Source organism: Helicobacter bilis (assembly GCF_900198365.1).
Taxonomy (GTDB): Bacteria; Campylobacterota; Campylobacteria; order Campylobacterales; family Helicobacteraceae; genus Helicobacter_A; species Helicobacter_A bilis_B.
In genome coordinates this window covers 1-47,682 of sequence record NZ_FZMS01000027.1, presented here as the reverse complement: position 1 = coordinate 47,682, position 47,682 = coordinate 1, and the positions used below count along the sequence as shown (strand labels likewise).

Genomic DNA, 47,682 nt, shown 5'->3' with positions numbered 1-47,682 from the left:
CTGCGGAATACATCGATTTTGGGATATAAAATCCCTCTGAATCTAGCATTTCTCTAAGTTTTTATTTCTGCCCCCCCCTATACCTTTAGATCTGTCACATGAGAGAGATTTAGAGATTCTATATCTCTTTGGTTTAGGACTTTAGATAAAGCCCACGCCTTTATTCTCATGCCTCGGTGGCATTATGTTTGTAAAAAGGATAATACATTGCATGAGACTAAATTATAAAATACGGCAATAAGGGAAGTTAAAAATGGACTCAAGAAGACTTGTCAAAAGTAAGTGGTGTATCTTTGCAAAGTATTAAACGATATGAATCTGTAAAAGACAATAATATTACATTAGATGGTTTCAATAAAATAGAAGTTAATGTGAAATTATTTGTTATGAGAGATATGCCTCTTAGTCGCATGAATAATATGTCTCTTACTCATGTCTCCAAGTTGTCTCTTAGTGATTCCTTAGTGTCATTTAGTCAAAATAACACTCAATCAAATGATTCTGTAAAAATTCCAGTATATGATGAAGTCTATGCAAGTGCAGGGCAAGGCTTTATAAGCGATAAGCATATCACGCGACACATAGAGCTAGACAAGAACTTTTTACGCTCATATTTTGGGCTTACTTCATTCCTAGATCTATCCATTATCACAGCCAGAGGGGACTCCATGCTACCAGTCGTGCCTGAAAACTGCCAGATTATCGTGCAGAAAGGCACACTACGAGAGGGACAAATATGCGTTACCCGCATAGCATAGATGATGAACTCTATGTAAAAAGACTGCAAAAACGCCATAAATACAAGCTTATAAGCGATAATAAAAGCTATGATGACAGAGCTAGAGGGCGAAAACTATGAGATACTAGGCATTGTTGTAGGCTTATTCCAAAAGATTCCTTAAATTTACACGCAAAAAGCCTTTACACTCGCATTAAACATCTTAAACGCATAGTTAACCCCCCCCCCCCTTAAATTCTAAATATATAGATTTAAACACTATTTAAATTTTTAAACCCCCAGCTACATGCACATTTTACATATTTTTATAGAAATCTATATGCCTATATCCACAAACAACAACACAAAAACCTTTAATCTTTTAAATACCCCTTTAAACTCCCTAATTTATGCTATCCCACACAATGTATAAAAATAGGTAGGAATGTATAGAATTCTTTTGAATCTGTATAAATTTTTTCTCTTACTTTGATTTATGCAAAACTGCACAGCTTTGAACGCCAAATAAAGTCGGTATTTAAAAGTTTAAGACATTAAGCAACAATGTGTTGCTATGGAAAATTAAATCAGTTATTAAAACTTCTTAAAACCCATACTTATTTCTAGCAATTTCTAAATCTTCTTCTGTGTCAATGCCTATGCTTTCACTCTCTACATGCGCAATTTTAATGGGTTTGTTGTAGTAAATTGCACGAAGTTGTTCTAGCTTTTCAATTTGTTCTAGCTTTGTTTCTGGTAAGTTTGCATATTCTTCAAGTGTTGCTTTAAAGAATCCATACAAGCCTAGATGCCCTAGATAATTTATAGGCATAGATTCATTGCAATCTCTGCAAAATGGTATCGCTGTGCGAGAGAAATATATGGCATGTTGTAAGTGATTGGTTATCACTTTTACTAGATTCGGATTTTGTGCTTGCTCAGCCGTTATGCTCTTCGCACAAGTTGCCATAAAAATATCAGGCTGCATACAAGCTTTTAACGCTTGTATCACATGGTGTTCTAAAAATGGCTCATCTGCTTGTAGATTTATAATCATGCAATCATCATTTAGCCCTAAGATTCTAGCAGCTTCAAGCACACGGAGACTGCCATTCGGAATGTCTGGGTGAGTTAGGACTGCCTTTATCTTATACTGCTTTGCGATATTGTATGTTTCAGTAGAATCTAGGGCTAGGACGACTTCATCGATTGCTTGTGCGTTTTGTGCGCTTTTAATAAACATGGGCACACCGCCTATATCACATAAAATCTTATTTGGAAATCTTGAGCTAGCAAGTCGTGCTGGAATAATAATCATAATATAGCCTTATATGAAAATACTATATTCTAATATAAAATTAACAAAATTTAGAATGTTATGAAATAGCATAAAACAATATTTAAATCAAATTTGCGTAAAACTTTGCAATAACTCTACTTTAAAAAAATCGTTTTTTGTAGATTTTTATCGCATTTTCACTGAAAATATACTAAAATAACAAAATCTATAGATTTCAAAAAAGGTATCCGATGAAAATTAGTCCAGAAAAAATCGATGAAATGTTTCCAAATGAAGGAGAAGATTTTGCAACAATGTTAAACCGTTCAGAACAATCTGAAGATAATGTTTTGAGAGAAGGAAAAATCGTAAAGATTGATGATGAAAGCGTTATGATTGATGTGCAAGATAAAAAAGAAGGTCGCATGAGTATCGATGAGATAAAAGATTCTAATGGGAATCTTTTGTTTAAGCAAGGCGATAGCATTCTTGTGCATGTGTCAAAAAAAGGTGGTCTTAGAGTATCTTACAAAAAAGCCATTAAGTATGAAAAAGTTGTAAATGAGATCAAGGCTCTTGGCACTGATTATAAGGATAAAGTGGTAGAGGGTGTAATACGAGGGAAAAATAAAGGTGGCTATATTGTAGAATCTGCAAATGGTGTTGAATATTTCATGCCAAGGCATTATTCAGCTCTAAGCCGTGATAAAGATGATTCTAAAGTGGTTGGAAAGCCCATAAAAGCTTGTATAGTTGATATACGACCAAATGGCAACTCCATTGTAATTTCAAGAAAGCGTTATCTTGACACACATACTGCCGCACAAAAAGAGAATGCAAAAAAGATTCTTGATAGTGGTTTGGCTTATGAAGGTGTCGTAAAGAATGTTACAAAATTTGGTTTATTTGTTGAGATAGGTTCTGTTGATGGACTCGTGCATTTTACAGAGATTAGTCATGGGGGACCTGTGAATCCTGAAAAGCACTATAAAGTCGGTGATAAGGTGCAAGTAAAACCACTTGAATATAATGAAGAGAAAAATAGGCTATCACTTTCCATACGCGCTCTTTTTGATGACCCATGGAAAGAGATTAAAGACGAGATTAAGGTTGGCTATGTTATACGCGTTACGGTAAGTAATATCGAAGATTATGGTGCGTTTGTAGATTTAGGCAACGATGTTGAGGGCTTTTTGCATATCTCTGAAATGTCGTGGGATAAGAACATTAGGCAGCCTAGCGATTGCTTAAAAGTTGGCGAAGAGATTAATGTTGAGGTTATAGAGATTGACCCTGATAATAGACGCTTACGAGTAAGTTTAAAGAAGCTACAAGATAAGCCTTTTGTGCGATTTACAAAAGAGCATAAGGTAGGTGATGTGATAAAAGGTAAGGTTGCGACTATTACAAATTTTGGTGCATTTGTGAATCTTGGCTCTGTTGATGGATTATTACATAATGAAGACGCATTTTGGGATAAATCTAAGAAGTGTGCTGATGAGTTTAAGGTTGGGGATTCTATTGAGGTAAAAATTGAAAAAATCGATACTGCAAATGAGAAAATTTCACTTAATAGACGCTATCTTGTAGAATCACCTAGTGAGCAGTTTGCAAAAAAATACGCTATTGATGATGAGATTTCTGGTCAAGTGATTGATATTAAAGATTTTGGCGTATTTATCAAGGTAGAGAATGAAAATATTGATGCACTTATTCGCAATGAAGATTTAGGCAATATTGCTAGAGATAGCATTAAGGTGGGCGATACTATAAAAGGTGCATTAGTGCAGGTTGATAGAAAGGCAAATCGTGTGCGGTTATCTGTGCGTAGATTACAAAAGAAAAAAGAGCGTCAAGAATTAAATGATTATAATTCTGATGAAAAAGTTACATTAGGCGATACATTGGGCGATAAGTTTAAGAATCTCGGTAAAAAATAATATCTTTGTGTGTAGGGTTTTGTGAATGATAAGGGGCATAATTGCTGGGCTTATACTTATTGTTGTGCTTGGTGGTGGCTATGTTTTATATGCGTTTTATCAAAAAATGCAAAATGCTGATGTGCAAGTAGAAGAGTCCGTTGCCAAGATCCCACAAAAGCAGGTAATAAAAAATATCCCAAGAATGGAAACCATACAAGATGATGTATGGATTAGCAATGCAAATGAAAAAGCAATTGCCACTACTTATCAGTTTCCTTCAAATGTGCTAGATATTAATATTGAAGTCAAACGCTATGAAGACTTAAAGACAGATTATACAAAGGTGCTAGTAAAAAACCTTGATGACTATAAGTTTTTTTGTTTGAATGAGATTTTGCGACAAAAGCATATCGACTTTTCTTATTTTAAGCATAAAGATACGCTTGACTTATTGCTATTTATGCCAAATGAAGCGCAACGAGAAATGATTCTAAATGATTTTAAGTATTATGGTATAGAGTATGAAATTAGTTTGAAAAAATAGATTCTATCTCAATGATTTTAAAGGAATGACATGAAAAAACATATTATAGTATGCGATCATATCCATGATGAAGGTTTAAAGATTCTAAGCACACAAGATGATATTTCTATGGAGAATCTAGCCCATTTACCAAAAGATGAGCTACTCACACATTTACATAAAGCTGATGTGCTTATCACTAGAAGCTCAACCGGAGTTAATGAAAAGCTTTTGGAATCTGCATATAAAGATTCTAAAAAGCTAAAAGCTATCGTGCGTGCTGGCGTGGGTGTGGATAATGTTGATATTGATGCGTGTTCTTACAGAGGTGTTGTGGTTATGAATGTGCCTACTGCAAATACGATTGCTGCAGTAGAGCTGACAATGACTCATCTTTTAAATGCTATTCGTAGATTCCCAAGCGCACATACACAGCTAAAAGTCGAGCGTAAATGGAAGCGAGAAGATTGGTATGGTATTGAGTTAAAGGATAAAAAACTGGGTGTGATTGGCTTTGGTAATATCGGCAGTCGCGTCGGAATCCGTGCAAAAGCCTTTGACATGCAAGTCATCGCCTATGATCCATACATTAATCCAAATAAAGCTCTCGATTTGGGTATAGAATACACGACAAATTTTGATGACATTCTAGCCTGTGATATTATCACTATCCATACACCAAAGAATAAGCAAACTACAAATATGATCACAAGCAAAGAAATCGCGAAAATGAAAGATGGTGTGATACTCATCAATTGTGCGCGTGGTGGCTTGTATAATGAGAATGATCTTTACGAGGGATTAAAATCAAAAAAAATCGCATGGGCTGGACTTGATGTATTTGATTCTGAACCCGCTACAAATAACAAACTTTTAGATTTAGACAATATTTATGTAACGCCACACATTGGGGCAAATACACTTGAAAGTCAAGAAAAAATAGCAATAGAAGCTGCACATGCCGCCATTTCAGCAGCAAGAGGTTCAGCCTTTCCAAATGCACTCAATCTCCCCACAAAAACACAAGATATGCCAGATTCTATTATCGCATACCTTGAGCTTACACAAAAGCTTGCCTATTTTGCTGCACAGGCAATTGATGGGGCAATCAGTGCATTACATGTTTATATTAACGGCGTTGAGCTAGAGAACTATAAGGACGCATTTTTGACATTTGGACTTGTTGGTACATTAAAGCCTTCTCTTGATGATAAAATCAATTATGTAAATGCCCCATTTGTTGCGACCGAAAGAGGGGTGCAAAGTAGCGTAGAAGTCAAGCATAACACAGGACCTTATAAGAATCTTATAAAAATTACTCTCAATACTGCTAAAGAAAGCATGAGTGTAAGTGGCACGATCTATGATGGACATATTGTAAGATTCAATAATATTAATGGTTTTGGTATGGATTTAGAGCCCAATGGCAATATGATTCTTGTGCGAAATACTGATGTCCCTGGCGTTATAGGCAGCATAGGACACACAATCGCAAAGCATAAAGTAAATATCGCGGATTTTAGACTCGGCAGAAAAACAGATTCTAGTGAAAGAAATGCATTAGCCTTAATACTTGTTGATAGTGCGGTATCTACACAGCTGCTAGATGATTTAAAAGCTATACCAGAATGCTTAAGTGTGCGTAATGTGCTTATGTGATTAAAGAATAAAAATCATGAATATAGGGAATCTAGCACAGCCAAAGCATATTCTATTCATTTTATTTTGCATTCTTTATGCCTTTTTTAGCGCCTGTGCTAAGAAGGAAGTCCCATCCAAACAAGATATAAAAACACAAGTTAAGGCACAACAGCCAAGCATACCATTTGCCACAAATAAAGCAGAAAGTAATAAATGGTATAAAGAGCAGTTTCTACCCATTCTCAAACAATCATCAAGCAAAAAAGGTGCAGAGGAATACGAGCAGTTTGCAAAGCTTTATTTTGCAGATTTAAGTCAAATACAAGATTATGATAAACGCATTCCACAAGATAAACTTTTGCAATCTGTTAGCTTTACACTCTTTGCACAAGACTTATTTAGAGAGTTTTTATTCTTACAGGAAAGAGGCTTAATAGTCGCCCCATGGGAAGCCTTTGCAAGTGACATTGAGTTTAGCAATCATATTTTAAGTGCTAGTTTTGTAGCAAATATAGCCGCAGAGATAGAAGAACTTGAAAATGAAAGTTATGAGAATCTCAATAACATTGTATTAGCACACAACCTTTTATATCTCACACAAAAATACACCTATGCCACACAAACCAGCAAAGAGACGCAACAAATCACTGAAACAACGCAATATGTATTGCCAGATTCCCTATACTCTTTTTTATTTTATAGAATCTTATATGCCAAATATATGGAAAAATTTCAAAGCAATTCCATATTGCATGTAATGTCAAGGCAATTCCCAGATTCTACGCTAAAAGCTAGCAATAAGATCTTATACACACAGCAAAAGCATAGCAATGTAAAAACCATGCAAAAACACTTTTCCTTTACACCTTTTGAGCCTACAAATCCCACAGCTATCATGCAGTGTAAAGCAGGAAATACACACTATCCAGCACAAAAGAAATGCATACAAACCACCTCTATATCATGGTTAGCTTATTTGCAATCTAGCTTACAACGGCACAATTCCCCTTATGTGCTACCCATTTTTACAGATTCTAAACTCTGTTTGCTACTGACACAAGATGACATTATTATCTATCCACATAATGAAAGTAACTTTTGTACGAATCTTATTACCACATGGCAGAGTTATCGATCTGTGCGGAAATAGATACTAGGCTTAATCTTTTACTTGATTTTTTTTGTAAAATCCTTTTGCGTTTTATTATTTGTGATAAGACTAATACAAGCACACCAAAATGCGGCGATAAAGATGTGCAAGAAAAACTTACCGAAATTTTAAAATCACACATGGAAGATACTCTATTTACTAGGGACATAGGACTGGAAAAATCGTAAAAGGCACGAAATTTCAAAATTTCATTACAGATGAAGTGAATGACACAAGAAAAAAGGTTACTTGTAAAGCACATGTGAAAATCGATGTCAATGCGGCAAAAGATTTTATGTATCTAATAGGCAGAGTAGAACTTAAAGATACTTTAGAGTTTAAGTCCGGCGAGGAGCCAACAGAGAAAAATATTGAAGAAATTTTTGTAAGAACTGCTAAAAAAACAAGATCAGCGATAGTATATCTAAGGCACAAAAAGAGAAGATAATAAACGAGGCAAAGAAAAAGGCAAAAGAATTTAAAGAAGAGATGTCTAGGGGGTGCAGAAGAAATGGCAGCAGAAGAGAAAGAGATAAAATACACTGCCCAAAGAACAGATGATGGCAACCTTATAGTAAAAGAAATAGAAGACTATTATGAGTAAATGCAGGTTTTAACTTTTTTAGATTCTATGTTTCAGAACACAGCTTTGATTGCTATTTGCTTTTTTGACGATTAGTGCCTTATACAGAATTTTTTAACATAGAATCTTAATAAAACAAGTGATTTATATGGTGCTATACCATTAGCACGAATTATGGCAAGGCTGCATGGAAAAACCGTTGAATGTAGTAGCAATAAGTTGGCAAAGATCACTTATTGAGATGAGATCCTATAAGATTATTTTGATATTTTAAGTAAAAATTAGAATCTGCTTTTAACATAGCAGTAGTTAGTAATTATATAATCTACTTTTTAGATATATCGCTATTTCGTATTTTTACTAGCCATTCTTGCAAGGTCTTTTCAAAGCCGATGTTTTTAAGGAATACATACTTTTTTCCATGATGATAGATTTGTTTTACAAAGCCACCAAAATCATGCGGGTATTTATAGTTTTACAGCAAGAACTAAACATAATTGTCAGATGTGTTATAATAGTGGAATAATTTGCTAGTAAATAATAATCAAAAGAAAAAACAATGATGACACGAGAAATTGAACGCTTTATGCTTGAGGCAAAGGAATATTTTAAGGATAGAATTTGTATCAATCTTTACTCTATCGCTATAAAAATCTTACTCTGTATGATGTTATGGGTATGTATAGGGAGTGCAGCAGATTCTACGCAAAGAAGCTTACACCAAAAACAATATCCTTTTTTTCCAGATGAAAGCACAGAAGCTATTCTTTTGCAAAAAACAAAGGCTCTTATCCCAAGATTTTTGCACTCCCAGCAAGAATCTTATATCTTTGCCAAAGATTTTAGCCAAGAGCAAAAGCAATGGTATAAGGAAGTTTTACATCTGCTTGATGAGGGGATATTTGAGTTGGAAAAAAATGATGCCAAAAAGGGCTTGAATGCGTTTAGTTTAGCGTGTGAAAAGGGCTTAGAAGTGGCTTGCCTTGAGAAAATTAAGACACAATATAAGTTTATTGAGTATGCAAAGATGGCAAGAGAAGATTTCACAGGTCCAAGTGTATTTGAAGACAAGGAATATATAAAACATCTCAACAAGTTACAGGCTCGTTGTGTGGTTAAAAAAGCATATATAGATAGTGGCTTTTCTTGTATGGCTTTAAATAAGTTTTTTAGAGAAGAGGACTTTGAGCGATTTAATGATACCTATAAAGATTTAGTCAAAGAGGTTGCAAAACTTCGACCATCTGATTTGCCGAAATTTAGTGTGCTGACATATCTTAATACTAGGGCTTGTGAGCTAGGTGAGCCTACGGGCTGTGTGAATTTGGGTTACAGCTTTTTTATGGATTTGAAAAAGAGTGAGCATAAAATTATTGAAGATAATAACGATGCATTGGCGGCGATTTTTCAGCAACGCATAGATACGATGACGGCACAACTTTTTCAAAGTGCTTGTTTGCAGGGATTTGGGCTATATTGTGCGATGTTTGCAGATGAGTTTTACGGAGCAAGTTGGTTTAAGTTTGCAATAATGGGGATTAGCAACTACTATGATAATTCACAGCAAGAAGCCTCACAGAAAAAAGTCTGTGAGTTTTTGCAGAATGGTTGCTTGCTACAAAGTGCAAATGCCTGTTATTACGCTAAAGCCTATCAATGTAGTCAAGCAGATGTAGGCAAATCTAAAAAGCCAAAATCAAAAAAGGGACTACCCTACTTTCCGCAAAATAGAGATGAGCTTGTGGCGCTTATCAATGATAAACGCGTGGATCTCGCAAAGATTGATACCAGTGCCATTACAGATATGAGCTTTTTATTTGCAAATCACTTGAGAAATCAATACTATCCTGTATTTGATGATCCTGAAGGTAGGGGTAGCTGGGCGAAAGCCTGGCTACCCGGCGAGTTGTGTGGAGGGTATCAAGATCATCGGGAAGTTTTTCGTATAGATTGGCTATATTATGAAGGGAAAATAAATGAGATTCGGCGTAACAATTTTAAGCAATGGGATATTATAAAGTTTCAATGCTACAAAGAAAATGGCGGTAAAAGAAAAAATCTAGCAGGTATAGAATCTTGGGATACAAGTAATGTTAAGGATATGAAATTTATGTTTTATCGGCGTGAAGATTTCAATCTAGATATTACCAAGTGGGATACAAGCAAGGTAGAGAATATGGCAGGAATGTTTAGCAGAGCGACAAGCTTTAGTCAAAATATCAATCTATGGGATACAAGTAGCTTAAAATATAATGCAGGTATGGCTTATAAAGCCAAAGAGCTAGAAAAGATTATAGAGCAAAATGCAGAGAAATGGGACAAAAGTGGGGTGATAGACCACCAACAAGTAATTATAGATGAACCCAACTATTAAGCCAAAGGAGTAAAAATGACAACACAATATAGAGACTTTGAAGGCTTTATCGCCCAAGCTAAAGAAATATTTAAAGATAGAATCTACACAGATTATCTTCGCCGCTTTGCCTATGGGATTGATGCCTCTTGTTATGCGTATGTGCCGCGTGTGGTGGTGAGAGCGGTGAATGAAAATGAAATCATCAATCTTTTTACACTTAGTCAAAAATATAATACCCCGCTCACATTTAGAGCCGCAGGGACGAGTTTAAGCGGACAGGCGTGTAGTGATTCTGTGCTGGTGTTAGCCAATGCGTTTTGGCAGGATATTGAGATTGTGGGGAATGCGGAGAGTATAAAATGTAGTTGTGGCGTGATTGGCGTAGAAGCAAATGAAGCCTTAAAGCCTTATGGTAAAAAGATAGGACCAGACCCAGCGACTATCAATAACGCAATGATTGGCGGAATCTTTTCAAACAACTCTAGCGGTATGTGCTGTGGGGTGAAGCAAAATAGCTACAACACCATAAAATCCGCACGATTTATCCTGCATAATGGCACAATCCTTGATACAAGCGAAAATGCTAGTCCTAGTGAAAATTTAGAATCCTTTTTACAAACGCATAAAGATAAGGCAGATTCACTTCTAGCCCTAAGGGAAGAGATTTTGCAAGATACAGAGCTTTGCGAACTCATTAAAAGAAAATTTGCTATCAAAAATACAACCGGTTATAGTATCAATGCCCTGCTAGATTTTAGCGAGATAAAAGATATTATCAATCATCTTTTTATCGGTGCGGAGGGGACTTTGGGCTTTGTGTCTTCTGTGGAGTATGAATGTGTGGAGGATTATGCCTTTAAAGCGTGTGCTTTGCTTTTTTATAAGGATTTAGCTCTTGGGGCAAAGGCGGTTGAGATTCTAGCAAGGAATGAAAGCCTTGTGAGTGCGGCAGAGATTATGGACTATGCGTGTTTAGATTCTGCTAAGGGCTTGGAAAACGCACCGCGTGAGTTAGGGCAAATACAGGGTGGGGCTTGTGCAATTTTGGTGCAGTTAGAATCTAGCACACAAAAGGAGCTAGATTCTAAAATCGCTCATATAAGCAAGGAGTTAGAATCTGTGCCAAGCCTTTTTGGTGTGCATTTTAGCAGTGATGAAAAGCTTATGGCGTCTTGGTGGAAAATCCGCAAAGCCCTTTTGCCCTTAGCAGCGGGGAGTCGCCCAAGTGGGAGTATCGTCATCACTGAAGATATTTGCTTCCCCATTCACACTTTCGCACAAGGCATAGATTCTATAACTAAGCTTTTTGATAGATTTAACTTTCAAGGAATTATCTTTGGACACGCTTTAAGTGGGAATGTGCATTTTATCATCACGCCTAATCTTAATGATGAAAAGGAGAGCCGGGCGTTTGGGGAATTTATGGAAGCGATGGTAGATTCTGTCATTGCCTTGCAGGGTAGCACAAAGGCAGAGCACGGCACAGGGCGTATGATAGCCCCATTTGTAGAAAAAGAGTGGGGAGCGAAAGCGTATGCTATAAATCGCAGGATAAAAGAGATTTTTGACCCGCATAGCCTTATCAATCCTGATGTTATTATTAGCGATAATCCCCAAATCCACACGCAAAATCTCAAGCAAAGCAGCGAGGTAGAGGACTTTATCAATCAATGTATGGAATGTGGATTTTGCGAAAAAGTCTGCCCTAGCAGAGAGCTTACTTTGACGCCAAGGCAGAGAATAGCGGTGCGAAAAGAAATCGCAAGGCTAGAGGCTTTGCTTGGCGTGGATTCTATGGATTCTAAAGGTGTTATAGAATCTAGTGCTGAAGCACGAAGCGAAGCAATCGCTGATTTAAGAGCCAAGCCACAAAAATCAATCACTACAAATGCGGAAGGATTTTGCGATGATTTTGGGAGTTTTCAAGGTGGAGGCGAAGGGAGTTTGCTAAAGGCAAATGACCGAGCCGACACCGCAGATGCAGTTGCGAAGCAACAAATCCACACCTGCAAATCTGCCAAAAGCACGCAAAAGCCAACGCATATAAAAGCAATACTAAAAGAGTTAAAACAGGGCTATCAATACTTTGGCATCGACACCTGTGCCACCTGCTCTATGTGCTCCCTCTCCTGCCCCCTAGAAATTGATAGCGGTAAAATCGCCTCCAAACTTAGCCCTGCTACAAAAGGCATATTTTCACGCTTTGTTGCTACACAGAGTGCCGAGCATTTTAGCACCACTCTTAGCCTTGCTAAAGGGGGCTTACGCATAGCAAACTTTAGCTCTAATATGTTGGGCAAAAATACACTAAGCAATTTAAGCAAAAAGATGAGTTTCCTGCCCTATATCCCCCATTCACTGCCTAGGGCAAATCCCTACAAACTAGAATCTAAAGATTCTAACGCACAATCCCAAGTGGCAATTATATATTTTAGCACTTGTATCAATCGCTCCTTTGCCCCGCAATCAAGCTTGAAAGATACAAGAGCTTTGCAAGAAGTCTTTGAATCCTTGTGTAAGAAAGCTAATGTAAGTGTGGTGTATCCGCAAAATCTTAACAATCTTTGCTGTGGCAAGGCGTATAAAGACTATCCACAAAGTGCGGAAGCCAAACGCAAGGAAGTGTATAAGGCATTAGAATCTAGTGTGAAGGAATTACAAAGCAAGGGAGTGGAGCAAATCCATATTGTGTGCGATCATAGTGCGTGTAGCTATGAGCTAAAAAATGGCTTGAAAGAGCTAGATTCTACCCTCACCATTTTAGATATGCCTGAATGTATAGAATCTACTCTTTTGCCACGATTGCATATCACGCCTTTAGATGAAGATATTGCGCTTTATGCGATGTGTGCTACAAAAAAAGGCAAATGGGATAAGTCTCTAGAATCTATTGCCAAAACCTGCACGAGTGGCGAAGTTATAGTGCATTCTAAAACGCGGTGCTGTGGCTTTGCTGGGAATAAAGGCTTTATCTGCAGTGAGCTAAATACTTCAGCTTTGCGGGAGTTAAGCGAGTTTTATGCGGATAAACAAAAGGGAGATTCTAGTGGGGATTCAGCCTGTGGGCTAGAATCCCAAATAGAGAGTGAAAAGATAGATTCTCACTTAGAATCTACAAAAGAATCCGCCACACAAAGTAACAAAGGGCAAAGGCATAAAAAACTACGCCTTGGCTTTTCAAGCTCTAGTACTTGTGAAATAGGACTAAATGACAAAACAAATATTATTTGGCAAAATCTGCTCTATCTTGTAGATTCTGTGAGTGTAAGCAAGGTTTAAAGCATAAAGTTGAAATATTCTCAATACTTAAAAGTTTTATTATCAAATAAAATAACAAGATTTTTAATCATAAAGTGTTTATACTCTTTATAACAATATATAGTTATAAGCTTTAATTAGATAGGGGAGTGAAATTATAATGATATATATTCTTTGTAACTTATGAACTATGATATCGCATAATAAACACTTGTTTTTAAAATAATTTTCATATTTTTGTTATGCTAAATTATTTTAATGCCTTAATATGCGACCAAGTATTATGCAATATATTGTTTCTCTGCGATATTTTATTTAACAAATTTATGGCTTTGTGCTTAATTGCAAGTCAATATTTATATCGTTTAGCTCATTTATAATATAATCACTATTAGATGATTAAAAAACAACAATGTTGCAAAAAATGATGAATTAAAACTTATGGTTTGAAAGTTAAAACTAAATTATGTTGTTTTCACTAAATAATTATTTTCTTATTTTCATTATCCATTCTTGTAAGGTTTTTTCAAAGCCGATGTTTTTAAGGAATACATACTTTTTTCCATGATGATAGATTTGTTTTACAAAGCCACCAAAGTTATGTGGATATTTATAGCCTTTTGCGTCTGTCTTTAGATAGCTTGGTACAGATTCTAAGCGGATTTTTGTATCTTCTAGGGCGTGATTTATCGCTGTGTATGCGGTGTTACTTTTTGGAGAGCATGCTAGATAAATCACGCATTGAGAGAGAATGATCCTTGCTTCTGGATAGCCGATTTTACTTACTGCTTGCATTGTGCTTACGCTTAGATTTAGTGCATTTGGGTTTGCATTGCCTATGTCTTCACTTGCTAGAATAACTAATCTGCGTGCTATAAACTCTGGGTTTTCCCCTGCTTGTATGAGGCATGCGAGATAATATAATGCTGCATTTTCATCGCTGCCTCGTATGGATTTAATAAGGGCTGATATGTAGTCATAATGCGTGCTTTGCGACTTTACGCCCTGTGCGTTTTGGACTAGAGATTGAAGCATGGATACACTTACTTCCTGCTTAGAATCTATATCAAGGGCAATATCAAGTAGATTCAAAAACGCACGACAATCGCCATTGTGATGGCTTAAAAGCCATGACTTTATGGAATCAAAGCTATGCTTTGATGGATAGGCTTTTAATACTCTGTTATAAAGCTCTTCAAAATCTTGTGTTTGCAATGCTTTTAGCTCAAAGAGAAAGGATCTGCTTCTTAAGGCTGGGCTTAGGGTAAAGAAAGGATTCTCTGTGCTAGCCCCAATGAATGCTACTTGTCCTTTCTCTAAAATAGGGAGTAAAAACTCTTGTTGTGCTATGTTTAGCCTATGGACTTCATCGATAAATAAAAGCGGCTTATTCATTGTGTGTTCATACAAGCTTAATTCTTTTTTTAGGGAATCTAGCTTAAAATTTGTTGCATTAAAGGATAAAAAGGTTTTTTTGCTAAGTGTTGCGATGATGTGGGCTAGGCTTGTTTTGCCACTGCCCGGTGGTCCAAAAAACAAAAGATTTGGTAGCATATTAGAATCTTGTATGTTTTTCTCGATGATTATTCTTAGCGGTGCATCTTGTGCTAATAAATGCTTTTGTCCTATGAAGTTTTCAAGTGTTGTGGGGCGAAATTTATAGGCTAGATTTCGCATGATTATCCATTATATTTTTGTAAATAGTGTTGATAGACGCTTGTGATGCCTTCTTCTAGTGAGATTTTGGGCGTAAAGCCAAGTGAGTTTAGTTTGCTTGAATCCATAAGCTTTTGAAATGTGCCATCAGGCTTAGTCGTATCAAAGACAATCTTGCCACCATATCCTATAATATCTTTTACAAGATTGGCAAGCTCTTTTATGCTGATATCGCTTCCATAACCCACATTAATATGTGTATTACGCACATTTTCACCTTTTGCTAAATCAGAGAAATCAACATTTTGCATGATATACACACTCGCATCTGCCATGTCCTTGCTGTGTAGAAACTCTCTTCTAGGCTTCCCACTACCCCATATCCCAACAGAATCCTTACTGATTAAAAGTTGTTTTAAAAGGGCTTCGCATTCACTCTCGCTTTTAGCACAATCTTGCATAAGATTCTTATATATTAATTCTTTTTTATTCTCTCTTAATAGCTTTGCAAGGTGGAATTTGCGGATTAAAGCGGGTAATACATGAGAGTTTAAAAGATTAAAATTATCATTATTTCCATATAAATTTGTCGGGGCAATCACAAGAAAATTCGTTCCATATTGCAGGTTAAAACTCTCACACATATTAAATCCTGCGATCTTTGCGATAGCATAGGGCTCATTTGTATATTCCAACTCCCCTGTAAGCAAGTGGTCTTCTCTCATAGGTTGAGGTGAGTTTTTTGGATAGATACATGAGCTACCCAAAAATAAAAGCTTTTTTACATTGAATTTGTATGCGTTAAAGATGATATGATTTTGTATAGCAAGGTTTTCATAAATAAAGTCCGCACGATAAGTATTATTCGCTAAAATCCCGCCAACTTTAGCCGCCGCTAAAAATACAAACTCTATGTTTTGTGTAGCAAAGAAATTCTCCACTGCCACAGAATCTAATAGGTTGAGTTCAGATCTAGTGCGACATATAATGTTATGAAATCCTTGCTCTTTAAGACTTGCTACAATCGAGCTACCAACAAGCCCATTATGCCCAGCAACAAAGATTTTTGAATCTTTTGTCATAGTAGTTTTTGTAGTCATTATAATCCTTAGTAGTTGTGAATAAATTAGAATCCCAAATGCTTAGTATTATAACATAAAGTCCTACAAATTTAGGAAGGCTTAAGAGTTTAAGCAGCATAATAGTTTCTAAAAAGATTAAAGCTAGATTCTATATTAAATATGCCTTAGTGGGTTTAGATTAATAAAGCATATTTAAGTCTATGAAAATAATCTTAAAATTATTTAATATATAATTTTATGTATATAAAATAACAGAATATATAATAAGTGGATATATGTATAGATAAAATCTTTTAGTAACATTTTGTAACTTACATAGCAATAAAATGACGCATTGAAATTAAGTTTAAATTATTTTTTATTAATTTGAAATTAGAATTACGTACAAAATTGAAAGTGAAGGAAGAATATGCCCAAAACACTAGAGCCTATGTTGGCACACCCATATTTTGGTGCATTTGTTATGTTTGTTTTAACGCTTGTTGCCTTTCAAGCAACTTTCTTTTTACAAAGACTTGTATCAAGAAAGATAGCACAGAAAAAGGGCGATAAACTTAAAACAGCACCCTATGAATGCGGACCTATCCCTATCAAGCAAGAAAATAAAATCTCACACCAATTCTACATTATAGCTGTGCTATTTGTGCTTTTTGATGTAGAGGTTATTTTTATGATTCCATGGGCGTTAGAGTATCGTAATCTTGGAATGTTAGGATTTATTGAAATGCTTGCATTTATTGGCTTACTTGTAGTTGGCTTTTTGTTTGCGTGGAAAAGGGGGGCATTGTCATGGCAACACATGAGGTAGGTGAGCTTAGCCCAAGGGGTATGCCTGTTGCACTTGGAAGTGTGGATAAGATTCTAAACTGGGGGCGAAGTAACTCTCTTTGGCCCCTTACTTATGGGCTTGCATGTTGTGCTATTGAGATGATGGCAACGGGTGGTTCAAGGTTTGATTTCGATAGATTTGGGATCATTTTCCGTGCTAGTCCTAGACAAAGTGATGTTATGATTATCGCAGGGACACTAACTAAGAAACACGCAGAATTTACAAGAAGATTGTATGACCAAATGCCTGAACCAAAATGGGTTGTGTCTATGGGAAGCTGTGCAAATACCGGTGGTATGTTTAACACCTATGCTACAGTGCAGGGTGTTGATAGGATTATCCCTGTGGATATTTATCTGCCCGGTTGTGCGCCTAGACCAGAGACGCTGCAGTATGCTATGATGGTATTGCAGCAAAAGATTCGCTCTGAAAAGGCGATTAAAACTGAAGCACCAAAAAGGCTTGTGTAGAGAAGTTTATATAAGGTAGATTCTAGTCAAAGAATTAGGTATAGATTGGAATGAGAATCTAAAAAGGATTTGGAATGCAGGACATGTCATATAGGAATGCAAAAAGAGCGTGTTTATGTAAATATCCTTTATATGAATATAGAAAAACCTTGCATTGTATAGATTTTATAAGACAAATTGCATTTACAAGTTTTAATATGGTGTTTAGATTCTACAAGCAGTTAAATAAAACTTTGTTTTATAGAGGATTTAGAATCTAGTAAAAACTCAAACTAGGAAAGTTTGAATAAAGGAAGATAAGGATAAAACATGATACGCAGAAAAGCACAAAAACAAGATGTCCAAAAAAAAGTCTATCATACAGATAGATTCTATCAGCCTATAACAACCCCAAAAATAGAGACTATAAACTCAAATTTTAAAGAAGTTTTAGAATCCCTGCAAAAAGAAGTCAGTATATTAAATAGCTATGTAGAAATTAATCAAGCAGTATTTTATGTCCCAAAAGAAGATGTTTGCAGGGCATTAGAGATTCTAAAATCTATGAAATACAATATTATGTCTGAAATGAGTGCGATTGATAATCTCGCAAGTGATGGGACATTTGAGCTTTTCTATCAGCTTACTTCACATGAAAAATCACATAAAGATCGCCGCAGATTGCGTGTAAAATGTGCTTTAAAAGAAAATGAGGCTATGCCTAGTGTGAGTGGTGTTTTTGCTTGTGCGAATTGGAGTGAGAGAGAATGCTATGATATGTTTGGTATAAAGTTTCTCAATCACCCATTTTTGAAGCGAATCCTTATGCCTATTGATTGGGTAGGAAATCCTTTATTAAAAACCTATCCATTAAAAGGCGATGAGTTTGCCTCATGGTATGAAGTCGATAAGATTTTTGGTAGAGAATATAGAGATGTTGTTGGACCAGAGCAAAGAGATAGTGCAAGGATTGATAGAAATGATAGTATCAATTTCTCACGCATAGGTAAAGAAGTGCCAAAGGGGGCAGCACCAAGCGATGTGGTGCATGAGATAAGCTATCAAGAGACAAATAAGCCACCGATTTTACAAAAGTTTCCAAACACTCAACCAAAAGTGCGTGAAAAACGAGTATAGGGGTAGATATGGCACAATATTTTAATAAGCTACAAACGCAATTTGAAAATGTAGTATTTGAGCAAGATGAAGGCAAGATGGTTGTAAATCTCGGTCCGCAGCACCCAAGCGCACATGGGCAATTACGACTGATTCTAGAGCTTGATGGGGAGATGGTAAAAAAGGCTTATCCTGATATTGGCTACTTGCATAGAGGGATTGAAAAGTTGGCAGAAAATATGATTTATAATGAGTTTATGCCAACAACTGATAGAATGGATTATACCGCTGCAAGTAGTAATAATCACGCCTTTGCCTATGGTGTAGAAACGCTTTTAGGTGTGGAAGTGCCAAGGCGTGCTAAGGTCATACGCACAATCATTTTAGAGCTTAATCGCATTATTTCACATTTTCTTTTTATAGCTACACATGCCCTTGATGTTGGTGCTATGAGTGTGTTTCTTTACGCATTTAAGGGTAGGGAATATGTGCTTGACATGATAGAGGATTATTGTGGGGCAAGACTTACGCATAATTCTATTCGTATAGGTGGTGTGCCGCTTGATATTCCGCATAATTGGTTTGAAAATATAGAATCTTGTTTAAATGAAGTTACAAAGACAATCAATCTCATAAAAGGACTTTTAGATAAGAATAGAATCTGGCGTATGAGATTAGAGGGTGTGGGTAAAATTAGCAAAGAGATGGCACAAGATTATGGGCTTAGTGGTGTTATGCTTCGTGGGTCTGGTATCCCTTATGATATTAGAAAAGAAGAGCCTTATGAAATCTATGATGAGTTAGACTTTAGTGTGCCTTATACAAATAGCGGTGATTGTTATGGTCGTTATGTGCTTTATACTGAAGAAGTGTTTCAATCATGCTCTATTATTAGACAAGCAATGAAACTCTATAAAGATACAGATACAAATCTTATGGCACACGCACCGCAATATATCTCCGCACCAAAAGAAGATGTGATGACACAAAACTATTCTTTAATGCGGCATTTTGTGCTTGTAACACAAGGTATGCGACCACCAAAGGGTGAAGTCTATGCTCCCACTGAATCGCCAAAAGGTGAATTAGGCTTTTTTATCAGCTCTTTAGGGAATCCATATCCACACAGAGTAAAGATAAAAGCCCCAAGTTTTTATCACTTACAAGTGTTAGAGGCGATGCTGCCCGGACATTACTTAGCTGATGTTATTACGATTATAGGTAATAGTAATATTATCTTAGGCGAAATAGATAGATAGAGATTCTAAAAGGGTAGGGCATGAAACGATTTGATTTACGGCATTTAAAAAGTGAATTTTACGACAAAATGGGCGAGTTGATTGAAACGCAATTAGAGAGTGGCGAAGTCGGCATTTTTCTCTTTGAAAAGGGAGAGCATGAAAATGTTGCAAAGAGTGCAAACTATGTGAAAGAAAGGGGACATACGCTTATGAACTCTTTGCAGTTTAATCATGTTGATTGGACGATAGTTGTAAAAAAAGCATAGGACATATAAGGGTTGCGTAATGGTAAAGAAAACAAATCCAAACATTCCATATAGCTTAAACGATTTTCCTAAGGTTTTACCACAAGTAAAGTTTTTTACAAAAGAGCCTATTGAGAATACACAAAAAGAGATAAAAGCATTTGTCGGTTGGGATGGGATAGTAATCTTTGATCCTTCCCTAGATATTTTACAAACCTTAAAAATCTATGCAAAGCAATATCAAAACTACGCACAATCATGTGGCAGATGCACGCCGGGTAAATATGGTGGCAAAGTGCTTTATGAGCTTTTAGAAAAGCTACAAAATTATGATTATGCAAGTGATTGTGAGGCATTAAAGGATATTGAGAAGCTAAAAGAAGTATGTGAGTTAATGAAAGCTACTTCAAAATGTGAAGTCGGTAAAACGACACCAAATCCTATTTTACAAATACTAAAAGAGAGACCAGAAGTCTTTGCAAAAGCCCTGCCTCTATCAAAACAAAAAGATTCTAGTAGAGAAAAACAAGCACAAAGTCTAAATGACTTAACAGAGCAGTTAAGACAAAGCACAAAGAAACTGCAAGACGCAAAAGATTTTGTAGATAAAGTCCAGCAAAGCATTGAAAGCGGAGTTACCCCAGCTTCCTTAGTCCATGATGTTATGCAGAGAATAGAGAATATAAAGGCTACACAAGAAAAAGAAGATTTAGAAAGCATAATGATAGAATCTGCTAGAAAGATAGCAAGAGAGAATGTAGATTCCATAAAAGAAACCCATAAAAACCCTGCGGAAGTATCTTTGAGTGATTTTAGCGGTTTTCAAAGCAAAGGCGAAGGGAGTTACCTAAGCGGTAATGACCGAGCTTTGAGCGTAGATGCAGTTGCGAAGCAACAAATCCACACTTGCAAATCCGCTAAAAGCAACAAAGAGACAACGCAGAATCTAGATTCTAAAAATTGTCATATTGAGCGTAGCGAAATATCTAGCATAGAATCTAACAAAGATGTTTCGCCTTTTTCAAAGGCTCAACATGACAAGATTCTAAACGCCAACACAGCTGACACAGAGAATGCCCGCAAAAGTGCTAAAAATACAACGCAAGAGATAAAAACTCACACGCTTATGCCCGTAACTTACAATCTCACTAGAGACAATTCCACTGAAAACACTTTTGAATCTTTAGAGCGATATAAAAGTGCGATAACAACAAAGATAAATAACCTAGAATATATATCAAAAATCACTGCTCCATGCACCGATGAGTGTCCATCGCGTGTGGATATTCCAGCCTATATTGAGGGTGTGAAAGATATGCGATATCTTGATTCACTCAGTAGCACAAGGGGGAGTATGCCCTTAGCTCAAGTGTGTGGTCGTGTATGTCCGCATCCATGTGAGAATGCGTGTCGTAGGGCTATTTTAGATGATCCTATTAGCATTATGGAGTTAAAGCGGATTGGTGCAAATATTGAGTTTAGCAAAAAGCAAACAAGCAAATGGCAAGGCTATTCTCACCCAAATAATATAGAAAAAAGAGAGTTTGCTAATAAGTCAGTAGGTGTTATTGGGGCAGGTCCAGCAGGGCTTAGCAGTGCGTATTATATGGCATTAAGGGGTATTAAAGTCGATGTGTATGAAGCCTTGCCTGTTTTAGGTGGTGAGGTAGCAGTAGGTGTGCCAAACTATCGTATGCCAATTAATGAATATAATCATGATATAGAATCTTTAAAGTCTTTAGGTGTTATTTTTCATACAAATTTCTTAGTAGATTCTAGAAATATTAGTGAATTAGAATTTAAGCATGATGCTTTAGTGATAGCTGTTGGCACAAGGGCGAGTAAAAAGCTTGGCTGTAAGAATGAAAATACAAGTTTAAAGGGATACTTACCAGCGATTAAATTTATGGATTCTGTAAATCTAGCACAAAAATTTAATATCGGCGAGTTACCAAACTTAGCAGGTAAAAAAGTGGTATGTGTTGGTGGTGGTTTCACTTCTATGGATGTTGTGAGATGTTGTGTGCGGCTTGGGGCTTCCAGTGTGATTATGCTTTATCGCAGAGATGAGGCGACTATCATTAAAAACACTTCAAAAGAAGAGTATCATGAGGCATGTGAAGAGGGTGTTGTATTCCAGTTTTTAAGTGCAGTAGATGAGATAATAGAACAAGATTCTAGAATCAAAGCCTTGAAAATAAATCGCTATGAGTTAATAAAAAGTGATACAAGTTCAAAGGGCGAGTTAAAACTCATTGAAGATGGCGGAGTTATGCTAGAGTGTGATATTTTAATCCCAGCGGTTAGTCAAGAGATGGATTTTCCTTTAGATTCTAGCTTTGGTGTGGAGATAAGTAAATGGAAAACAATTGCTGTTGATGATGCAAGTTTCTCAACGACAAAAAAGGGGATCTTTGCCGCAGGAGATTGCGTAAGTGGTCCTTTAACGATTGTAAATGCAGTAGGGCAGGGCAGGAGAGTAGCAAGCGTTGTAGCAAACTTCTTGCAAACAGGCGAGGTAGCTATTAATGATGATGAGAGAATGGAGGATTTATTAAAGCAAATTGGTGTATTTGATAAGAATAGAGAGATTAAGGGCTTTTTATCAGGCAACACTCGGGCAGTAAGTGATAAATTGCAGCCAGAATATAGGGCAGGTAATTTTGAGGAAGTAAATCTAGGCTTTGATAATGAAATGGCAATTAATGAGGCACAACGATGTATGCGGTGTTATTATATTAGCATGTGTGTTGTGGGTTGCGATACAGAATCTAGGCTAGATTCTAATAACAATAAAGAAGCTTTGCAAAAGGAGACAACATGACACAAGCAGATATTGCTATAAAGCATGAAGATTCTAAGACAGAGCAAAAAGATTCACTCATTCAAGTATTTATCGATGATAAGGAATGCTGTGCAAAAAAAGGGGAGAGTTTATTAAGCGTAGCAAGAAATAATGGTATAAATATCCCTACACTTTGTGATCTTAAAAAGCTTACACCAACGGGTGCATGTCGCATGTGTGTGGTAGAAGAGGATAATGGCAATATTATTGCAAGTTGTAAAAGCTATGTAGCAAAGCCACTTAGAATCTACACACAAACTGAGAAGTTGCAAAAATATCGCAATCAAATTATGAGCTTTTTATGTATTAATCACCCATTAGAATGCGGTGTATGTGATAAAAGCGGTGAGTGTGAATTGCAAGATAAAGTGTTAGAATCTAGGGTTGCAATCCAGCCTTTTTTTGCTATTCAAAAGCAAAATGACTATGTGCATTTTCATAATAAAGTCTATAATGAAGCCTTATGTATCATGTGTGAGAGATGTGCTAGAACTTGCAATGAATATGTGGGAAATAGTGTGCTATCCGTGCTTGCAGGGGGCTTTCACTCAAAAATTGGTGTAGATTTTAATGCCTATTGTGAAGATTGTGATGAATGCGTGAGTGTGTGTCCAACGGGGGCTATGTTTTCTACGCGTTTCACTTATACAAGTAATGCGTGGGAGTTAGAGAAAGCTAAATCACATTGCATTCATTGCAGTTTGCACTGCCCTTTGCATTATGAAGTAAAACATAATATAGATTCTAAAAAAGAAGTCTATCGTATTAAAAATGAAGCCCATATCATGCAGTTATGCCATGCTGGAAGACATAACTTTTTACGCAAAAACTTACAAGATTCTAATACTAATAATTTTAGTTTAAATGAGGCTTTATCAAAAGCAAATGCCCTGCGTCTTGGGACAAATCTAACAAATGAAGAAGCCTATATCGCTAGTCTTTTAGCACAGAGAGCAAATAAAAAGATCTATTGTAACGAAGCACTGCATTATAAAGAGTTTAGCTCTATTTGTAATCAATACACAGAAGTAGAGAATCTCAATGCACTAAAAGACTTACAACATAATGGCGTTGTGATTATCTTAGGCAGTTATCTCTATGATGAAATGCCTGTATTGCGTAGTGATCTCTCAAAGCTATCACTCAAAAAAGGTGTGAAAAATATTTGGATAAGCCCTATTGCTGAAGAGAGATTTCAAAGTGATTTAGCAATTACTTATGAAGTCTCAAGTGAGCTTGCTATTAGCACACTACTTTTAAGCCTATTTACAAAGCAAATACAAGATACAATCAGCACTTTAGAATCTAATAGGGCTTTAAACAACTCGCAGACATTAGCCTTATTGCAAAATACTTTGACATGGCTACAAGCACAAGATTTAGCCTATCTTATGGCAGAAAGCAATGTAAGTGAAGCTGAATTAGCCCTTTTAGATTCTATATGCAATTATAATAAACCTTTAGAATCTCATATTACACAAACCTCTAACATAAAGATTCTAGTAGGACAAGATTTCTATCTCTCTAAGCATTATAAGCTTATTGCACAGATTTTATCTGCTATTTCTCTTTGTTATAAGAATTGCTCTATTATCCCGCTTTGCTATGATAATATCCATGCGATTAGTTTATTATGCGATTTAGCTTATGATGATGGCAGTTATAATAATGTATTAGGTATCCGCTCTAATGCTGAATTTAGCATTGCACCCATGCCTTTCAAACTAGCTTCTAAAAATAAAGATTCTAAAACAGAATCTAAAAATACACACAAACATATATCCATTATGCCAATGCAGTTTATGGAGGGAAGTGTAATTGATATGTATGGGAATCTCATAAAGATTTATCCAAGTTTTAGAGATGATGATATTTTTAGTAGCACGAAAGATTGCATACAAAGAGATTTGCTTGATATAAGTAAGGATTATTTAGGGCTTGATTGTGAATATATGATAGATATTACACATGAGATTCCTTTCTTAAAAGAGCTTATGCAAGAAAAAAATATCAAAGATTTTGACTCTTTAGAATCTAAAATGCGTTTAGATTCTAAAGTTTTAAGACTTTTAAAAAATATGGATTTCATTGAATATCCAGAGATTATACTTGGTGAAGGTAGTGGCATTTTCATTTATAAAGCCGCTTTAAGTGGTAACTTAAGCTTTTATCGCAATGAATACAGAAGTGAAAATCTAGTCTATAATGGCAAAGAATTGCATGGAATCTTAAAGGTATCAAAGCAATTTTGCATTGCTACAAAATTGCAGGATAATGAGATTATAAATCTACAAGTAGGCGGTGCTATTCTTAGTGTGAGGGTTATGCAGACTTCATTTATGAAAGGCATGGTAGCAGTCCTTGCAAGTGATTATGTAATAACTTCTAAAAAATATTTTGATTATAAGAGGGCATAGTATGAATATTACGATTGAAGGGCAAGTGCTTCAAGCAAATGATGGGGATACAATCCTTGATGTTGCAAGACGCAATAATATACAGATTCCTACCATTTGTTTTTTGAGCGGTTGTAGCCCGACTTTAGCATGTAAAATGTGTATGGTAGAAGTCAATGGTAAAAGGGTGTATAGCTGTAATGCGAAAGTAAAAGATGGCATGGAAGTTGTAGTCCATAATGAAGAATTACAAAAAGATAGAAATGAGATTATGACAACTTATTGTGTGAATCACCCTTTAGAATGTGGCGTATGTGATAAAAGTGGGGAGTGTGAATTGCAAGATTTCACACTTTATACAAAGGTTGATACGCAACAATTTGGCTTACAAGAAGCAGATAAAAAGTCATATAGTTTTGCTCAAAGCTTTTATGACCCAGCATTATGTATCATGTGTGAAAGGTGCGTTACCACTTGTAAGGATAATATTGGGGAAGCAAATTTAAAAGCGGGTAAAGCAAATCTATTCACGCCAGATAACTACAAAGATTCTATGGGGAAAGATCCCTATTCTGTATGGGCGAAAAGACAAAAAGGCTTGATTGAGTTTGTAGGTAAGAATGAATGCAAGGATTGTGGAGAGTGTATCTCTGTATGTCCTGTTGGGGCTATGACTTATAAAGATTTTACCTATACAAGTAATGCGTGGGAGTTAGAAAAGATACATTCTACTTGTACGCATTGTGCGGGGGGTTGTGAGCTTATATATAATGTAAAGCATTTAGATGTAAAGGGCGATTTACAAAAAGTCTATCGTGTGCAAAATGACTTTTTATATAATCCTATCTGCGGGGCAGGGCGGTTTGCCTTTGATATGGTATCTATTGGATCTCGTAATACAACGGCATTGCACCAAGCATTCCAAAGGGCAGATTCTATATTTATAGGCAGTGATGTGAGTAATGAAGAGGCTTTTCTTGCAGACCTGATTGCTAAAAAGCTAGAGATTCCATTAATAAATCATGAAGCCTATTGTTTGCAGCATTTTGAAAATTACTTCCTACAAGCAAGAAAGCTTTATGAAACACAATTTAGCACAGAATCTAAACAAAACTTCTTTGCTACTTTTGAAGACTTTAAAACAAGCCCTAGTTTTATAGCATTACATACTTATTTTAAACATGACGCACCAATTGTTCGCTACAAGCTAAACAATAATCTAAAAATGCAGAAAAACTCACAAGTGATAAGCATAACTTTATTTAAAGATACACTTTTAGAATCTCTTGGCAAAAATGTTACACAAATACAAGGCGATAATGTCAATATCTCGCTCATGGGATTGCTAGGCTTAGTATTTGCAAATGATTTGATTGATGATTTTGAAGAATGCTTTCCTAATAGTTTAAGTGCATTTATGAAAAAGGAAGTCCAAAAGGTAGAAGGATTCTATATCCAAAAAGAAGCTGAAGAGACTTTGACACAAGATTCTAAAGAGAGTTTAGAATCTAAAGATTCTCAAGTTGAAAATCAAGTGGAAGTAAATCAAGCAGAAAATAAGCAAAATGAAAATCAAGCAGAAGAAAAACAAGCAGAAGAAAAACAAGCAGACACAAAAAGCGAAGTTGATAATCTAAGTCCCTATGATATAAACATAATCGCAAACGCATTAAATATGACTGATTTAAGTAGCCTTAAATTAAGCAAAAAAGATGGAATCTTAATGATCTCACAATATGTTTTTGATGAGTTTTTAGCGCATGATTTTACAAGTAGTGAAGGCTATGGATTGCAATCACATTTTACAGATAAAAATCCCCCCACAATAGAAAATGCAGTGGCAACAGCGATTATGGAGGGCATTACAGAATCTGTGCGACATGATATTATGGATAATGGCGTAAAACTTCAGATTCTAGCTCATTTAATCGCATTTGTATGTAATAGGCTAAATCTTTCCCTGCTTTATATCCCAAAAGGCACAAATACAATTGGCGTAGCAAATCTTTGTGCTTTAAGCCCAAATGATAGTATAGAATCTAAATATAGCATAGGTATCCGCACAAAGGGAAACTTCACTCTAGATTCTAATCTCCCTACTATAAAGCCAAATTTTTCTCTGCCTACACTCGCACAAAGTGAGGGCAGTATAACGAATCTAGAAAATAGAGTCCTGCCTTTAATCCCTAGTGTGCCTTATTTAGATTCTTGTTTAGAATCTGGACTTGATTTAAGCGATATTGCAAGAGAGTTAGAAGCTTTGCCTGATGAGATTTCACATTTAGAGTATTTAAGCGATTTTACAGAATATTTGTATATGAATAATGCCGCTTATAAGCAGATTCTACATAAAGATTTAAGGGCTAGCTTTGAGAGAGACGGCAGGGATAATCGCGGCTATATGTTGCTTTTAGATAAAAAAGAAGCACAAAGTAGCCTTGAAGTGAAGTTTTCATTGCGTCCGCGTGAGAATATAGGCTATAATGCGTTATTGCTTGAAACACAGAATCAGTTTAATAACACAACGCGCTCAAGTAAGAATCTCCAATCAAAAAGCGGTGTATATGCAAGTAAAGCATATATGCAAGAGCATGGCTTGAAGGATGGAGATTTTATATATCTTATACACAATGATATACGCGTTGAGAGTGAGATTTATTGCGATAATGAAATAGATACTATGCTTTTGCTTGTTTCACCTATGATTAGTAATATAAAAGCATTGTTTCAAGGCTATTTTAGCACATCGCTAGAGATTGTAAAGGCAGATGAAATGAATAAGGAAGAAAGGAATAGGGCATGAGTGAGTTTATCATTGAGACTATTATAAAGGTATTAGTTGTTTTACTTGTGTTTTCATTTTTAGGTGGATTTGCAACATATCTTGAAAGAAAGATTCTAGGATTTTTTCAAAGGCGACTTGGACCTGTTTATGTAGGACCTTTTGGATTATTGCAGTTTGGAGCTGATGCGATTAAGCTTTTTACAAAAGAGGATATTATTCCTAAAGGTGCAAATAAGTTTATTTTCACATTAGCACCCGTTGTAGCCTTAGTGAGTGCGATGACTTCTATGGTTGCTATTCCATTTTTTCCTGGTTTTGAGATTTTTGGCTATAAGGTAACACCGATTATTTCAGATATTAATGTCGGCTTACTTTTTTTTATATCAGTTGGTGCAGTTGGAATCTATGCACCGCTTTTAGCAGGGCTTAGCAGTGGGAATAAGTGGAGTTTAATAGGTGGGGCTAGGGCATGTATCCAAGTCTTAAGCTTTGAGATTGTAAGCGGACTTGCGATTTTAGCGCCCATTATGTTAGTAGGCTCACTCTCACTTGTGGCTATGAATAGCTATCAAAGCGGCAGTGTGCTTGATTGGCTTATATGGAAGCAGCCTTTGGCATTCCTGCTTTTCTTAATCGCAAGTTATGCAGAATTAAACAGAACGCCATTTGACTTACTCGAGCATGAAGCAGAGATTATTGCTGGATACTGCACAGAATATAGTGGCTTAAAATGGGGTATGTTTTTCATCGCTGAATACGCACACATGTTTGCCTTTGGCTTTGTTGTAAGCCTTATTTTCTTAGGTGGTTTTAATCCTGTCGGCTTTATACCCGGCGGTATTGCTATCATTTTAAAAGTGTGCTTTTTCATCTTTTTATTCATGTGGGTAAGGGCTACTCTTCCGCATGTCCGCCCAGATCAATTAATGAATACTTGTTGGAAAGTGCTTGTGCCTTTGGCTTTAGCTAATGTGCTTATTACAGGCATTGTATTATTATAAGGAGATTGTATGCAAACAACACATACAGAGACAAAGACAGATTCACAAGAGAAAAATGATTATTATTTTGTGAGTATGGAGAAAATGCCAGAAAATGGCTTTGAAAGCTTTAAACGAAGTGTGAAGTTAAGCTTAGGGGCGGATATTATCAAAGGGTTAGGCTTAACAATAAAAGAGTTTTTTAGCAAACCTGTAACGATTAACTATCCTTTTGAAACACAGCCTTTAAGCCCCCGTTATCGTGCCGTGCATAACTTGCAAAGAATGTTAGAATCAGGCAGTGAGAGATGTATTGGCTGTGGTTTGTGCGAGAAGATATGCACGAGTAATTGCATTAGAATCTTAACGCATGAGGGCGATGATGGTCGTAAAAAGATTGATTCTTACACGATTAATTTAGGTCGGTGTATCTATTGTGGTTTATGTGCTGAGGTTTGCCCAGAACTTGCCATTGTTATGGGTAATCGATTTGAAAATGCAAGTGAGCAAAGAGCGCATTTTGGTTTAAAAGAAGATTTTCTAAAAGATTTAGAAGAAGCAAAAAGTCATCATCAGCTTGAGTTTGCGGGATTTGGGTCTGTGCGTCCAAGTGCGGATAAAGAAGTCAAGCAAACGCCGCTAGATTACTAAGGAGTAGGTATGTTTGAGGCTATCGCATTTTATGTATTTGGTGCGTTGTGTTTATGTGCGTTTTTGATTGTCGTTATGACAAATAACATTCTTTATGCACTCACCGCACTTGCTTTTGGCATGATTTTGGTATCTGGTTTATTCTTTTTACTTAATGCTGATTTCTTAGGTGTGGTGCAGATTATTGTATATACAGGTGCTGTTGTGGTTATGTATGCCTTTGGTATGATGCTATTTGATGTAAGCAAGGAAGTCAAAGAAAAATTTCAGAATCAATTTATGGTATGGCTACTTGTAAGTATTTTTGCTATCGGTCTTTTAATTGTCGTTGGCAATACGCAAACAACAATCCCATATCAAAATGACAATAGCACAAACGCACTCGCACATTTACTCTTTAAAGACTATCTTGTATGCTTTGAAGCAGCGGCAATCATGCTTTTAATGGCAATGATAGCAGGTATTGGCGTAGGCTCTCATAAGCCTGAATTTACACATGAAGAATCAAATAAAGATTTACTCAACAAAGATGTATTAGCATCAAAAGGGAGTGAAAGGGACGCATTTAAATATACTCAATCAATACCGCAAAATCAATTATCACAGAAGGAGGCACAATGATTACATTAAATCATTATCTTGTTTTTAGTGCCATTATGTTTTGTATTGGACTTTATGGAATCTTAAGGCGAAAAAATATCTTGCTTTTACTCTTTGCGACTGAAATTATGCTGAATGCTATCAATGTAGCCTTTGTAGCTATTGGCTATTATAAGGGCGATTTGCAAGGGCAGGTTATGGCATTATTTGTTATTGCATTAGCAGCAGCAGAAGTTGCCATTGGCTTAGGCTTAGTGCTTATGCTATATAAAAAATATAAAACGCTTGATATTGATAAGCTTAGTAATATGAGGGGGTAATTATGCTTTTTACAACGATTATGCAATATCAAGAACAAATACTTATAGCCTTAATCTTACTTCCACTTATATCCGCTCTTATGGCTGGGCTTAGCTCTACCCTAAAACCCTCCATTATGCTTGGCTATATCTCTTCTCTTTGTATTAGTGTGAGTTTTATCCTTTCGCTTTTATTGTTTTATTTTTTAATGAATGGTGGCGAGAGTTTTCATGTTGTGTTATGGGGTTTTATCCAAACAGGGCAGTTTCAAGTAACCTTTTCTTTCATGTTTGATCATATTAATGCAGTGATGATTCTAGTTGTTACACTCGTTTCAAGTATGGTGCATTTTTATTCTATCGGTTATATGGCTCACGATAAAGGTTTCAATCGCTTTTTTGCCTATCTTGGCGGATTTGTATTCTCAATGCTACTGCTTGTTGGTGGCGATAATCTTATGGTGCTTTTCATCGGTTGGGAAGGTGTTGGGACTTGCTCTTATCTACTCATTGGCTTTTGGTATCAAAAAAAGAGTGCAAATGCAGCTTCTATTGAAGCCTTTGTGATGAATAGAATCGCTGATTTGGGTATGCTACTTGGAATCTTTTTAGTCTATACAAGTGTAGGATCACTCTCATATAATGAGATTTTTATACAACTTGCTAGCAATCCACCAGAAGATTCTGTGCTAACATGGGCGGCTATATTGCTTTTTATTGGTGCTATGGGAAAATCCGCACAATTTCCACTGCATACATGGCTTGCAAACGCTATGGAGGGACCTACACCAGTTTCAGCCCTAATCCATGCTGCTACAATGGTAACTGCTGGAGTATATCTAGTCATTAGATTAGCCCCACTTTATAATAGTGTCCCACAAGTTGCTTACTTTATCGCATGTCTTGGGGCATTTGTAGCCGTGTTTGCTTCACTTATGGCAATTGTAAATAAAGACTTAAAAAGGATTATTGCCTACTCTACACTTTCGCAGCTTGGATATATGTTTGTAGCTGCTGGACTTGGAGCTTATACAATAGCCCTTTTTCACCTTTTCACACATGCCTTTTTTAAGTCGCTTTTATTCTTAGGTGCGGGTAATGTTATGCATGCTATGAATGATAAACTTGATATTACAAAAATGGGGGCTTTAAATAAGCCTTTAAAAATTAGCATGATTTTCATGTTTATAGGCTCTATTGCCCTTTGTGGTATCCCGCCACTTTCTGGTTATTTCTCAAAAGATAAGATTCTAGAAGTCGCATTTACAAGCTCGTATGAATTATGGATTGTGCTACTTATTGGTGCTATCTGCACGGCTTTTTATAGCTTTAGACTTTTTACTTTAGTATTCTTAGCTCCAAAAAATCACAATGAGCATCCACATGAAGCAAGTAAGGTTATGCTATATGCTATGACTCCTTTAGCATTTCTAGCTATTGTTGCTGGGTTATTTTATACTCAATTTGATACTTTCTTATCATCTGTGCTTGTTCCAGCAAAAATACATGTAGATAATATTATCATGCTTATCTCACTTACTCTAGGGCTTGTGATACTCTCTATTGTGAGTGCGTATTTTATGTATAGAAATGGCTATAAAGATGGTAAGAAAAATATCTTACATAAGATTCTAGAAAATGAATACTACATTCCGCATTTATATAGAATCTTTATTGTGAAACCTTTTGGCTTTATATCAGATTTCTTGTATCATATTATCGATATGGGGATTCTAGATAAGATAGTTGATGGTATTGCAAAGTGCTTTGTGCTATGTAGCTATATGTTGCGACCATTGCAAAATGGGAATCTAAGCAGTATGTTGCGGTTAATGAGTGCCGGTGTTGCCATTTTATTATGTGTAACGCTTATGTATTTTATAATGAATTAAGCAAGGAGTAAAAGTGGAATATTTATTAAGCTTAATTATTGGTTGCCCCCTTGTAGCATGTTTATTTATATTCATGTTTGATGATAGCGGGGCAAAGCGATTTGGGCGAATTATTTCTTTTATTGAGCTTGGGCTTGTTATCGCTTTATGGATTAGCTATCGTGTGGATATAGCGGATACGCAGTTTTTTACAAAGATATTTTTGATTCCAGCCCTTGGCATTGATTATATTGTATTTGTTGATGGAATCTCTTTGTTTTTGATTGTATTGACCGCTTTTATTATTTTCCTTGCGAATATCTATTTGCAAAGAAGAGATGATGCAAAGCCTTTTGTTGTATGTTTGCTATCACTTGAAGCTATACTTATGGCTCTCTTTGTCTCACAAAATGTATTAATGTTTTATACATGTTGGGAACTTGCATTATTACCTGTGCTTTATATGGTTGGTGTTTGGGGTAGCGGACAAAAGATTTATATTGGTTTAAAATTCTTTGTTTATACCTTTGCATCAAGCCTTATGATGCTACTTGCAATCCTTTATATTGGCTATCTCTGTTATGAGCAGCTTGGATATTGGAGTTTTGATTTAGGTGTGTGGTTAAGTGGAGATTTAAAGATTCCATTAGATACACAAATATGGCTATTTTTAGGCTTTTTTGTATCCATTGCTGTAAAGATTCCAATCATTCCCCTGCATACATGGCTACCACATATTTATAGTGAAGCCCCAGCCCTTGGCAGTGTTATGCTATCAGCCCTACTTTCAAAAATGGGGACTTATGCACTCTTGCGTTTTGTCCTGCCTTTATTTCCTGATGCAAGCGTGCATTTTATGCCTATTGTAAGCGTTTTAGCAGTTATTATGGTGGTATATGCAGGTATTATTGCCTTTAAACAAAAGGATATAAAAAAGGTTATCGCATATAGCTCAATCTCACACATGGGTATTGTTGTGCTTGGAATCTTTGCGTTTAATAATGAAGGCATTAGCGGTGCGATTTTTATGATGGTAGCACATGGTGTTACAAGCGGGGGGCTTTTCATGTTAGCAGGTATGCTTTATTATCGCACAATGACAAGGCATGTTGATGATTTTGGCGGTGTCGCACATGTTATGCCACATTACTCAACTTTCTTTGCCATTGTTATGCTATCAAATGTTGGCTTACCGCTTACTATCGGCTTTGTAGGAGAGTTTTTATCACTTTATGGATATTTCCAAACCTCACCTATTATAACCGCTATCGCTGGGACTACACTCATCATCGCAGCAAGTTATATGCTCTATCTTTTTAAAAATGTATTCTATGGCACATTGAAACAAACGCATATCACACAATCGCTAAAAGACTTAGGATTCAAAGAGTTCTGTGTGCTTGGTCCTATTGCATTTGTTATTATATGGCTTGGTGTGTTTCCAAATACGCTTTTAAAACCTATGCAAGTCTCTGTGCAGCAACTTGTAGGCACAACCTATACTCTAGCACAAGAGCAAACAACAAAAGAGCATATCGCTAAAGTCAATAATAGCTTAGTTATAGAAAGGGCAATGCTAAATAATACAATAATGGATAATCTTGGCGAATTGCCACCGCCCACACCGCAAAGAGAAAGCATGGATTCTAATACAGAATCTCAAAGTATAGACAATCAAAGCAATAGCACAAATAAAGAGGAGTAAATATGAATACGCTAGATTTTTACACTTATTTATACATGTATATGCCTTCTGTCATTTTAGTGCTAGGGGCTATTGTTGTGCTATTTAGCAATGTATTTGCAAGTCAATTTTCACGCAATACAAGCTTATCTTTATGTATGATTTTTATCGCAGCGGCTTTCTTTTTCTGTCTTAGCGTTGGGCATATTGAGAATGTTTCAGCCATTACTCTAAGTGCAGAATATATTATTCTCATCGCATCATTTTGGTTTATATTGCTTACTTTTTCAAAATATAAATTTGTTGAGTTTCAAACACCAGAGTTTTATCCGCTTTATCTATTCTCCATATCAGGCTTTATGCTTATGGTGCAAGGTAATAATTTAGTATTAGTGCTACTTGGACTAGAGATAGGCAGTCTGCCTTTAGCGGCGATGTTAGCGTTTAATCGCAGGATTTATGGCATTGAGGGAGGGATAAAATACTTTGTAGCAAGTGCGCTTGCAAGCATATTTTTCATACTTGGAATCATGCTTTTTTATCTCTATTTTGGTGATTTTTCATTGCAAAGAAATGCTATTGAGTATAAAAATGTCTTATTGCACGGACATGTTTTAGATGTTTTATTGCTGCTTTTTAGTATGCTTTTCATGCTTGCAGGGCTTGGTTTTAAAGTCTCATTAGTCCCATGGCATAGCTGGATGCCAGATGTGTATGAGGCAAGTAATCCCGTGTTAGCAGGTTATGTTTCTGTTGTGCCAAAGATTGCTGGTTTTGGTCTTTTTGCTATACTCTTTTTGCCACTTTTACAGAGTGAAAACGCATCGCATAATTACATTGAATATCTTGTTAGAATCCTTTTACTCATTACTATTACTTTGCCAAATATTATGGCTCTAGTGCAAAAAGATGTGAAAAGAATGCTTGCGTTTAGCTCGATTTCGCATTCTGGTTTTGCCCTTGCTTGTATCTATCTTGGGACATTTGATACCTTGATACTTTATTGGGTATTGTTTTTGATAACAAATCTTGGAGCATTTACAATGTTATGGATAGCAAAGCCGCTTAATACGCAAACTCGCTATGATTACGACCTACAAAGATTCTATGGCTTTGGGAAAAAGCATCCTATAATGGCTTTAAGCATGGCGTTATTTATGTTATCTCTTGCTGGGATACCGCCATTTTCTATCTTTTGGGGTAAGATTTTTATCATTACAAATGCTTTGCAGCAAAATGAAATGCTACTTGCATTTATGATGATGTTAAATAGTGCTATTGCAGTGTGCTATTATCTAAAATTAATCGTTGCTATGTATTTTAAACAAGGTAGCAATGAAAACTTTTATGAAGATAATAGCACCGCTCCCATTCGCTTTGTAGCCTTTATGTGTGCTATCCTTTGTATTTTCTCAATCTTTGTTGTGTCTTACTTGTTTCAATATATCCCCATGCTTGGCATATAAAGAGATGACATATAAAGTTAGTGCGTAGAATCTAGTATTGTGTTAGTCTTTGTATGGGTTGAGTGCAATTTGGCAAAGTCTTAACTTCTTGTCATATTGAAACAAAACCAACATATCTCTTTTAGAATCTTTATTAGGTGTTTTGCTATGCTCAACATGATAAGATTAGATTCTAAAATCTATGAACTTGCGTGTTAAGGGGATTCATAGTATAGAATGTGGCAATTTTTTTAATGTTACTAAAAATTCTTAGATTTGTTTGTTTTTGCATTTTTTCCTTTAACTGAAAACTTGAGTATTTATTAACATTAATCTTTTTGCTTTTAAAATTGACTACGCAAAAACATATCGGTCTCCTTTTTTTATTTTTGTTTGCTTATGTTGAAATAAGTTTTTATCGTTGTTTTAAATATTAAAAATCACGCAAACGCACGCCTACGCCAATTCGATTTACAGGCAAACTATATTCATATAAGCTATCACCGTGTCCATAAAGATACTGCACATAAATGGCATAATGCTTACTCACACCATAGCTATACCCAAGTTCTACATGCCCTTTCCAATCCCAGTAGTCACGGCTAAAATAATTATTAAAAATATTGTTTAGATACAGCTCAAAATGATTATTTTTATAGGTGTAAGATAGCTTTATATCTCCATATCCCATATATTTGCCAATATCTCCGTTCGTTTTTGCACCATCATAAGCGATCGCAGAAATATCCATCCACGCACGCAATCTCGCATTGAAATCCTTATATTTATAATTTGTTTCAAATACCACTCTATCAAATGCTTTAGATCTTACAAACTTACCACCCCATGCCTCTTGACGCGGATCAGAATCATATATATTTTCTCTCTCACCATTGCTTACATGTCGATATCCAATAGAAAACCAGTTAAAATAGCCACCATCACCATTTGCAATGGGAATGGGCTTTTTATATATAAAGCTTATCGCGGGCGATAAATCTGTATCACGCAAAGGTGCGCTTTGTGGGTCATTATAAGTTTGCAAATAGATTCTTTGTGTGTAATCAAAGCTAAAAGCACAATATTTACACATCACATCGCTTAATAACTCTAAACGAAAGCTTATTTGTGCTTTAATCTCCGTGCGTGTTAAATCCGGGCTATACATATCACTAAAGCCATAATATGCAGGTAATATATACCATGGCTCATAAAACTTAAAATGCGAAAAGAATGATCTTACATCAAGTGTTTTTGAGTGAAAAGGTGGTGTTTGTATGCGTGCATAATCATCACTTATGCGTTGGTCTAGTGCATTTTGTTTAGAATCTTTTTGCTTGGAATCTTCTTTAAGATTTTCTTTCGTGTTTTCTTGGGAGTCTTTTGTAGAATCTATTGTTTGCAAGTCTTTAGCATGACTTTCTATATTGTCTATCGCATAGGCTATGTGTATATGCAAGAGTATATATATGATACATAGTTGTTTGATACGCATGTATTAACCTTTATGGAATCTTGAAATAAAATTAGATTTGTGTTTGCAAAGCGTGTATTGTAACAACAAAATGTAAATTCTTTGTGGTGGAGATATGCTTACTCGCGTAATATTGCATGTAAAAATGTTATCGTATAATATGCGGTGTGATGATGATTATTAACTCTTCGCTGCGATTTGTGCGACTTTGTTTGCCAAAGATATTTTTTAGCCATTTGTTTTCGCCTATCTTTGGTATAGCTTGGCTTGTATTTTGGACGACATTATTTAACAATCCGCCAATAATCACTCGTTCGCCATCTTTTAATTTCACGATTGAAGAGAGTTGATTTGTGCTAAGGTTTGGAGGTGCTTTTAAGGCTTCTGCGGCGTTTTCCATATCTGGGTCTTTTGTCTTTGTGATAGAGGGATTAATGCGTAAGATTACAGAATCATGGCTAATTGATGGAGTAATATCAAGCAAGATTCCCGCAAAAACACTTGGGTATTGTGTGCTTGTATTTTGGATTGTCGTATTTGTATTATTTGATTGATATACGAGATTTTGTGTGTAACGAAGGACGGATCCGACACTAATTAATGCTGGTTGATTATTGAGTGCCATAATCTTTGGATTGCTAAGGCTACGCAAATCGCCATAAGTGCGTAGGAGATTAAAAATACTTTGTAAATCAGCGTTATTGTTGCCAAGTGTAAGCATTGCACCCCCACCACCAAATGCGATATTAAGACTTGATTGCGTAGGGTTTAAGATAGAAAATATTTGCTGCCAGTCAATGCCAACATTATTTGTTTGAAAATGTATGAGTGATAGAATCTCCACATCAATGGCTACTTGCATATTCATCTTTTGTTCTAAATCTTGCAAAAATTGTGAGACTTCTCTCATCTTCTGCTTTGTAGTCCATACTGCAATAAGCCCCGCCCCTTTGTCAATCATAAATTTATCGCCAAGCTTTGTATCAAGCATAATGTGAATCTTAGATTCTATATCTGCCCAAAAGTTAATCTCATCAAGTGAATACACCTTTGTTCCACTTTTGCCAAAACGCGTATTAGCTGAACTCATTTGAGAGCGAAGTTGATTGCGTAATGAGAGATTGTCAAGGTAGCCTGACATGCTTTGATTTTCTCTTTGTGAAGTTTGTGTATTTGCTAGATTTTGCCACCCATAATTTTGCATATAATTTGGAGTTATGCTGTTATAGAATCCATTGTATCCTAAGCCGTAGTTTTCATGTTGCTCTTGTGCGAATAAGACATCAGTGTTGCTTTGAGCCATTCTTGTGCTTGAAATGTAGTTTATCGCAAACATTTGCATGGAAATATCACTGATTATCAAGCGATTAGAATCTATGCTATAAAACATATCACTTAAAAGCATTTCTAACACAAAGTCAAGCGGTTTGTCGCGTATATTTAGCGTTATGTTTTGTTGATTGTGTAAGTTTTGTTTGGCATTATGTGTGTATTGTATGGAGAAATCACACTCTTTTGCTAGGGCATGCAGCAAGGTGTGGATATTTAGCTTTTCATCTTTTGTGATATTAAACTTCTTTTTTACACATTTTGGGGCTAGTAGGCTTGTATTGATAGTTGTCTTTGTGTTATTTTGTTTGCTTTTTGTGTCTTGTTTTTGTGCTAGATTCTGCGTGTTTTTTACAGAATCTTTTAATGGGGAATCTTGTGGGATAGAATCTTTTAGTCTAGATTCTATGTGTTGCAAGGCTTGTTTAGAATCTCTTAAATCAAAGCTATTAATAATGGTGTTTGGCAGGGACACAGAGCAACAAAATGTATCAAGAATAGCTAGAAAATCCCTATAAGTAACATAGCGATTTGTAGAATCTAACTCTTGCGTAATGATAGGATTTAAGGGGCTATTTGTGGAATCTGGTGCTACATTGTATGAATGTTTGGTATTTTGTGTAGATACCTGGAGTGTAGATTCTCTAGCTTCTTTGGTATTTGGCGTAAGGTTAGATTCTATATCTTGTGTTTCTTGTCGTGGTATAGAATCTTGTTTTGTTTGTGTGTGATTTATAGTATAAGTTTTAGAATCTAATCGCTTTTGTATAGACATAGTGTTTTGCGGATAAGTGCTAGAATCCTGTGTATTTTTTAGCATTTCATTATAGTTTTTTAGTACAGCCTGATATTGTGTATCCATGCTGGAGTAAGGCTCAAATGCTGTGCGAAGATCATGTATAATCGAATAGGTTTGCAATGTGTTATGCGTAGTGTTTGGATAGGTTTGCATTTGCTGTGCGTTTATAGAATCTTGTGCTTTGTCTATACTCTGTTTAGCATATAGAACTTGATAGAATATAATCATAAAAAAGGATATATAGCTAAAAACAATATAGAATTTTTTCACATATAGCATAAAGATTCCATAATTATCTTGCTTTGCCATAATACTATATGCCTTTGCTTCAATATGTCTTCAAAAACAATCTTTAGCTTATGTATGTGAGTCGCGATGAAATCAATTTAACTAAGAATGCTATATGGATTTCGCAGAATCCATACTTGTTATAATCTTAACAAATCCATCAGCATTAACCAAAAATTTACTTCATTTGTGCAGCCACTTCTTCAGCAAAGTTATCCACTTTCTTTTCGATACCTTCACCTAGCTCAAAGTTTATGAAAGATACCACTTGTATATTGTCATTTAACTCTTTGCTTTTTTCATTCAACACTTGTGTGATAGTCTTTTTATCATCAAGGGCATAAAGCTGTGCTAATAGGGTTAATCTCTGGTCTAAAATCGTATTATCAAGGATAAAGCGATCTAGCTGTCCCGGAATAATCTTATCCCAAATTGCCTCTGGTTTTCCTTCACGCTTTAATGTAGCACGCAATTCTTCCTCTTTTGCTTTCAATACAGATTCACTAAGCTCACTGCGGCTTACAAATTCTGGAATGCGGTGCAATGGCTTTTTCAGTCTTGCTAACTCTTCATTTTCTTTCTCTAACTCCGCAGCAATAGCTACTCTCTCTTTTGCTACAAAATCTTTATCAAGCTCTTTATAACTCAAAAACTTTGGCTTCATAGACGCGATATGCATACTCAAAAGTTTGCTAAATTCATTCAATTTAGACACATTCTCATCTTTTTCAACGCTTAAAAGTGTTATTGCCCCCACCTTTTTATTATGGTGCAAGTATCCATTGATGAGCTGATTTGGCTTACATGTGATAGTGGCAACACGGCGGATAACAATATTTTCTCCAATAATGGCAATCTTTTGCTTTAAATAATCTTCAAAAGACTCGCCATTAACGCTAAGCTGCATTAAAGATTCTGTTGTGTTTAATGAGCGTTTGAATGCTAAATCAAGGATATTTGCAACAATCTCTTGAAAATCTTCATTTTTAGCTACAAAGTCCGTTTCAGAATTCACCTCAACCAAAGTAGCCTTTGTGAAGTCATCAGCAATTTTCATTGCGATAACGCCCTCAGCTGCGATTCTATCTGCCTTTTTAGCTGCCTTGCTTAGTCCCTTTTTGCGTAAATACTCTATTGCTTCTTCAATATTTCCTTTGCACTCTTTCAATGCGTTTTTGCATTCCATGATACCTGCATCGGTCTTTTTACGCAATTCCGCTACAACTTTTGCAGAAATCTCTTGCACCTCTTGTTTGATTTGCTTTCCCGCTTCACTAATTGCTTCTTTTGCATTTTGCAATGCCTCTTTAGTCTCATCACGCATTCTTATTCTCCTTCTTTTGCTTGAAACTCTTTTTCCATTTCTGCTTGTAATTCTGCCATTACTTCATCTTTTTCAGCATCTGTAGCAGGTAGCGACTCTGTTCTCTCTGCATTTTCTTCACCCTCAATGCCATTCATCTCACGCCCTTCTGTGATCGCATCGCTTATTTCTTTACAGAAAAGCTGGATAGAGCGGATCGCATCATCATTGCCCGGAATTGGATAGTCGATTAAATCTGGATCGCAATTTGTATCGAGTGGTGCAACTACTGGAATGCCAAGTTTTCTTGCCTCACCAACCGCAATTTTTTCTTTCAGTGCATCAACGACAAAAAGCATATCGGGGGCTTTTTTAAGATGTCGTATCCCACCAAGATATTTATTCAACTTCTCTTTTTTACGCATAAGCATAAGTTTTTCTTTTTTTGTTAAAAGATCAATTTGCCCACTTGATTCCATCTCTTCAATAATCTCAAGCTTTCTCACTGACTTTTTAATCGTGCTAAAGTTTGTAAGCATACCACCAAGCCAACGATAATTTACATAAGGTGCATTCACCTTTTCAGCATACTCTCTCAAAGTATCACTTGCTTGTTTTTTTGTCCCAACAAACATAATAACCTTGCCCTCACTCGCCGCATCACGCACGATATTATAAGTGTAGCGGAAGTAACGCAGCGTCTTTTGCAAGTCAATAATGTGGATATTTTTACGCACACCAAAGATGAATTTCTTCATTTTTGGATTCCATCGCCTCGTTTGATGTCCAAAATGCACACCACATTCCAACAAATCTTTCATAGTAACCATATTACAGCTCCTTAAAATTTAATAGTAAATTTTGTGAATTGGTTTTGCCACCATGCCCATTAAACCCCTATTTTTCGTATTTTACAACACTAATTTCTAGCTAAAAAAAGGGCAACCAACTTTTAGGATTGACATGTGAGTTTTTCCACAAAGCAGAAATTATACAACAAAATTGCAAGTTTTGTGATTTTTTGTTTGTGAAAATTTGTTTGTGGGTTATTTTATAGATACACTATACTTTTAGATTCCATAAACACTGGAAAGAGTGTATGAATTTGAGAGCTAAATATTTGCTGCATGCCATACCAAGCACCATATTAAAAAAAACTAAATCCTATAAGTGCGGCAAAAATATAGAATCTATGAGCCTATCATTTTCGGGAAAATTATAGAAGTATATAGCAGTCTTTGTGATATTTTGCTATCGCATAAATTGTAGATTAAACTTCTAATTCGTAAATAGCAGAACACTACCAGCAAGAAATCATTCAACACATCTACAATATACTTGTTGCACCGCTTAAATTAAGATATAAACCACAAAGATGCATTTTAAATTACGAAGTTATTTGCAGTATCACGCAAGTAAATCTAGCATTAACTCAAAGCTTTGCTCAAAGCTTTTTAGTCCATCTTGCAGCAGTTGTTCTTCGATAGCTACGAGATTAATATCCATTTCTTCTAGGCTTGCAGCGATTTCTAAATCATCAAATGAAGCGATTTGCTGCATGCTTGGAGCTTTTAGATTCTGCGTTTGTAAGGCATGAAGTGTAGGTAAAGGGAGTGTATTGACACAATTTTCAAAAGCAAGTGGATAAACATAATAGCCCTCGTCATTATATATCGCATTTTTCTCTTTGACACCTGTGCTAGCAAATAAGATTCTATAATTTTGCTGTGGTTTTTGGCTTAGAAAGTCTTTATAAATCGCAATAGCATTGGCGATGCCATATTTTCCGCATAATTTTTCATCTTTTAGTTGCGGATCAATTACCCTATCAAACCTTGATACAAATACGCTGATTACTCCCTGTGCCTGTGTGTTTGCCTTTTGAAATGCTTGTAATACTCTTCTGCTTTGCTCCTTTGTAAAAACTAAAGTTGCATTCACATTAATGCCCCGCAGCATTAAATGCTCCATTATGGTGTATCCGCTTTGTGTCGCTGGGACTTTAATCATTACATTTTTTGCGTTTATCTCATGCCAAAGTCGCACACCTTCATCAATGCTTGCGTTTATATCATTTGATAAAAATGGATCGATTTCAATGCTTATTAATCCATTTTGTGGATTCTCTAAAAAAAGTGGCATGAGAATCTCACTCGCACTTTTAATATCTTCTATGGCAAGACTTTCATATATCTCTTTTGGTTCTTTGCCTTGTTGTTTTAGTTCATTTATACTTGCTTTATAGCTATCACTTTTTAAAGCCTGTGCGAAAATGCTAGGATTGCTTGTTGCTCCCTGTATTTTGCCCTCTCTCACAAGCTCTTTAAACTCGCCTTGCAAAAAACTTCTTTCTATAAAATCACACCAAATGCTTATCATATTATTCCTTAATTTATGATATATTTCCATGTTTATAACTTGAGATTATAACTTGTTTTTCAAAGGTTTTAGCAATGTTAGAAAATTTTATTCCTTATAGCACACAATCAATTAATGATGATGATAAAGAAGCGGTCCTAAATGCGCTTTGCTCCACACACCTAACACAAGGGGCTTATACAAAGCAGTTTGAAAGCGATATTGCCGCATATATCGGCATAAAACATGCTATAAGTTTTAATTCCGCTACCTCAGCATTATATGCCGCATTTTACGCCTTGAAAGAATATGTCATAAATAAGAAATATAACTCTAGATTCAAAAATGCACCAAACTTAGATTATGCGGCAAACAATAATTCATTTAGCATTATCACAACGCCAATAAGCTTTGTGGCTACGACAAATATGATGCTTGCAAACAATATTACGCCTATTTTTGCAGATATTGATAGTAATGGCAACTTAGACTTATCGAATTTAGAATCTTTACTCCGTGAAGATACTATTGCTATCTGTTCTGTGGATTATGCAGGAAATAGTGTGGATATGAAAGGATTCAGTGAGTTTGCAAAAAAGCATAATTTAATATGGATTTCAGATTCCAGCCATGCTTTTGGGGCAAGTTATGACAATGATAAAGTAGGAAGCAAAGCTGATATGAGTATATTTAGCTTTCATGCGGTAAAGCCTTTTACTACTTGTGAGGGCGGGGCATTAGTAAGTAATGATGACTTTTTTGCTAGAATCGCTTCTCTTGTGTGTAGTCATGGCATTATAAAACATACGCCTTATAATCATGATTGCATAACACTTGGATTTAATTTTAGACTGCATGAAATAAGTGCTAGTCTTGGAATCTCTCAATTAAAAAGATTAGAATCTTTTCTTGCAAAACGGAAAGAAATCGCACTCTTTTATGATAGCTACTTTAAAGATAGTCCATATTGCAAAACTCTAAACATTAAAGATTGCGTAAAAAGCACATATCATCTCTATCCGCTTTTATTAGAAGATTCTCTAGCTACAAAAAAAGAAGAGATTGCAAACACACTAGCTACATATAATATCGGCGTACAAGTGCATTATAAGCCTATTTATAATTTTACAAGCTATAAACATTTAGGGAGTCCAAAGCTACCAAATGCAGAATCTTTTTACAAAAAAGAGTTATCTATACCATGCCATCAAAACATGACATTACAAGAAGCAAAAATGACTGCCGATTATATCAGCAAAACTTTTGAAGATTATGCAAAAAATAGCATTTTGTAACGCTTCTACCGCAATTTTTTGGCAGTTTTTGCAAAATTATGTTATTATTAAGCTATTTTAAAGTTTATTAGATTCTATAAAGAAAAACAATGAGATTAGAAAAAGCACTTGACATTTTATATGGGGAGTTAGTGAATACACCTTTTATTAGTGCTTTTAGTGGGGTTACTTATAATGTGAAAAAGGTGGTGAATGGGACACTTTTTTTTGCATTGAATCCAGATGATATAAAGAGAGCAGTAGCAAATGGTGCGTATGGTATCGTTTTTGAGGGCGATATGGTATGCAGCGATGATACAGAGATAGCATGGATTAAAGTGCGAAGTATTGACCAGAGTATGCGGAGATTTGTGCGCTATTTCCTTTTGGAATCTAAATATACGCTCGTTATGCTTACGCCTATTGAAATATCTCTAGCTAAAAGTTTGCAAATAGGCTTATCAATATTGCATAGCATAACCTTGCAAGACTGCCTAGAAGAAATATTTAAACTATACAAAGACCAAGATAAAAATAAAGATGAAAGCATTCAGCCCTTTTGCAAGATTCTATTAACAAGCATTCAAGCCTTAGAAAACCTACAAATTCACACTTGCTATTCTGTGCAGTATGCAAGGCAGAGAGTAGAGAGAAGTAGAAGTATCTTTTCACAGCATGATTTAGAAAAAGAGATTCCAAGACGCTATCATAAGCATTGCAGTGTCATTAGCTATACGCTTTTTGAAAGCAAGATTATTTGGGAGAATGCAGTTTATAAGCTTTCCTTGCCCTATATTTTACTTCCATTTGCAGAAAGCCTTATGGCGACTTTTTCATTTTTAAAGCAAGAGTATTGGCAATCCTATATAGAATCTATGGGCGGTTTATACGCAAGGGAATCAAAGACTACACGCATTGTATCAGGGAAAGAGATTAAACCCTTTAATCCTAGATTGCCAAAATATATGCAAGGTGATATAGGCATTAAGGGGCTACATGTAGAAGAGCTAAGTTATTGCTATCTTGATTCTAATGAGAGACTTAGCTCTAGTGTGAAAGATAAGATTCTACTCTTTTGCACAAATCCTAGTCTTTTTGCATGTCCTAGTCTGCAAGAAAGAGATTTGGGCTATGACACTGAGATACAGAATAACGCCCACATTATCTTTGAATCATTGCGAAAAAGTCGCGATTCTAATGTCTTAATGGAATACTTAAAGGTAGAAGCAAGACATCTAAAAATGCTATCATGCTATGCAAAAGGCATAAAGCTACCAAGAACAACGCAAAAAAATATCACCATTCCTTACGCACATATAAATCATCTCACACAGATTCTAACCAAGACTTCATACCACCTAGCAGTCATTTATGGAATCTCAAAAAAATCCTTTGAAAAGAATGCCGACTTGCCAAGACAAAGCAAAAGGCAAGACCAAAAAACAATCCATGCTATAACCCAGCCACCAGATCTATTTAGCGCACATGGCATACAAATATAGATATTAAAGTAAAAGAAGTAATTTTGAAAAAAGATTTAGCAGCAAAAGATTCTAGCTTAAAAGATTTATGTAAAAAAGATCCTATACTCTCAACATGGAGTGAAAAAGAGCTAAACGCACTAAAGTCATATAGTGAGATTCTATATAAATTACTCACGCTAGAGACAAAAGCAACTTATAGCATTTCAAGGCTATGTGATAATAATAGCTTACTCTATGATTCAAGTAATAATAAGATTCTAGAATCTAGTGATTGTCATGTTGAGCGTAGCGAAACATCTAAGATTCTAGAATCTTACCCAAATGGGTGGGTGCAGGGCATAGGGACGCAAAATAGTGAGAATTTAGAAACTAAAACAACTTGTCATATTGACCTTGAGCGAAGCGAAATATCTAAGAATCTAGAATCTAAAAACCACAACCCAAACCTCACACAGATTTTAGAATCCACAGACTTAACAAAAAATACAGAATCTAAAAACCCCGCAAAAGAAGCCCTTAGCCTATATTTTCACAACATTTCATATAATGAGTTTCAAACCTTGCAAGATTTAGCCCTAGATTTAAAGCCATGGAGAAAAGGTCCTTTTTGCTTGTATGGTGCAGAAAACAATTCACAATTCTACATTGATTCTGAATGGCAGAGTAATAAGAAAATGAAGCTTATCCTACAAGCCCTAGATACAATAGGCTATAACCTCAAAGATAAAGTCGTGCTTGATGTAGGTTGTAATAATGGCTATTATATGTTTGACTTAGCACTGCGTGGGGTAAAGCATATTAGCGGCATTGATCCCATTGCGATATTTTTTCTACAATTCTACTTTATCCACAAACTCACAAATATTTCACATTGCACCTTCCGCCTTTTAGGTGTGCAAGATGTGCTACAACTTAATACAAAATATGACTTGATTTTATGCTTAGGTGTGCTATATCACAGAAAAGAGCCATTACAAACTCTAAAACAACTAAAAAGCATTTTAGCCCCAAATGGAATCTTATTGCTTGAAACGCTGATATTACAAGATAAAGCTGCCACCTGTCTTTGCCCCTATCCCACTTATGCGAAAATGCCAAATGTATTCTACATATTCAGCCCACAAGCCTTGCAGAATCTATCCTTACACGCAGGGTTTAAATCATGCGAGATTCTAAGCTATTCATACACAGACAACACAGAGCAAAGAAGCACGGACTTCATAGACAAAAAAAGCTTAGGCGACTATCTCACCCCCACACAAACAATAGAGGGCTATCCCCCAGCCTGTCGGGGTATCTTTGTGCTATCTTAATTGGAATCTTAAAAGTGTAATATTACCAAAGCTATTTTATTGCAAAGGATAATCATGGCAGAAATTTATGTTGAAAAAGCATATTATGAGAATGGGAATCTAAAAATGGAAATACCATTTAAAAACAATAAGAAACAAGGCATGAGTAAAGGATATTATGAAAGCGGAAAACTCCAGTATGAAATGCCATACAAAAAAGATATGTTACAGGGTATTGCAAAAGGCTACTATGAAAATGGGAATCTAAACACCCAAGCAAACAAACGAAGCAAAAAGCCTTATAGTAGCCTATTTAACGCTAAATACTCAAACTCTAGCATTAAATCTTAAGATGCAATATTATATATAAAAAACCTTTTTGTCAAGGCTTTTTATAAAATTTGCAATATTTTTTTAAGCCAAACACTAACAAGGCCTTAAAAACTCTATAAAAAAGAGCAAACAAAACTAGCATTC

Annotated in this window: 36 protein-coding genes and 1 pseudogene; 29 read left to right on the top strand and 8 right to left on the bottom strand. The window is 35.8% G+C overall.

What is annotated here, in order from left to right; translation table 11 throughout:
• The first annotated feature begins 269 nt into the window (after positions 1-269).
• Positions 270-758 carry a S24 family peptidase gene (locus C6H08_RS04465; RefSeq protein ID WP_052100035.1) on the top strand — a complete coding sequence of 163 codons (489 nt, stop codon included), beginning with the start codon at positions 270-272 and terminating at the stop codon, positions 756-758.
• Entirely contained in the window at positions 737-859 is a 123-nt protein-coding gene (locus tag C6H08_RS12260; RefSeq protein ID WP_267892877.1) for a S24/S26 family peptidase, read from the top strand. Before C6H08_RS04465 ends, C6H08_RS12260 begins: the two co-directional genes overlap by 22 nt.
• 463 nt (positions 860-1,322) lie before the next feature.
• Here the strand turns inward: C6H08_RS12260 and kdsB are convergent, their stop codons facing one another.
• The gene (gene kdsB / locus C6H08_RS04460) at positions 1,323-2,036 is read right to left on the bottom strand and encodes a 3-deoxy-manno-octulosonate cytidylyltransferase (RefSeq protein ID WP_034562434.1); all 714 of its coding nucleotides are present in this window, start codon (positions 2,034-2,036) and stop codon (positions 1,323-1,325) included.
• A 218-nt stretch (positions 2,037-2,254) separates the two neighbouring features.
• Here kdsB and C6H08_RS04455 point away from each other — a divergent pair, with 218 nt between their 5' ends.
• The 7 genes from C6H08_RS04455 (at position 2,255) to C6H08_RS04415 (ending at position 13,451) form a co-directional block, all read left to right on the top strand.
• Positions 2,255-3,937: a 30S ribosomal protein S1 gene (locus C6H08_RS04455; protein WP_411698100.1), complete on the top strand. Its 1,683-nt coding sequence runs from the start codon at positions 2,255-2,257 to the stop codon at positions 3,935-3,937.
• Positions 3,938-3,962: 25 nt separating this feature from the next.
• Positions 3,963-4,463 carry a hypothetical protein gene (locus tag C6H08_RS04450; RefSeq protein WP_034562438.1) on the top strand — a complete coding sequence of 167 codons (501 nt, stop codon included), beginning with the start codon at positions 3,963-3,965 and terminating at the stop codon, positions 4,461-4,463.
• 30 nt (positions 4,464-4,493) lie between these two features.
• Positions 4,494-6,101 (top strand): phosphoglycerate dehydrogenase, encoded by a 1,608-nt coding sequence (serA, locus tag C6H08_RS04445; protein WP_034562441.1) that lies wholly within the window; start codon positions 4,494-4,496, stop codon positions 6,099-6,101.
• 16 nt (positions 6,102-6,117) lie between these two features.
• Positions 6,118-7,233 (top strand): hypothetical protein, encoded by a 1,116-nt coding sequence (locus C6H08_RS04440; protein ID WP_034579008.1) that lies wholly within the window; start codon positions 6,118-6,120, stop codon positions 7,231-7,233.
• A 223-nt stretch (positions 7,234-7,456) separates the two neighbouring features.
• A complete protein-coding gene (locus tag C6H08_RS04430) occupies positions 7,457-7,681 on the top strand; it encodes a hypothetical protein (protein ID WP_034562446.1) in 225 nt (74 codons plus the stop codon).
• 694 nt (positions 7,682-8,375) lie between these two features.
• Positions 8,376-10,190: a BspA family leucine-rich repeat surface protein gene (locus C6H08_RS04420; RefSeq protein ID WP_034579011.1), complete on the top strand. Its 1,815-nt coding sequence runs from the start codon at positions 8,376-8,378 to the stop codon at positions 10,188-10,190.
• A gap of 15 nt (positions 10,191-10,205) precedes the next feature.
• Positions 10,206-13,451 carry an FAD-binding and (Fe-S)-binding domain-containing protein gene (locus C6H08_RS04415; RefSeq protein ID WP_034579014.1) on the top strand — a complete coding sequence of 1,082 codons (3,246 nt, stop codon included), beginning with the start codon at positions 10,206-10,208 and terminating at the stop codon, positions 13,449-13,451.
• A 465-nt stretch (positions 13,452-13,916) separates the two neighbouring features.
• Here C6H08_RS04415 and C6H08_RS04410 read toward each other — a convergent pair whose 3' ends face one another.
• Together C6H08_RS04410 and C6H08_RS04405 are read right to left on the bottom strand one after the other, a co-directional pair.
• Positions 13,917-15,107: a replication-associated recombination protein A gene (locus C6H08_RS04410; protein ID WP_034579016.1), complete on the bottom strand. Its 1,191-nt coding sequence runs from the start codon at positions 15,105-15,107 to the stop codon at positions 13,917-13,919.
• Between the two features lie 2 nt (positions 15,108-15,109).
• Positions 15,110-16,168, bottom strand: coding sequence for a GDP-L-fucose synthase family protein (locus C6H08_RS04405; protein ID WP_034579874.1), 1,059 nt, complete (start codon positions 16,166-16,168; stop codon positions 15,110-15,112).
• Between the two features lie 409 nt (positions 16,169-16,577).
• Here C6H08_RS04405 and C6H08_RS04400 point away from each other — a divergent pair, with 409 nt between their 5' ends.
• From C6H08_RS04400 to C6H08_RS04325, 16 genes and pseudogenes are all read left to right on the top strand, one after another.
• Positions 16,578-16,976: an NAD(P)H-quinone oxidoreductase subunit 3 gene (locus C6H08_RS04400; protein ID WP_004085718.1), complete on the top strand. Its 399-nt coding sequence runs from the start codon at positions 16,578-16,580 to the stop codon at positions 16,974-16,976.
• On the top strand, positions 16,958-17,467 hold the full coding sequence (locus C6H08_RS04395) for a NuoB/complex I 20 kDa subunit family protein (RefSeq protein ID WP_004085715.1): 510 nt from the start codon (positions 16,958-16,960) through the stop codon (positions 17,465-17,467). Before C6H08_RS04400 ends, C6H08_RS04395 begins: the two co-directional genes overlap by 19 nt.
• A 74-nt stretch (positions 17,468-17,541) precedes the next feature.
• Positions 17,542-17,727 carry a hypothetical protein gene (locus C6H08_RS04390; protein ID WP_034579019.1) on the top strand — a complete coding sequence of 62 codons (186 nt, stop codon included), beginning with the start codon at positions 17,542-17,544 and terminating at the stop codon, positions 17,725-17,727.
• A 52-nt stretch (positions 17,728-17,779) separates the two neighbouring features.
• The gene (locus C6H08_RS04385) at positions 17,780-18,583 is read left to right on the top strand and encodes an NADH-quinone oxidoreductase subunit C (RefSeq protein ID WP_407717330.1); all 804 of its coding nucleotides are present in this window, start codon (positions 17,780-17,782) and stop codon (positions 18,581-18,583) included.
• 8 nt (positions 18,584-18,591) lie between these two features.
• Positions 18,592-19,821, top strand: coding sequence for an NADH dehydrogenase (quinone) subunit D (nuoD, locus tag C6H08_RS04380; RefSeq protein ID WP_034579024.1), 1,230 nt, complete (start codon positions 18,592-18,594; stop codon positions 19,819-19,821).
• Between the two features lie 20 nt (positions 19,822-19,841).
• On the top strand, positions 19,842-20,069 hold the full coding sequence (locus C6H08_RS04375; RefSeq protein ID WP_005217164.1) for an NADH-ubiquinone oxidoreductase subunit E family protein: 228 nt from the start codon (positions 19,842-19,844) through the stop codon (positions 20,067-20,069).
• 19 nt (positions 20,070-20,088) lie between these two features.
• Positions 20,089-22,872 (top strand): FAD-dependent oxidoreductase, encoded by a 2,784-nt coding sequence (locus tag C6H08_RS04370; protein WP_034562458.1) that lies wholly within the window; start codon positions 20,089-20,091, stop codon positions 22,870-22,872.
• Positions 22,869-25,310, top strand: a complete 2,442-nt coding sequence (locus C6H08_RS04365) for a 2Fe-2S iron-sulfur cluster-binding protein (protein ID WP_034562461.1) — start codon at positions 22,869-22,871, stop codon at positions 25,308-25,310. Before C6H08_RS04370 ends, C6H08_RS04365 begins: the two co-directional genes overlap by 4 nt.
• 1 nt (position 25,311) lies before the next feature.
• On the top strand, positions 25,312-28,092 hold the full coding sequence (locus C6H08_RS04360) for an NADH-quinone oxidoreductase subunit G (protein WP_034579026.1): 2,781 nt from the start codon (positions 25,312-25,314) through the stop codon (positions 28,090-28,092).
• Entirely contained in the window at positions 28,089-29,075 is a 987-nt protein-coding gene (nuoH, locus tag C6H08_RS04355; RefSeq protein WP_034579028.1) for an NADH-quinone oxidoreductase subunit NuoH, read from the top strand. The genes C6H08_RS04360 and nuoH overlap by 4 nt, the downstream gene beginning before the upstream one ends.
• A gap of 9 nt (positions 29,076-29,084) precedes the next feature.
• Positions 29,085-29,702 (top strand): annotated as a pseudogene (gene nuoI, locus C6H08_RS04350) (NADH-quinone oxidoreductase subunit NuoI); the annotation flags it as partial.
• Positions 29,703-29,714: 12 nt separating this feature from the next.
• Positions 29,715-30,326, top strand: a complete 612-nt coding sequence (locus C6H08_RS04345; protein ID WP_034579031.1) for an NADH-quinone oxidoreductase subunit J — start codon at positions 29,715-29,717, stop codon at positions 30,324-30,326.
• Positions 30,323-30,625, top strand: a complete 303-nt coding sequence (gene nuoK / locus C6H08_RS04340) for an NADH-quinone oxidoreductase subunit NuoK (protein ID WP_034579033.1) — start codon at positions 30,323-30,325, stop codon at positions 30,623-30,625. Before C6H08_RS04345 ends, nuoK begins: the two co-directional genes overlap by 4 nt.
• A gap of 20 nt (positions 30,626-30,645) precedes the next feature.
• Positions 30,646-32,496, top strand: coding sequence for an NADH-quinone oxidoreductase subunit L (gene nuoL / locus C6H08_RS04335; RefSeq protein WP_104686117.1), 1,851 nt, complete (start codon positions 30,646-30,648; stop codon positions 32,494-32,496).
• A 13-nt stretch (positions 32,497-32,509) separates the two neighbouring features.
• Positions 32,510-34,180: a complex I subunit 4 family protein gene (locus C6H08_RS04330; RefSeq protein WP_034562470.1), complete on the top strand. Its 1,671-nt coding sequence runs from the start codon at positions 32,510-32,512 to the stop codon at positions 34,178-34,180.
• Positions 34,181-34,182: 2 nt separating this feature from the next.
• Positions 34,183-35,625: an NADH-quinone oxidoreductase subunit N gene (locus C6H08_RS04325; RefSeq protein ID WP_034562472.1), complete on the top strand. Its 1,443-nt coding sequence runs from the start codon at positions 34,183-34,185 to the stop codon at positions 35,623-35,625.
• Between the two features lie 412 nt (positions 35,626-36,037).
• Here C6H08_RS04325 and C6H08_RS04320 read toward each other — a convergent pair whose 3' ends face one another.
• The 5 genes from C6H08_RS04320 to C6H08_RS04300 form a co-directional block, all read right to left on the bottom strand.
• Positions 36,038-37,099, bottom strand: coding sequence for a phospholipase A (locus C6H08_RS04320; protein WP_034562475.1), 1,062 nt, complete (start codon positions 37,097-37,099; stop codon positions 36,038-36,040).
• Positions 37,100-37,226: 127 nt separating this feature from the next.
• Positions 37,227-39,515, bottom strand: coding sequence for a secretin N-terminal domain-containing protein (locus tag C6H08_RS04315; protein WP_034579035.1), 2,289 nt, complete (start codon positions 39,513-39,515; stop codon positions 37,227-37,229).
• Positions 39,516-39,672: 157 nt separating this feature from the next.
• On the bottom strand, positions 39,673-40,740 hold the full coding sequence (gene tsf / locus C6H08_RS04310; protein WP_005218901.1) for a translation elongation factor Ts: 1,068 nt from the start codon (positions 40,738-40,740) through the stop codon (positions 39,673-39,675).
• A gap of 80 nt (positions 40,741-40,820) precedes the next feature.
• Positions 40,821-41,627 carry a 30S ribosomal protein S2 gene (gene rpsB, locus C6H08_RS04305; RefSeq protein ID WP_034579037.1) on the bottom strand — a complete coding sequence of 269 codons (807 nt, stop codon included), beginning with the start codon at positions 41,625-41,627 and terminating at the stop codon, positions 40,821-40,823.
• 577 nt (positions 41,628-42,204) lie between these two features.
• A complete protein-coding gene (locus C6H08_RS04300; protein ID WP_034562481.1) occupies positions 42,205-43,176 on the bottom strand; it encodes a transaldolase in 972 nt (323 codons plus the stop codon).
• 74 nt (positions 43,177-43,250) lie between these two features.
• Between C6H08_RS04300 and C6H08_RS04295 the strand changes: the two genes are divergently transcribed.
• The 4 genes from C6H08_RS04295 to C6H08_RS04280 all read left to right on the top strand — a co-directional run bounded on the left by C6H08_RS04295 (position 43,251) and on the right by C6H08_RS04280 (position 47,556).
• Positions 43,251-44,450, top strand: a complete 1,200-nt coding sequence (locus C6H08_RS04295) for a DegT/DnrJ/EryC1/StrS family aminotransferase (protein ID WP_034579039.1) — start codon at positions 43,251-43,253, stop codon at positions 44,448-44,450.
• A gap of 89 nt (positions 44,451-44,539) precedes the next feature.
• Positions 44,540-45,931, top strand: coding sequence for a hypothetical protein (locus tag C6H08_RS04290; RefSeq protein ID WP_034579041.1), 1,392 nt, complete (start codon positions 44,540-44,542; stop codon positions 45,929-45,931).
• Between the two features lie 23 nt (positions 45,932-45,954).
• Positions 45,955-47,226, top strand: a complete 1,272-nt coding sequence (gene cmoB / locus C6H08_RS04285) for a tRNA 5-methoxyuridine(34)/uridine 5-oxyacetic acid(34) synthase CmoB (RefSeq protein WP_034579043.1) — start codon at positions 45,955-45,957, stop codon at positions 47,224-47,226.
• A 54-nt stretch (positions 47,227-47,280) separates the two neighbouring features.
• Complete coding sequence (locus tag C6H08_RS04280; protein ID WP_104686116.1) at positions 47,281-47,556, top strand: toxin-antitoxin system YwqK family antitoxin; 276 nt, start codon at positions 47,281-47,283, stop codon at positions 47,554-47,556.
• The last annotated feature ends 126 nt before the right edge of the window (positions 47,557-47,682 follow it).

Excerpts from the sequence above, each read along its gene's own strand:
- C6H08_RS12260 (WP_267892877.1), top strand. The coding sequence starts at position 737 with ATGCGTTACCCGCATAGCATAGATGATGAACTCTATGTAAAAAGACTG.
- kdsB (WP_034562434.1), bottom strand. The coding sequence starts at position 2,036 with ATGATTATTATTCCAGCACGACTTGCTAGCTCAAGATTTCCAAATAAG.
- C6H08_RS04450 (WP_034562438.1), top strand. The coding sequence starts at position 3,963 with ATGATAAGGGGCATAATTGCTGGGCTTATACTTATTGTTGTGCTTGGT.
- serA (WP_034562441.1), top strand. The coding sequence starts at position 4,494 with ATGAAAAAACATATTATAGTATGCGATCATATCCATGATGAAGGTTTA.
- C6H08_RS04440 (WP_034579008.1), top strand. The coding sequence starts at position 6,118 with ATGAATATAGGGAATCTAGCACAGCCAAAGCATATTCTATTCATTTTA.
- C6H08_RS04420 (WP_034579011.1), top strand. The coding sequence starts at position 8,376 with ATGATGACACGAGAAATTGAACGCTTTATGCTTGAGGCAAAGGAATAT.
- C6H08_RS04415 (WP_034579014.1), top strand. The coding sequence starts at position 10,206 with ATGACAACACAATATAGAGACTTTGAAGGCTTTATCGCCCAAGCTAAA.
- C6H08_RS04410 (WP_034579016.1), bottom strand. The coding sequence starts at position 15,107 with ATGCGAAATCTAGCCTATAAATTTCGCCCCACAACACTTGAAAACTTC.
- C6H08_RS04405 (WP_034579874.1), bottom strand. The coding sequence starts at position 16,168 with ATGACAAAAGATTCAAAAATCTTTGTTGCTGGGCATAATGGGCTTGTT.
- C6H08_RS04400 (WP_004085718.1), top strand. The coding sequence starts at position 16,578 with ATGCCCAAAACACTAGAGCCTATGTTGGCACACCCATATTTTGGTGCA.
- C6H08_RS04395 (WP_004085715.1), top strand. The coding sequence starts at position 16,958 with ATGGCAACACATGAGGTAGGTGAGCTTAGCCCAAGGGGTATGCCTGTT.
- C6H08_RS04390 (WP_034579019.1), top strand. The coding sequence starts at position 17,542 with ATGCAGGACATGTCATATAGGAATGCAAAAAGAGCGTGTTTATGTAAA.
- nuoD (WP_034579024.1), top strand. The coding sequence starts at position 18,592 with ATGGCACAATATTTTAATAAGCTACAAACGCAATTTGAAAATGTAGTA.
- C6H08_RS04375 (WP_005217164.1), top strand. The coding sequence starts at position 19,842 with ATGAAACGATTTGATTTACGGCATTTAAAAAGTGAATTTTACGACAAA.
- C6H08_RS04370 (WP_034562458.1), top strand. The coding sequence starts at position 20,089 with ATGGTAAAGAAAACAAATCCAAACATTCCATATAGCTTAAACGATTTT.
- C6H08_RS04365 (WP_034562461.1), top strand. The coding sequence starts at position 22,869 with ATGACACAAGCAGATATTGCTATAAAGCATGAAGATTCTAAGACAGAG.
- C6H08_RS04360 (WP_034579026.1), top strand. The coding sequence starts at position 25,312 with ATGAATATTACGATTGAAGGGCAAGTGCTTCAAGCAAATGATGGGGAT.
- nuoH (WP_034579028.1), top strand. The coding sequence starts at position 28,089 with ATGAGTGAGTTTATCATTGAGACTATTATAAAGGTATTAGTTGTTTTA.
- C6H08_RS04345 (WP_034579031.1), top strand. The coding sequence starts at position 29,715 with ATGTTTGAGGCTATCGCATTTTATGTATTTGGTGCGTTGTGTTTATGT.
- nuoK (WP_034579033.1), top strand. The coding sequence starts at position 30,323 with ATGATTACATTAAATCATTATCTTGTTTTTAGTGCCATTATGTTTTGT.
- nuoL (WP_104686117.1), top strand. The coding sequence starts at position 30,646 with ATGCAATATCAAGAACAAATACTTATAGCCTTAATCTTACTTCCACTT.
- C6H08_RS04325 (WP_034562472.1), top strand. The coding sequence starts at position 34,183 with ATGAATACGCTAGATTTTTACACTTATTTATACATGTATATGCCTTCT.
- C6H08_RS04320 (WP_034562475.1), bottom strand. The coding sequence starts at position 37,099 with ATGCGTATCAAACAACTATGTATCATATATATACTCTTGCATATACAC.
- C6H08_RS04315 (WP_034579035.1), bottom strand. The coding sequence starts at position 39,515 with ATGGCAAAGCAAGATAATTATGGAATCTTTATGCTATATGTGAAAAAA.
- rpsB (WP_034579037.1), bottom strand. The coding sequence starts at position 41,627 with ATGGTTACTATGAAAGATTTGTTGGAATGTGGTGTGCATTTTGGACAT.
- C6H08_RS04300 (WP_034562481.1), bottom strand. The coding sequence starts at position 43,176 with ATGATAAGCATTTGGTGTGATTTTATAGAAAGAAGTTTTTTGCAAGGC.
- C6H08_RS04295 (WP_034579039.1), top strand. The coding sequence starts at position 43,251 with ATGTTAGAAAATTTTATTCCTTATAGCACACAATCAATTAATGATGAT.
- C6H08_RS04290 (WP_034579041.1), top strand. The coding sequence starts at position 44,540 with ATGAGATTAGAAAAAGCACTTGACATTTTATATGGGGAGTTAGTGAAT.
- C6H08_RS04280 (WP_104686116.1), top strand. The coding sequence starts at position 47,281 with ATGGCAGAAATTTATGTTGAAAAAGCATATTATGAGAATGGGAATCTA.